The organism is Magnetospirillum sulfuroxidans (genome assembly GCF_018224925.1).
In the GTDB taxonomy this organism is placed as follows: domain Bacteria; phylum Pseudomonadota; class Alphaproteobacteria; order Rhodospirillales; family Magnetospirillaceae; genus Magnetospirillum; species Magnetospirillum sulfuroxidans.
The window spans coordinates 1-57,671 of the sequence record NZ_JAGTUF010000003.1; the positions used below are offsets into that span (position 1 = coordinate 1).

The following is a 57,671-nucleotide window of genomic DNA, read 5'->3' on the forward strand; positions in this document are numbered from 1 at the left end:
GTAACCCTCGTCGACGCCGCTGAACGCTTCGGACCGACGGGGAAAGGGGGCGCGAACACGCCTTTTTCCGCACCCTGTTAGATCGGCCCCTTGCATATATGCGCCGTGGAGCGAGGCCCCCTGCATCTGTGCTCCACTGAGATCGGCCCCCTGCATCTGTGCGTCATGGAGTTCGGCCCCTTGCAACTGTGCTCCACTGAGATCGGCCTGCTCCATCTCTGCCTCTCCGAGATCGGCCCCCTGCATATGCGCACCGCTGAGCTGGCTCCCTTGCATCCGCGCGGTAAAGAGATTGCTCCCGCGCATCTGCGCACCCGACAGCCGAGCATATTGCAAATTACTATTTTCCATATCGATGGCGAACAGTTCCGCTTCTGTCAGATCAATTCCCACGAAGTTGCGGTCGGGGATCGATAGGCGCAGCATTTTGATCTGCGTCGTGTGTAGGGTGGTGTCGTCGGCGGACAGCGGCTTCAGCAGATCGGGTTTAGCATCAGTATTGATCAGCATGGCACCCCTTAGCGACAAGGTGCGTCGAGTCCAGGCGAAGCCTTGGATGTGACTGATATGGGCGTCGAATAGGTTTGTAATGTCCGATCCCATCTCCGGCGGCACCGCCTGGGTCATGATGCCGACCACCGCCAGCAGGCCGGGTGCGCCCAGGGCGGTCAGGCGTTTCCAGTAATCGGGCCATAGGCTCAGTTGGAACCACATCAGCAAGGCCATGTCGGCACCCAGGCAGGCCATGTGGATGATGGTGATGGCCCAGCTTTGATAGCGCACGAAGCCCACCTGCACCGCCAACAACAGGAGCACCGGCAGCCCCACCACCGAAATCCAGCTTGCGACGGCTTGCAACAGGCGGCTGATACCACCCTGGCGGTCGGGTAGCAGCATCTGAACGAAGGACAAGCCATGCACCTGCCGCTGCCATGCGTCGCGGCTTTGTTCAGTGTGCGGCCGTTCCTCTGTCAGCGCCAGGAAGGCGCGTAACCTTCGGGTCAGCAGGTGCAACTGCAAAAGCGCGTTCAGATGAAGGAAGACGAAAATGGGCGGGGCCAAGGCAAAAGCGGTGGACAAGCGGATTTCCACGCTTAGTGATGGAAATACCTTCGCCGAGTCGCGGAAGATGGCCTCATCTGTGGCGGCGATCATGGTGGCGGCCATAGCAACGGCCACCGCTGCCATCGAGGCCAGCAGGGTGCGGACGGTCTTGGCCACGTCGTTGATGGCGCTGACCCGCTGGGCAAGATCAGGGGCGGACTCAGATAAGGCGGGGGACAAGATGCGACTTACCAGCCTGCTTCGCTTCGGCTCCCTCCTGCCCATTCGCTCCCATCCCCAGATTGCTTGCACGGCTTAAGTCTCGGCTTATGGTAGCGCATGGCGGGTGATGGATCAGCCGTAATAGTGATTCAGCCTCTGGCATTCCGTCTCACTAACTTACCTGACGTAAGTTCGCCGCCCTCTGGGGCAGGAAATCGGCAGAGAACCTGTGACTGTGCATGCACAGAAACATGCACAGTTCTGTCAATAAGCGTAAAATTCCAGCAAAAACAAGATTCTATATAGACGCAGTTTCCTTAAAATCGCCCGGCCTCGGCCTTGCGGGTTCAAGTCCCGCCGTCCCCACCAATACACAGTCGGCCAAACTGCGTACGTTTTGCCCTCAAACACGGATCAACAACGCTCGCGCTGCCGTGCCGTGCTCGCACTCTGCTCGTCGCCGTATGTCCAGCCCCCAGGGGGGACTGGCAGGGCGAGCGCGCGGCGTCGTGCGGGTGCTGGCGTGAAGTCTTCCTGCCATAGGGCATCCTCCCTCTGACGGGGCAAGAATGCACCATCGCACGCCGGGACCAAACAGCGAGCGTGGCGATGCCAAGGCCAGCCAAAAGCAGTTGCAGCAGGCCGCCTTGCGTAAGGTGGAATACGCTTTGGCCAAGAAGGCGGAAAAGTAAGTCTGGCCTATTCGGGCCGAGGAGGGCGGCGAGGACCGGGGGCCGGTGCCATCGCCGCCATTTTTTGCCTCAGCGCACCGAGATTTCGACCCGTCGGTTGCGGGATTCGGCGATTCCATCGGCGGTGGCCACCAATGGCTCGCGTTCACCACGGCCGGCGATGGCGATGACATCGGCCGCGACGCCCCGACGCACCAGGGCGTCGCGCATGCTTCCCGCCCGTTTCAATGCCAGATTGTCGTTGTCGAGCAGATTGCCGACGCGGTCGGTATGGCCGATCACCACCATGTCGGCGGCAGGGCGACGGGCGATTTCGGCGAAGACTTGCTCGAAGATCGGCTTCGATTCAGCGGTCAGCTCGTCGCTGCCTTCCTGGAAATAAAGCAGGAAGGATTTCGGCGGAATCGGCCGCGCCGCCAAGACCTGGCCAAACACCTTGTCGACCTTGGCTTGATCCATGGCGACGGCTTCCGGCTTGCCGCCCGCATCCGCGTGCACGGCGGCATAGGGCTTATCGAGAACGGTGGCGCTACCGCCGACGGCGGGGGTAACCACAACCGCGCCGACATGACCGTTTTGTTCCGGCAGGACGACGACAACGTTGGGTTTCAGCGATTCGCAGGCCGTCAGGAAAACACCCAAGGCGAGGATGGGGATCAGTTTCAACGCTTTCATGGTCGATTCCCTTATTGCGACTCTTCGGCGCGGACGACGAATTCGGTGCCACGCACGCCCAGCAAGGCGGCCTTGGTGCCGATGGTCATGGCCTCGGGAGTTTGCTGGACGATCTTGCCCGATTTGACGGCCAAGGTGCCCTTTAGCAGCCGCGAGGAAAACCGTCCCTCGTTGGTGGTGGAATCAAACTGAAAGCGGTCCAAGGCCAACACGCTGTCCGATCCCAGCGACATCATCGAATTGTCGGCGAAGGTGATGCCGACGGCGCTGTTGGCCTGAGTGACGATTGTGTCGTTCTGGGTTAGGTTGTCACCCGGCTGCAACGCTCGGCGCACACCGTCGCGTTCGGCGAAGACCGCCCCCGACGCGTTTTTGACCTTGCCGATGGACGCTTCCTGAGCGGCTGCCGGCATCCAGATGGCGGAAAGCAGCAATAATGCCAAGCCCCCGATACGGTTCATGGACTCCCCCTGTGTCAGATGGTCAAGCATTCATATACCGCACCGAATGGCAAGACAACGTAAAGAGTTAAAGTTCCGGTTAAAACAAGTAAGAAATGAAAGTTATTGTCGGATTTTGTTGGTTTTATGATGGCAACCTACTGCTGTTTTCACTTAATATTTTAACGCTGAAGTCATATGCTGGTTGGTGAAGGCAATAACCCAAGGCAGGCTGTGGTGGAAAGAACGGGGCGGGTAGCGGCGGTGCTGTCGTTCGGACGGGGGCGTCCGCTCGGCTTGGCCGTGCTGACGATCTGTCTGGCGGCGCAAGTTCTGTCGGCATCACCGGTGGTCGCTGTCCGCAATGCCTTGTTCGATGGCTTGCAGGCGTTGTTTTTACCCAAGCATGGCAACTCGCGGGTCAGTGTTGTTGAAATAGACGAAAAGAGCTTGGAATCCTTGGGCCAATGGCCTTGGCCGCGATCCTTGACCGCACGGTTGGTCGCGGCGGTGCAGCAGGCCAAACCCGTGGGAATCGGCTTGGCGATGGTCATGCCGGAGCCAGATCGGTCGTCTCCCGACGTTTTGGCCCTCTCAAGCGACTTTCCGCCGGAAGTCCGATTGCAATTATCGCTCTTGCCCGGTCACGACCGGCTGTTGGCCCAGGCGATCGCCGCCGGCCCGGCGCCGGTGACCTTGGGGGTTGCCGGCCTGGTGGGTGGCCTGTCGATGCAGGAAAACGGCCCCTTGCCCCCGGTACTGCTGCGCGGCGACGGCGACAGCGCCAGCGCTGCCATTCATTACGACGACACCTTGCGCAGTCGGCCGGAGCTAGAGCGGGCCGCCGCTGGTCTGGGACTGATCTCGGTCGAGCGGGATGCCGATGGCGTGGTCCGCCGTCTGCCCTTGCTGGCATGGGCCAATGGTCACCCTTTCCCGGCGCTGGCGGTGGAGATGCTGCGCTTGGCTGTCAATGCCCCGGCGCTTGAGGCCAATGTCGGATCGGCGGGAGGGATCGACGGCATTGTCATCGGTGGTCGCCGGCCGCCGGTCTTGGCTGACGGCACGTCTTGGCTGCACTTCGATCCTTATCGTTCCCGCTCTTCGATGTCGGCGGTGGACGTTCTGGACGGCAAGGTTAATCCTTCGTTGTTGCATGACCATCTGGTGTTGATCGGGGTCACCGGCCTGGGTTTGGTCAACGAGGCGGTGGTCGCCGTTGGCGACTCGGTTCCGGCCGTGCATGTCCATGCTCAATTGCTGCAATCCTTGTTGGACGACACCTTGCTGTCTCGCCCGTCCTGGATGGTGATGGTGGAAGCCGCTGTCTTGCTGGTCTTGGGACTGGGGATCATCGTCTTGTCGCCGCGTGTTTCGGGCCGTGGCTTTTGGGTGTTGGGCGGTTTGTGGCTGCTGCCGCTGCCTTATGCGGCAATCTTGTTCCAGCGTTATGGGGTTTTGTTCGACGGTGCCGTGCCACTGATCGGCGCCGGCTTGGTTTTCATGGCCATGATCGTGGTGATGTCGGCCGAAGACCGGCGTCAACGCCATATCTTGCACCAGTCGCTCGAAGAGCACCGCTTGCGTATGGCCCATTTGGGCGGTGAACTGGCGTCGGAACGCCGGGCCGCCGAGGATCGTTTGCAGTTCATCGACATGATCAGCCATGAATATCGCACACCGCTTGCCGTCTTGCGCACCGGTCTCGACGTGCTGGAACTGCGTCTTCAGGAAACGCCGCAAACCAAGGCGTTGTCGCGGATGCGCCGCGCGGTCATCCGGCTTAGCGAGATCGTCGATGTCGGTTTGGCCCGTGCTCGGCTCGACGCCACGCAAATTCCAGTCGAGCGCAAGGAAATCGACCTGGGCCAATGTTTGGACGAGGCGGTTGTTTCGGTGCGTGCCGCCCATGTCGGGCGTTCGGTGGTGGTCGATGGCCCCAAACCGGCGCCGATGGTTCTGGCCGATCCGCCCATGCTGAAGACGGCATTGCTGAACCTGATCGACAACGCCTTGAAATATTCCGACCACGATGTCTTCGTCAGCATTCGCTTGGCCGAAGGCGAGGAACCGCCGACTACCTGCCGCTTGGTTGTCGCCGATGAAGGCATCGGCATGAGCGCGACCGAAATGACCAAGGTCTTCGATAAATTCTATCGGACGCCGACGGCCTTGACCAAACCGGGGACTGGCATGGGGCTGGGGATCACCCGTCGGATCATCGAATTGCATGACGGCTCCATCGATTTGCGCAGCCGTCCGGGCGAAGGGACGACGGTTACAGTCACCTTGCCGCTCGGTCTTTCGCGCCAAGATTGTTCGCATGAATTGACCAAAGGGAATGGGCAGGGGCATATAGTTGCATAAGGGACGGGAGCTAACCTAACCACCGTGGAGACTGGCGGGGGGTGTCGGCTGTCGGGATGGCGTGGGGGCCATAGTGGAATTCTCGGGGAATTCGATGACACGGATTATTATTGCCGAAGACGAGGTCGATCTACTCGAACTCTTGCAGGAATGTCTGAATTTATTGGGGTTCGAGACTGTCGGTGTCGGATCGGCGTTGGCCTTGTTCCGTGAACTGGCGACATCATCCTTCGATGTCGCCATCATCGACGTCGGATTGCCCGATCAAAGCGGCTATGACATCGTCGAGGTCCTGAGCAAACGCCCCGACATGGGGGTGATCATGCTGACCGCTCGGGGAGGGACCGAAGACCGCATCCGCGGTTTCGCCAGCGGCGCCGATCTTTACTTCGTCAAGCCGGTGGATTGTCGGGAATTGGGGGCGGCGATCCACAGCTTGGTGCGCCGTTTGGACGGCAACGAGCCCACGGCGGAAGCTGCGCCACCACCACCGGCCAAGGTTGCTCCCGCCGCCTGGACCTTTGATCGGACTCGCTGGATCTTGCGGACTCACGATGCGATCGACATCGATTTGACCTCGGCCGAAGTCATGTTGTTGGAAAAGCTATTGCGCCAGCCGGGAGAAACCGCCAGCCGGCAAGAATTGTTGCGGGCTCTCGGCTACGAGGAGGATGAAGCCGGAAACCGCAATCTGGAAGCCATCGTCCGACGCTTGCGCCGTAAGGTCGAAACCGTGTCGGGCGGCAAGGCGCCGATCCAGACCGTGCATAGCCGCGGTTATCTGTTCTCGGCCGCGATCTCGGTGATCTCGGTCTGACCGAGCCCGGCGGCAACCGCCGCCGAAGCGATAAACAAGAACCGTCATAAACCTAACCCGGCGCGCGTCCTTGGACCCGCGCCGGGTTTTGTCGTTTAGCCCAGGTTATGTCCCAAGGGTATGGCCTGACTGGAAGTATGGTCATATGCCAAAAAATATACATCAATAGATGAAAGTATACTCCGTGCGTTTATCCATCATTTTTGTATGCGTTAGAACGCCATTTTAAACCGTGATGACAAAATTATTTTCAATGGAAATGTATAGTTCAATTCGTTAGTAGACATTAAACAACAAAATCCTACTAATTCAAACATTTTAGAGAATCATTCAATTTTATCTCTTTGTGATTATTGTTGTTGGTAAGTCTCTGGTGATATTAAAAGTACAAATATATTGTTTCTTTAGGGGGTAGCATGAAACTGTTCCTCGAGCCGCGCTGTCTCTTCGACGCTTCCGTCGCCGCGACCGCAGATCATGCTACCGACACCGCATCGATTCATGGCGCCAGTACGGCCGCCGATAGCGATTCCTCGGGCCATGATGCTTCCACCGAACCGGCGGCCCCGGCGGCCGTGGCCGATGCCTCGGCGGGAGCCGCCGCCACCGATGTTCATGAAATCTTGTTCGTCGATACCCGGGTGTCGGGGTGGGAACAATTGGTGGCCGGCGCCCGCGCCGATGTGCAAGTGGTGGTGCTGGACCTGCATCGCGACGCCATCACCCAAATCTCCGAAGCGCTGGCCGACCGTCAGGGAATCGAAACCATCCACATCCTGTCCCATGGTGTCGCCGGCGAGATCGATGCCGGTAGTGGCGTCATCACCTCGGCGACCTTGGCCGCCAATGCCAATGAGGTTGCCGCCTGGGCCGATCACCTCGCCGCTGGCGCCGACATTCTGATCTGGGGCTGCGATGTTGGCGCCGGCGAGGCCGGTCAAGCCCTGCTGGCCGATCTGCACAACCTGACCGGCGCCGACGTCGCCGCATCCACCGACGCCACCGGGGCTGCGGCCCAAGGCGGCGACTGGGTGCTGGAAAACCATACCGGCAGCATCGAGAGCACGCAGCCCATCGCCTCCGCCGTCACCGACAGCTACGATCATCTGCTGGCGGCGCCGTCGGTGACCGACAGCTATACCGCCAATCAGGTGCGCGAGGTGACCGAGGACGGCACCTTCACCATGGGGCAATTGTCGGTGTCCGGCGACGGTGAGATCACCGTGGTGCTGACCGTGAAAGAAAACGGCTTGGCCCCGGTCGCCGGCACTTTCTCGCTGGCCGGCACCACCGGCCTGACCTTCACCAATGGCGATGGTGTCAACGACGCCACCATGACCTTCAAGGGGTCGGCCAGCGACATCAACGCCGCCTTGGCCGGGCTGAGCTACAAGCCGACGGCCAATTACAACGGCAACGCCGTGTTCGACCTGTCGCTGACCAACGCCGATGGCAGCGCCAGCAAGGCTGTCACCGTGCAGGTGGTCCAGGTCAACGATGCCCCGGTGCTGACGCCGCCGGCTTCGCTTGCCGACGCCAACGTGGCGACGGTCAACGAAGACGGCACGATTACCCTGACGCCGGCCAATTTCGGCATCGACGCCAGCAATCTCAAGGCCTTCGATCCCGACCTTGACGCCACCTTGTCCACCGTCAAGGCCCAGACCACCGACCAATTGACCTTCGAGGTCACCGCCATTCCCGCCGATGGCCGGCTGATGAAGGACGGGGCGCCGCTGTTGGAAGGCTCGTTGTTCACCTTGAAGGATCTGATCGACGGCAAGATCACCTACAAGCATCTCGGCGGTGAAGCCAACGACGTGTTGGCCGCCGGCAGCCAAAGCGACAGCTTCAACGTCACCATCCGTGACGGCGCCTCGGGCGTCGATACCGGCACCATCCTGATCAAGATCAATCCGGTCAACGATGTGCCCACCGTCAGCGCCAGCGCCACGGTTACCGCCTATGAGGGCCGCAATGCCGTGCCGATCACGGTCAGCGTCACCGATCCCGACCAAACCAGCACCACCTGGAAGGTCGCCTTCGGCGCCCTTGATCTGCAAGGCTGTACCTTGTACCTGGAAAACGGTTCCGATGGTCACTACACCGCGGGTGTCGATACCCTGATCGACGCCAGCACCATGTTCAGCGGCACCTTGGCCCAATTGAACGCCAAGTTGCGCCTGGATGTCAGCGGTGCCGAACCCAGTGCGCCGGTGACCTTCACCATCACCGTCACCGATGACGATGGCGGCACCATCAATGCCAATGTCACCGCTGGCGACGGCGCATCGTCGGCGGCGACCACCATCACCATCAATCTGGTGGAAAACAACGATCATCCGGTGTTGACCAATACCGGGGCGGATAGCGCCAACCCGATCTATGCCGGTGACGACAACACCAGCATCACCGTGACCACGGCGATGTTGGGTATCGTCGATATCGACAGCCCATCGACGACGCAGGCCTTCACCCTGACCTCGGGGATCGTGCGCGACAGCGGCAACGGCACCGCCTATCTGCTGCTCAACGGCCAAGCGCTTTCCAGTGGCGGCTCTTTCAGCTACCAGGACATTATCGATGGCCATGTCCAAATCATTCTAACGGGTGGCAGCAGCATCAATGACTTCCACTTCGACTTTAAAGTTCGAGATGGGGAAATCACCGCTTTTTCCACCGTCCGTCAGGTCGAGGATCCCATTGACGGCGGCACCCGCAATGCCGCCGACACCGCCTATCTGAGCCACACCTTCTATTTCCGCTTCGACACCCCGGCGGGCACTGGCGGCAGCTATACCCCGGACCCGGCCAACCAGGCCCCGGTGATCGATCAGATCATCGGTATCCGCGCTTCCGACCTGAGCGAAGGTGGTTCGGTGGTCCTGAAGGGTGACGGCAGCGGCCCCGGCATCGTCATCACCGACATCGACAACACCGACGGCGAAATCACCATCCGCCTGGAAAGCCTGCCCAGCGGCGCCACCATCTTGCTGAACGGCGTGGCGGTTCCGCTTTACGGCAGCTTCACCTATGCCGATCTCAAGGCGGGCAACGTGACCTATCGCCACGATGGTGGTGAATCTTTCCTGTCCAGCAATCTGGGCTTCACCTTCTCGGTGTCGGATGGCTCGGCCTTGCCGGTGACTCCGTCGGTCAATTCCCAGGCCTATGACGCCAACGACTTCGATCCGATGCACAATTTCTCGGTCGAGGCCACCCCGGTGAACGACACGCCGACGGTTTCCGTCGATATCACCGCCGTGGTCAAGGAAGGCGGCTCGGTCACCTTCAACACCAGCGGCCAGACCGCCATCAGCCTGTCCGACGTCGATGGCAGCGGCGATGCCGCGCCGGCCAGCCTGGATAATTTCAGCAGCAACGCCGGAATTGACGATCTTTACGTCACCGTTGGCGCCCTGCCGGCCCATGGCAAGCTGGTCTATAACGGAACCGACATCACCGCCGGCAACATGGCGACGATGAAAATCCTGAAGACGGATATCGCTGCCGGCAAGCTGGTCTATCAGCACGATGGCAGCGAAACCACCTCGGACAGCTTCCAGATCACCGTCAACGACCAGCAAAGCCAGGGCAATTCGGCCGGCGACACGGTTATCGTCAATATCCAGGTGGCACCGGTCAACGACACCCCGATCATCGATCCCAGCACACCGACTGCCCCGACCGATGCCGGCACCATCAACACCGGCCTGCGCGTGGTCGAAGGCGGAGCCGGCGTGATCGGCGGCTCTTCGGCCAGTTATGGCGGCATTTCCTTCAGCACCAGCACCGATGGCAGCGGCCGGGCGCAATTGATCTCGACCGACCCCGACAATTCCACCACCCAGATTCAGTACCGCATCACCGACAATGTCGATTACGGCAAGCTGATGTTGAACGGTCAGGTTCTGGGGGTGGGCAGCACCTTTAGCCAAGACGACTTGGATAATGGCCGGGTCACCTATGTGCATGTCACCGGCAATGGCGCGGGTGAGGGACAGGTGACCGATTCGTTTTCGTTCGAGGTCGGTGACGCCGGTCCCGGCACCTATCCGACCGGCACCTTCGACATCGAGGTGTGGACCCAGACCAACGACACGCCCACGGTCACCGCCAGCACCACCACCGTCAACATCGACGACACCGCCGCCGCCAGCAATCCGATCACCGGCGTGTCCATCGCCGATGCCGATTTCGCCGATGGTTCCGGCTCGGTCACGGTGACCGTGCGCTTGACCGACAGCAGCGGCACGCCGCTGACCTTGGGCGATTATGCCGGCTACACCATCACCAGCGGCGCCAGCGGTTCGGGCGTGACCATCGTCAGCGACGGTGACCAAAAGGCGCTGGTCATCACCGGCAACGTTACTCAGGTCAATACCTACCTGGCTGGACTGCAACTGGGCTCGACCACCGATCCCAACACCACGCTGAAGCTGGAAGTGATCGCCGACGACCGCGTCTATAGCGGTGCGATTCCGCAATCGGACGCCAATGGCGGCGACACCAACCAAAACCAGACCGAAGGCGGCAACCCGGTCGCCATCGGCACCACGACCTTCGATCCCTACAGCACCTTGGTGTCGGCTTTCGGCGGCTATAACGTGGTGTCGAAGACGGTGACGCTGCGGATTTCCATCGTCGACCAGCCGGCCACCGTCACCGTGCCCGGGGCACAGACGGCGAACGAGGATGTCGGTACCGTCATCACCGGGATTTCGGTCAGCGACCCGGAAGCCACCGGCTTCGGCCTCAACACCACGGTGACCCTGAGCGTCGGTTCGGGCAAGATCAACGTCGGCACGCAAACCGGCGTCACCGTCAGCAATAACGGCACCGGCACGGTGACCCTGACCGGCACGACGGCCAATATCAACACCTTGTTGGCCGCCGGCGTCACCTATGCCTCGGCCGCCGACAGCCATGTGGACACCAACGGCGCCGCCGCCGGCGACGTCACCTTGACGGTCAAGGTCCAGGAAGGGGCGGCGGCGATCGGCAACGAAGCCGGCGGCAGCCCCGGCGACGACGCCATCACCCAGACCATCGCCATCTCCATCGACCCGGTCAACGACGCCCCGGTGGTCAACCAAAGCGGCGCGGCCATCGCCGTCGGTGACCCCAACACGGCGGTCGATATCGGCGGTTTCACCGTCACCGACAAGGATATTTCCGGCGATGCCGGCAATCTGAATACCGCCGAGGGCGAACAGGATTTCGTCCAGGTCACCGTGCGTCTGCTCGACCAGACCGGCAATCCGTTGGCCGCCGGCAGCTATGCCGGGGTGGTCCTGACGGTCACCTCGACCGGGGGCTTGGTCACCGACACCACCTTGGACGGGACCGACGCCGCCTTGCAAATTCGCGGCACCCTAAGCGAGGTCAACGCCGCCTTGGCCGGACTGAAGCTGACCTTGGGCGCCACCTTGGGCAACACCGATCAGCCCTATCGGGTTCAGGTCGTGGTCGATGACCGCATCCGCAACGCCGATGGCAGCCTGAACGCCAGCGCCGCCGACGCCAATGGCGGCGAATTGAACAATTCCAACGGCGCCACCAGCGCCCAGGCGGTGCCGACCACCGGCTTCGACGTCTACGCCGACACCGTCCCCTCGGTCTACAATCTGGGCAGTGCCACCCGCATCATCTATCCGTCCTCGGGCAACGAAGTGCCGAGCCTGAGCAAGCCGACCGGGGCGTCGGCGACGGAAGATACCCGCAGCTATATCGGCGGCGACATCGTCGTCAGCGATACGGAATCCAACAATTTCAATCTGCCGGTACAGTTGACCTTGTCCACCGGCGGCAACGGTATCTTGAGCGTCGGCGGCAGCGGCACGCTGGCCGACGGCGCCACCATCGCCGGAACCAACGTCAAGGTGGTCAGCGGCGACGAAAGCGGCACCTTGGTGCTGCAAGGTAAGGCATCCGACATCCAAGCGCTGCTGAACGATGCCACCAAGGGGCTGTTCTATACCTCGGCCGCCAACAGCAACAACGACCTGAACGGGGCCGCCGCCGGCGACGTGACGGTAAGCCTGAGCCTGAACGAATATCAATCGGCCACCGATTTCGGCAAGGTGGCGCAAGTCGTCACCGCCAGCTTCGGTGTCACCGTCGCGCCCGTGAACGACACCCCTGGCCTGACCGGCACCTCGCTGGATCCGCAAGCCGCGATCAAGGCCAGCGGCGGCGGCACCGTGTCGGTGGCCCTGGTCAGCGGAGCAGGGGCCACGGATGTCGATTTCGGCGACACCGGCATCTCCACCTTCGGCGGCGGCACCCTGACCATCAGCTTCACCGATGGGTATCGGGCCGGCGACCGTTTAAGCTTGTCCGGCACCCCGTCCGGCGTGGCCTCAACCAGCGGCGGCAGCGGCAATGCACTGGTCATCACCTTGACCGCCGGGGCGACCGCCGCCGACGTCAAGGCCATCGTCGAAGCCTTGCGCTATCAGTCGGTGGACGCCGATCCCACCTTCGGCAACGTCGATCCCGACCGCCATTTCAGTATCGTCTTGAACGACGGCAACAACGATAACGGCGTATCCAATGCCGGTGGTCCGGCGGCGCTCAATTCCACCGCCCTGACCGGGATCATCACCTTCGGCTATACCAATCCGACCGCCCACGACAACACCGCCACGGTAACCCGCTCATCGGCTGAAACCGATACCGGCAATCTGGTCACCGACAACGACGGCAGCGGCGTCGATAACGACCCCGAGGCCGATCCGCTCAAGGTCAGCCTGGTCGGTGGTGTGAACGTTCCGGCGGTGGGGAGTGTCGATGTCGTCGGCACTTACGGTACCCTGACGGTGGCCGCCGATGGCAGCTACACCTATCGGCTGGACCCGAGCAACGCCACGGTCATCGCCCTGGGCGAGGGGGCGACACTGACGGAAACCTTCGGCTACACCATCACCGATACCCAGCGCACCGCCAGCGCCAATCTGGTGATCAGCGTCAAGGCCCCGATTACCCCGGTCAACGAGCCGTCGGTGGTGGTGACACCGCCGCCGGTGGAGCCGTCAGCGCCGACCGTGCCGGTGACACCGCCAGCACCGACACCTTCGACCGTGGTCCTGTACACACCGCCGCCACCGGTCATCACCCCGACCGAAACCGCCATCCCGGGTTCCGAGATCCGCGACTTCAGTTCGCGTCCGATGGAATACGCCCATGCCTGGGGCGGCGAGCGGCCCAGCGATGTCGATCTGATGCTGGTGGGATCGGTGGGCAACCGCTTCATCATCCCCAATCAGACCAGCAACATCGAAGTGCCGCCCAACGTCTTTCGGCACACCAATCCGAACGAGCCGCTGGCCTTCGAAGCGCGCCGGCCCGACGGCAGCCCGTTGCCGAAATGGTTGATCTTCGATGCCCGCAACCTGACCTTCAAGGGCACGCCGCCGGATACCGCCAAGGGGGCGGTGGACATCGTCATCGTCGCCAAGGACACCAACGGCAACAAGGCCGAGGCGCAGTTCCGCATCCTGGTCGGACAAAATGTCGGCGAGGATATGCCGGTGCAAGACGGCACCCGGCCGCCGGCCGCCGAAGCGCCGAGCTTGCCGCCCAATCAGGTCGAGGCACCACCGGTCGATGGTGTCCCGGTTCGCCAGGGCCTGCTTGACGACGGTTCCGGCTGGACCGCGTCGCTGGCCTCGGGCCGCAGCGCATTCTCGACGCAACTGCGCGAGGCCGGGTCTTTGGGGGCCTTGGCCCAAGCGCGGGCGCTGCTTGACGCCATCAACCAACCGCACGCCTGACGTCAATAACAAAAGAAACCGGAATAACAAAAGAAACCGGCTTTGGGCCGAGAGTTCATTGGGGGACTGAAAAAGTGAAACGCATTATCGCCATCCTGCTTGCCACCACCGCGTTGACGGCCTGCTCGCTCAAGCCCGAGCCGATCACTCCGGCCCAGCATTTCCAACGGGCCAAGGATGATTACCAGGAGCTCTACGCCAATTACCTGCCGGTGACCAAGGCGTTGACCTTGGAAGAGGCGGTGGCACGCGCCCTCAAGTACAATTACGACAACCAGTTGGCACGGGTGGAAACCAGCTTGCAGGAACGCCAGCTCGATTTGGCGTTGTCGCAGATGCTGCCGCGTCTGGCCGCCGATGCCGGCTATAACTGGCGCAGCAACAACGGTTCGTCGCAAAGCATCTCGGAACTGACCCGGCAGCAATCGCTGGATTATTCCTATTCGCAGGAACGCCAGCACACCACCGCCGATCTGCAATTCTCGTGGAGCATGCTGGATCTCGGCGTCAGCTATTTCCAGGCCCGCCAGCAAGGCTACCGTGCCCTGGTCGCCGTCGAGCGCCGCCGTAAGGTCATCAACACCTTGGTCAAGGAAACCCGCGGCGCCTATTGGAAAGCGGTGTCGGCGCAACGCCTGCTGCCCAAGCTGGAACCCATTCTGGCGACGGCGGAAAAGGCTTTGAACGCGTCGCGCAAGGTCCAGGAAGACGCGCTGCAACCGCCGTTGCAGGCGCTGGAATACCAGCAAAGCATGTTGCAGGTGATCAGCCAGTTGAAGCGCATCCGCACCGATCTGATGAGCGCCAAGGCCCAATTGGCGGCGCTGATCAACGTGCCGCCGACAGATCCCTTGCCGTTGGCCGCCCTGGACGGTGACGCCAAGGCGCCGAGCCCGGTGGAAGTGGCGATCGCCAAGCTCGAGGAAATCGGCCTGGCCATGCGGCCCGAACTGCGCGAGGAAGCCTATCAGGAACAGATCGATCGTCAGGCCGTCTACAAGGAAATCGTCAAGATGATGCCGGGCGTGACCTTGATGGCCAGCCTGAACCAGGATTCCAACAAGTACCTGTATCGCGACACCTGGGCCGAAGCCGGGGTGCGGGTATCTTATAATCTGGTCAACCTGATCCAGGGGCCGCAGGCCATCGACGCTGCCGAAGCCGCCGTCGCCGTCGCCAAGACCCGGCGTCTGGCGGTCAGCGTCGCCGTGCTGACCCAGGTCAATCTGGCCTATCAGCAATATCTGCGCTCGATCGAGACCTTGGAGACCGCCATCGACGTCAACACGGTCCAGCGTCAGATCACCAAGACCGTCGATAACGCCAATGTCGCTTCGGCCCAATCGGACATGGAACGCATCCGGCGCTTCCTGTCGGCCACCGCCGCCGAACTGGAACGCGACCGGGCGCTGTCCGACGTTCACCAATCCCTGGGCAATCTGTACGCCGCCGTCGGCATCGATCTGGTACCGCCGACCGTGGACACCAACGATTTCGGCCAATTGGTCGGCCAAGTCGGCGACGCCATCCACGATTGGGAAGCCGGCCGCATGCCGCTGCCCGATTTCTCCACCGAAGCGCCGCCGGCTGACGCTGTCGGCAGCGAGACCGGGCGGCCGGTTTCGTGATGGGCCGGGGCCGGCTCTTTCCTTTGTTTGTCCTGGCCGGCTTGGTGCCGGCCGGCGCCCTGGCCGCCGATCCTCCTCTCCGGTCGGCCGGGGCGCCACAACAAACGTCGGGTACACGGGATTTCGTCAGGGAAATGGACCTGCCGACACCAACGGCGGAACGCGATATCCGCGTCCAGATCACCGCCACCACCATCGCCATCATCGGCGCCGGCATGGCCGGGCGGTTGTCGAGTTTTCCGTTGAAGGACGGCGACCGTTTCAAGGACGGCCAGTTATTGGCCCGCTTTGATTGCGCGGTTCAAGACGGCGCCTTGGCCCGGGCGCGGGCTGGCTATGAAAAACGGCGCAAGATCTACGAAATTCAGCAAAAACAGCGCCAATTGGGCAGCAACAGCGCCTTGGATTTCGAGATCGCTTCGGCCGAACTGCACGAAGCCGGCGCCGATGTCGCCGCCGCCCAGGCGGTCAGCAGTCGCTGTTCGATTTCCGCCCCTTTCGCCGGCCGCGTCGCCGCGGTGATGGCGCGCGACTATCAATATGTGGGCGAGGGAGCGCCGTTGCTGGAAATCCTGAGCGACCGCGATCTTGAAGTGGAAATGATGGTGCCGTCGCGTTGGCTCGGCTGGCTCAAGGTCGGCGCCCGTTTCGACGTCGCCGTCGATGAAACCAAACAGACCTATGCCGCCACCTTGATCCGGGTGTCGGGCAAGGTCGATGCCGTCAGCCAGTCGATCAAGGTCTATGGCCGCATTCCGTCCGGGGCCGACACCTTGCTGCCGGGCATGAGCGGCCGGGCCCAATTCCATCCGCCGTCATGAGTGCCGGGCATAACCTGCAATTACTGCGGCTTTCCGCCCTGTTGCAGTTGGAACAGCGGGCCAGGCGCTGTTCGGCCGCCGAGCTGGGCTTCTTGATGGTCAACGACACCGCCGGGGTGGTGCCGTGCCAGCAAGCGGCGCTGTGGCGGCGCAGCGGGCCGGGGGCGGGGGACGTTGCCGCTTTGTCCGGGGCTTGCGCTCCCGATCCGGCCTCGCCTTATGTCGGTTGGCTGCGCCAAGTCCTGGCGATTTTCGATCAAGACGAGGTTGCCGGTCCGCGCGTGGTGCTGTCCTCGCATTTGCCGGCGGCGCTGGCCACCGATTGGGTCGAATGGTTGCCAAGTCACGCGCTGTGGTGCCCGTTGGATGCCGGGCAAGGTCAACGGTTGGGGGGATTGCTGTTGGCGCGGTCGGCGCCGTGGCATGACGGCGACACCCATATGATGGCCGCCTTGGCCGGCGCCTATGCGCAAGCGTGGCTGCTGGCCAGCCAGCGGCCGGTCGGCCTGCCGTGGGTGACCAAATTACGCCATCGCCGCCGCGCCGTGGTCGCGGTCGTTGCCGTACTGGCGGTGCTGGCCTTGTTGCCGATCCGCCAATCGGTCCTGGCTCCGGCCGAGGTGGTGCCGATCACGCCGATGCAGATCCGGGCGCCGTTCGACGGCGTGGTCGATACCATCGCCGTCGCTCCCAATGCCGAGGTGACGGCAGGGCAGGTGCTGGTGTCGCTGGACACCACCCAATTGCGGACCCGGCATCGGGTGGCGACCAAATCGCGTGAGATCGCCGAGGCCGAATACAGCCAGACGGCGCAGATGGCCCTGTCCGATCCATCGGTGAAGGGACGTTTGGCGCTGTTGCAAAGCAAGATCGAGCAGCAGGCGGCGGAAGTCGGCTTCGTCGAGGAACAATTGCGCCGGGCCGAGATGAGCGCGCCGGCCGCCGGCATCGCCGTTTTCGACGACGCCAACGATTGGGTCGGCCGACCGGTGGCAGTGGGCGAGCGCATCATGATCGTCGCCGATCCCACTCAGGTGGAATTGGAAATCCAGGTTCCGGTCGCCGATGTCACCACCTTCGACACCGGGGCCGAAACCGTGTTTTTCCCCAATGTCGCCCCCGACCATCCGGTTGACGCCAGCGTGGTGTTTGCCAGCCATGCCAGCCAACCCGCCGCCGATGGCGTCTTGGCCCATCGCTTCCGCGCCGCCTTCGCTGGCACTGGCCCCGATTTACGCCTGGGGTTGAAAGGCACGGCCAAGATTTATGGCGAGCGGCGGCCGCTGTTGATGTGGCTGTTGCGGCGGCCGTTGGCGATGGTGCGGCAATGGCTGATGCTCTGAGTCTGCCCCGTCTGCCGCGTCTGCCGCGCCTGCGCGAGGATCTGAAGTTGCTGCCCGGACCTTCGACCCCGGACGGCGCCCCGACCTGGACCTTGCACGATCCCGCCGCCCATCGCTTCTTTCGCATCGGCTGGAGCGAGTTCGAGATCCTGGCCCGGTGGGAACTGGGCAATCCACAGACCATCGCCCGGTCGATATCGGGGCAGACCACCTTGAAAATTTCCCCGGCCGAGGTGATGGAGGTGGGAAGCTTTTGCGAAAATGCCGGCCTGATCCAGGCCGAGGGCGACCACGGCGCTCGGCGCTTGAGCGCTGGCCTGGAAGCGAAAAAGATGTCGGCGGCCAAATGGCTGCTGAAGAATTATCTGTTCTTGCGTCTGCGCCTGCTTGATCCCGACCGTCTGCTCGCTTCCTTGCTGCCGTGGGTCGGCTGGGCCTTTCATCGGCGCTTTCCGCCGGTTCTGGCCCTGGCCGCGGCCTTTGGTCTGTATCTGGTCGGCCGCCAATGGGAACATTTCACCCATACCTTGTCGTGGGCCTTTACCCCGGCGGGGGCGGCGGCGACCGCGCTGGCCCTGTCGCTCAGCAAGATGGCGCATGAGATGGGGCACGGGCTGGCCGCCAAACGCTTCGGCTGTCGGGTGCCGGCCATGGGGGTGGCCTTGCTGGTGATGTGGCCGGTGTTGTGGACCGACGTCACCGATGCGTGGCGACTGACCGACCGTCGCCAACGATTGATCATCGACGCCGCCGGCATGGCCGCCGAAGTGATGGTCGCCGTGCTGGCGTCGCTGTTGTGGGCGGTTCTGCCCGATGGCCCGGTGCGCTCGGCGGTGTTCTTGCTGGCCGGCTCGACTTGGGTGCTGACCTTGGCCGTCAACCTTAACCCGTTGATGCGCTTCGACGGCTATTTCCTGCTGTCCGATTTGCTCGACGAACCCAATCTGCAAGACCGCTCCTTCGCCTTGGGCCGCTGGTGGCTGCGTGAAAGATTGTTCGGTTTCGGCGACAGGCCGCCGGAAGTGCTGGCCTCGGCCCGGCGAAGCTTGTTGGTCGGCTATGCCCTGGCCATCTGGGTTTACCGCTTCTTCCTGTTCCTGGGCATCGCCTTGCTGGTTTACCACTTCGCCTTCAAGCTGCTGGGGTTGTTCCTGATGATGGTTGAAATCGGCTGGTTCATCTTGCGCCCCATCGCGGCGGAAATGCGGGTTTGGCAAAAACGCCGGGCCGATCTGCGCTGGAACCGCAATCTCGGGCTGAGCCTGGCGATGCTGGTCCTGGCGGTTCTGGCCGTCGCCGTCCCGTGGAGCGGTTCGGTCTCGGCGCCGGCCTTGTTGCGGCCCGAACGGCAAAGCGTGCTGTACACGGCCCAACCCGGCCAAGTGATCGAAGCAGCCCGCGCGGGACGGCCGGTGGTGGCGGGCGAGACCCTGTTCGCCTTGAAAGCCCCCGAATTGGAATTCCGCCGTCGCAATGCCGAGATCGAGATCGAAGGCTTGCGCACTCGGTTGGCCGGGATTTCCTTTGATACCGATTCGGCCGAATCGGTGCAGGTCACCTGGGAAGAACTGGGCAAGGCGGTGGCCGAACTGCGCGACGTCGTCGCCGCCATGGATAGCTTGGTCACCCGCGCGCCCTTCGCCGGCGTGGTGGTCGACATTCCGCCCATTCTGCGCTCGGGCCTGTGGATGGGAAAACACGACCCCCTGGGCATCTTGATCGATCCGGCGACGCAAATGGTCGAAGCCTATGTGGCCGAATCCGACCTGGACCGCCTTGGCCTCGAAAATCCGGCCCGTTTCTATGCCGAAAACGGCGAGGTCACCATCGATTTGCGGGTACGTTCCATCGATCGTTTGTCCACCCGTGAACTCGGCGTCGCCGAACTGGCCTCGAAGAACGGCGGCGCCATCGCCGTGCGCGAAGACCCCAATAACCGCCGGCTGATCCCGGAAACTTCGCTTTACCGGGTGCTGCTGGCCCCCGACGCCGACAATCCGCCGCCGGCGCTCATCCGTCGCGGCACCGTGGTGTTGGACGCCAAGGCGGAAAGCCCGGTGCTGCGCCTGTGGCGCCACGCCGTCGCCGTACTGATCCGCGAAAGCAATCTGTAGGGGGGCTCTCGGTGCGCCGAAAGCGCAAACGCTCGGGATGGTCCAGCGACTTCGCAAGATCCATCCTCGGCCAAATGCGATGAGCCTGGTTCGTCCGTCATCGGGGCTTGACGCCACCGGCTGCCGTCTGTCATGGTCGTTGGCATGATTATTCGGACTTTCGCCCTGCTGCTGCTTACTGGCCCGGTGTCGTAAATCGACGCCGGGGTACGTGTTGGCTGTTTGGCATTTGGCTTTGTCCCGAGGATTTCATGTCTTCCATCATCCGCATCCGCTTTGACCGCAACGCTGCCTTGACGGCGGGGATGCTGCGACTAATCGGCGGCCATCGGGACTGATTGCGCCAGCGCGCGCCCCGGTGACCGTGATTTTCCGCGCTTCCCCTGATGATCTTGGCGTTTTGCAAAAGGATGAACCGGCCATGAAGACCGCCGCTTCCGAGAAGTACCGTCCCTATCCGACCATGAAGCTGGCCCAGCGGGCTTGGCCCGATGCGGTGATTTCCGTTCCGCCCATGTGGTGCAGCGTCGATTTGCGCGATGGCAATCAGGCGCTGATCGACCCCATGGACACCCATCGCAAGATGCGGCTGTGGAACACCTTGGTGGCCATGGGCTTCAAGCAGATTGAAGTTGGCTTTCCCGCCGCCTCGCAGACCGATTTCGATTTCATCCGTCATCTGATTGAGGGCGGCCATATTCCCGACGACGTCACCATTCAGATCCTGACCCAGGCGCGCGAAGACTTGATTCGCAAAAGCTTTGAGGCGCTGGAGGGGGCGAAAAAGGTCATCGTCCACCTGTACAATTCCACCTCGGAAGTGCAGCGTCGGGTGGTGTTCGGCTTTGATCGCCAGGGCTGCATCGATCTGGCCTTGGTCGGAACCCGGCTGGTGCGGCACTTGTCGGCCCAGCGCCAGGGCGGCGAAGTCACCTTTCAGTACAGCCCGGAAAGCTTCACCGGCACCGAGCCCGAATTCGCCATCGCCATCGTCGAGGCGGTGGCGGCGGAATGGGGGGCGACGCCCGAGCGCAAGATGATCGTCAATCTGCCGGCAACGGTGGAGATGAGCACCCCCAACATCTATGCCGACGTCATCGAATGGTTTTGCGCCACGGTGAAGAACCGCGACAGCCTGATCGTTTCGGTTCATCCGCATAATGATCGCGGCACCGGTGTCGCCGCCGCCGAGCTGGCGGTGATGGCTGGCGCCGACCGGGTCGAGGGCACCTTGTTCGGCAATGGCGAACGGACCGGCAATGTCGATGTTTGCACCTTGGCCCTGAACCTGTTCACCCAAGGCGTCGATCCCGGCCTGGACCTGTCCGATATCGATTCTATCCGCCGGGTGGCCGAGGAATGCACCGGGCTGCCGGTGCATCAGCGTCATCCCTATGCCGGCGAACTGGTTTACACCGCCTTTTCCGGCTCGCATCAAGATGCCATCAACAAAGGCTTCAAGGCCCGTGACAAGGCCAATTCCGCGCTGTGGGAAGTGCCTTACCTGCCCATCGATCCGGCTGATGTCGGGCGCAGCTACGAAGCGGTGATCCGCATCAACAGCCAGTCGGGCAAGGGCGGCGTCGCCTTTGTCTTGGAACGCGATCACGGACTGGAACTGCCGAAAGCCTTTCAGGCGGAATTCGCCCGCGTGGTGCAAGAACATGCCGACCGGGAAGGCCGTGAACTGAGCCCCGAGGAAATCTGGCTGTTCTTCCAACGCAGCTATCTGAGCGATGGCCGTGTCCAGGTGGTGGATTATTCCACCGTGCCGGTGTCCAAGGGCCTGCGGGCCTTGACCGCCACCATCGTCGTTGATGGCAAGGAAAGCATCGTCCAAGGCGTCGGGGCCGGTCCGGTGGATGCCTTTGTCCATGCCTTGGAAAAGGATATGGGGATGATGGTCAAGATCAAGGATTACCACGAACACGCCGTCGGCCAGGGCTCGGAAGCCCAGGCAGCCTCTTACGTGGCGGTGGCCCGCAAGGACGGGGCGGTGGTGCATGGGGCGGCGCTGGACGTGTCCGTCACCATGGCGGCGCTGAAAGCCATCGCCTCGGCGTTGAATCGGGTGCGCTAAGGGAAGGACCGGCGAAGGGGGAAGCCCCTTCGCCGCCTGTGACGGCTAAAGCGCGCTGATCAGCCAGTAGCAGCCGGCGCTGATCAGGCCGGCGGCGGGGATGGTGAAGATCCAGGCCCAAACGATGGTGCCGGCCAGTCCCCAACGCACCGCCGACTGACGCTTGACCGAACCGACGCCGACGATGGAACCGGTGATGGTGTGGGTGGTCGATACCGGAATGCCCAGCCAGGTGGCGCCGAACAGGGTCATGGCTCCGGCGGTTTCGGCGCAAAATCCCTGGAACGGCTTGAGGTCGGTGATCTTCGACCCCATGGTCTTGACGATGCGCCAGCCGCCCATCAGGGTGCCCAGGCCCATGGCGCATTGCGCCGCCAAGATGACCCAGAACGGCACATAGAAGGTGTCGCCAAGATAACCCTGGCTGTACAGCAGCACGGCGATGATGCCCATGGTCTTTTGCGCGTCATTGCCGCCATGGCCAAGGGAATAAAGCGCCGCCGACAGCAATTGGAAATGGCGGAAGCCGCGATCGACCATGAACGGCGTGGCCCGCCGCAAGACCCAGGACAGACTGATCATGACGGTGACGGCCAGGGCGAAGCCGATCAGCGGTGAACCGACGATGGCCACGGCGGTTTTGCTGAATCCGGCCATGGCCAGGCCGTCGATGCCGGCCTTGGCCAAGGCCGCCCCCGCCAGGCCGCCGATCAAGGCGTGCGACGACGACGACGGCAAGCCCAGCCACCAGGTGATCAGATTCCACAAGATGGCGCCAAGCAAAGCCGAGACGATGATGGCGGGATCGATGACGCTGGGCTGAACGATGCCGGTGCCGACGGTTTCCGCCACATGCAGGCCGAAGAACAAAAAAGCGATGAAATTGAAGAACGCCGCCCAGGCCACCGCCCATTTCGGCGGCAGGACGCGGGTCGAGACCACGGTGGCGATGGAATTGGCGGCGTCATGCAGACCATTGATGAAGTCGAAGGCCAAGGCGATGGCGATGATCGCCACCAAAGCCGGCAGGGCGATCGTCGCTTCCATCACACGTGATCCAGCACGATGCCTTCGATCAGGTCGGCGACATCATCGCAACGGTCGGTGACCGTTTCCAGCATGTCGTAGACTTCTTTCTTGCCGATAAAGCCGATGGTGTCGGGATTTTCGGCGATCAGTTCCGACAGCGCCAGATGCAGCAGGCGGTCAGCCTGACTTTCCAGCTTGCCCACCTGCTCGCACAGGGAATTGATCCGGCTGACATTGCGATTGATATCGTGCAGCAAGGGGATGAGCTGGACCAGAAGCTGGGCGCTTTGTTCGATCAACGCCGCCAGTTCCAGCATGCGCGGGCCGAAGGTTTCGATCTTGTAAAGCCGCGCGTGTTGGGCCACGTCCTCGATCAGATCGACGGCATCGTCCAAAGCCGTGGTCAGGGCATGGATGTCGGAACGATCAAAGGGGGTGATGAAGGCTCGGTGCAGGGCGACCAAGGTTTCCTTGGCGATGGAATCGGCCTTGCTTTCAATGGCGCAGACTTCGGCGAAACGGGCGTCACGTTCAGCGGCCGAGGCTTGCATCATCGCCGTCAGGGCGATGGCGGCTTCGCCGATGCATTGGGCATGGGCGCCGAAATGTTCGATGAAGCGCTCTTCCTTGGGCATGAGGGCGCGGAGAAATTTCAAGGCCATGGAAACCCCATCTCTTTGTAACGAAAGGTTCATACACCGATGCTGGCGGCAAAGTCCATGGGAGTCAGACCCATTGGGCGCCGAAATCCAGCAGGGTTTTGATCAACCCTTCTTCGGTGACGATCAGCGCGGCTTCGCCGGGGCTGAACCAGCGGCGTTCGCGCTCGGCCTTTTCCGGCCAGTCATCCAAAACCTTTTTCGCTTTCAGGATATAGACCTTGATGGTGCACGGCAGTTCCTTGCCGTTCTTCAGCCGCTTGGTGCTGGCGAAGACGCAGAACGGGTCCTTGGCGACGGTGCCGACGATGCCGGCTTCCTCGAACGCTTCGGCGGCGGCCACCTCATAGGATTTCAGCCGTTTTTCCGGCCGGCCCTTGGGCAGGATCCAGCGCTTGGTCTCACGCGAGGTTACCAACATCACTTCGGGGTGCCCGTCCACGACCCGAAAGGGCAGGGCGGCGTATTGAATGACGGCTTTGGGAACGCTCACGGGCGGAAAAACCTTAAGGACGGAAGGGAGGCCTTTGTTGCATTTTTATGACAGCAGTCAAGCGGGATTGAGAACCATCAATGAAAATGGCGGGCCAAAGCCCGCCACCTAATCTGTTCATTATAGATGTAAAGGATGGGTGCCGACAATCCTCCGATAGACGGAGGTCTTGTCCCGGCGCGCCTGAAGCTACAGCCCCAGCACCCAAGCCCCCAGGCCGATTGAGCCGATCAGCGCCACGGTGCCGACGCACAGCAGGCCCAAGCCCATGGCCAGGGCGGTCAGGTCGGAACGGAACGAAGAAGCGAAAGCGGTCATCGTGATCTCCATGTCAGGCTAAGGCCTAAGGTGGGGCCACGATGACCGCTTGCACCCGCAATCACCTTGATGATGGTCAGGCTACTCTTGGAACTTCTTGACGATCAGCTCGTTCAGCATGCCGGGATTGGCCTTGCCTTGCGTCGCCTTCATCACCTGACCGACGAACCAGCCCATCAACTTGTCCTTGCCGGCCTTGACCTCGGCTACCTTGTCGGGGTTGGCGGCCATGATCTCGTCGATGGCTTTTTCGATGGCGCCGGTATCGGTGACCTGTTTCAGCCCTTTTTCCTCGACGATGATCGCCGGGTCCTTGCCGGTTTCGACCATGAAGATGAACACATCCTTGGCCAGACGGGTGGAAATGGTGCCGTCCTTGATCAAATCGATCATCTTGCCCAGGTTAACAGCCGAAACCGGCGGCTTTTCCCAGGAATAATCGCCGGAATTCATGGCGGCGAAGAAATCGCCCATGACCCAGTTGGCGGCCATCTTGGCGTCGCGGCCGGCGGCAACCTGTTCGAAGAAATCGGCGCTGGCCCGTTCGGCGACCAAAACCCCGGCATCATAGGAATTCAGACCGAAATCGGTCATGAAGCGAGCCTTTTTGTCGTCGGGCAGTTCCGGCAAGGTGGCTTGGATGCCATCGACGAAATCCTGGGCGACCACCAAGGGCAGCAGATCGGGGTCGGGGAAATAGCGGTAATCGTGGGCGTGTTCCTTGCTGCGCATGGAACGGGTCTCGCCCTTGGCGGAATCGAACAAGCGGGTTTCCTGGCGGATCTCGCCGCCGTTTTCATAGACGTCGATATGGCGCCGAGCCTCGTATTCGATGGCCTGCTGGACGAAACGGATGGAATTGACGTTCTTGATCTCGCAGCGCGTCCGCAACTCGGTCGAGCCGACCGGGCGGACCGAGACGTTGGCGTCGCAGCGCATGCTGCCTTCCTGCATGTTGCCGTCGCAGGTTTCCAGATAACGCAAGATGGTGCGCAGCTTGGTCAGATAGGCGCCGGCTTCTTCCGGGCTGCGCATGTCGGGCTTGGAGACGATTTCCATCAAGGCCACGCCCGAGCGGTTCAAGTCGATATAGGACTTGCTCGGGTGCATGTCGTGGATCGACTTGCCGGCGTCTTGTTCCAGGTGCAGGCGCTCGATGCCGATGGCCCGGCTGCTGCCGTCGGCCAGATCGATCAACAGCGTGCCTTCGCCGACGATGGGCATATCGTATTGGCTGATCTGATAGCCCTGGGGCAGATCGGCGTAGAAGTAATTCTTGCGGGCGAACACGGATGTCAGGTTGATCTTGGCCTTCAATCCCAGACCGGTGCGCACCGCCTGTTCGACGCATTTTTCATTGATCACCGGCAGCATGCCGGGGAAGCCCGCGTCAACGAAGCTGACCTGATCGTTGGGTTCGGCGCCGAAATCGGTGGCGGCGCCGGAAAACAGCTTGGACTTGGAAATGACCTGGGCGTGCACTTCCAGACCGATGACGATTTCCCAATCGCCGGTGTCACCCTGAATAATCATCACACACCCTCCGGCAGCGCGGTGAAGTTGGCGGCGGATTCCATCACGCCGGCCACCTTGAACACGGTTTCCTCGTCGAACGGACGACCGATCAGTTGCAGGCCCAAGGGCAGGCCGTCGGCGTTGAGGCCGGCGGGCAACGACAGGCCGGGCAGGCCGGCAAGGCTGGTGGGGATGGTGAACACGTCGTTCAACCACATGGTCACCGGATCATCGGTGTTTTCATCCATGCCGAAGGCGGCCGACGGCGCCGTCGGCGTCAAGATGACGTCGACATCCTGGAACGCCTTGGTGAAATCCTCGGCGATCAGGCGGCGGACTTTTTGCGCCTTGGAGTAATAGGCGTCGTAATAGCCGGCGCTCAAGACATAGGTGCCGATCATGATGCGGCGGCGGACCTCGGAACCAAAGCCGGCGGCGCGCGATTTCTTGTACATGTCGTCAAGGGTCTTGCCCTCGACCCGCTGGCCGAAGCGCAGACCGTCATAGCGGGCCAGATTGGACGAAGCCTCGGCCGGGGCGACGATGTAATAGGTCGGCAGCGCGTATTTGGTGTGCGGCAGGCTGATTTCCACCGGGGTGGCGCCGGCGGCCTTCAGCCATTCGATGCCTTGTTCCCATACCCGCAAGATTTCGTCGGACAGGCCATCGGGGCGGTATTCCTTGGGAATGCCGACCTTAAGCCCGCGAATGTCGCCGGTCAGCGCCGCTTCGAAATTGGGCACCGGCAGGGGCGCCGAGGTGGAATCCTTGGCGTCGTGTCCGGCCATGGAGCCCAACATGATGGCGCAATCGCGGACGTCGCGGGCCATGGGGCCGGCCTGATCCAGCGAGCTGGCGAAGGCGACGATGCCCCAGCGCGAGCAGCGGCCATAGGTCGGCTTGATGCCGGTGATGCCGCAAAAAGCCGCCGGCTGACGGATCGAGCCGCCGGTATCGGTGCCGGTGGCGCCCATGGCGATGCGGGCGGCGACAGCCGCCGCCGAACCACCCGACGAACCGCCCGGCACCAGCAACTTGGCCGGATCGGACTTCGACTTCCACGGGTTGACGACCTTGCCGTAATAGCTGGTCATGTTGGACGAACCCATGGCGAATTCGTCCAGGTTCAGCTTGCCCAGCATGACCGAGCCGGCCGCTTTCAGCTTGCCCGAGACGGTGCTTTCATACGGCGGCTTGAAGCCTTCGAGAATGTGGCTGGCCGCCGTGGTTTGCACCCCCTTGGTGCAAAACAGGTCCTTGATGCCGAGCGGAATGCCTTCCAGGGCGCCGATCTGGCCGGCTTGGCGGCGCAGATCGGAAGCCTTGGCCTCCTCGCGCGCCTGTTCGGCGGTTTCGGTGATATAGGCGCCGAGGGAGCGCTTGGCCTGCATGGCCGTGATATGGGCCTCGGTCAGTTCAAGCGCGGTGAATTCGCCCTTGGCCATCTTGTCGCGGGCCTGGGCGATGGTCAGGTTGGTGAGCTTGGTCATTATTCCACCACCTTGGGAACGGTGAAGAAGCCGTCATCGGCATCGGGGGCGTTGGCGAGCACGGCGGCGACCTGGCCGCCATCGGTGACCTCGTCCTTACGCAGGGGCAAGGTCAGGTCGGCGACCGAGGACATCGGGGCGATCCCGGTGGTATCAACCTCGGCCAGTTGCTCGACGAACTGTAAAATGCCGGAAAGTTCGCCGGCCAGATGGTCAAGATCCTCGTCGGGAATCTCGATGCGGGCCAGTTCGGCGATGGCGCGGACGGCTTTCTTGTCCAGGGACATGCGGTGATGTTCTCCGTAAGCCAGAGCAAGATATCTTGCATTTGGATGAAGTTGGCCGGACGTTAACATCCGCACCCGCTGATCGCAACCCCGCCAAGGCTTTAACCGCCCACCATGAGCAGCTTCGAATATCGTTTGCAGCGTATTCCGCAAGGGGTGGTCGTCTTGGACGACCTGCGCCGCGTCATTTCCGCCAACCGCCTGGCCCGGCGCATGCTGGAAACCCAAGGCGCCGGCCAGGGGGTGGCGGTGCTGGGCACTCATATTCTTGATCTGCATCCGCCCATGGTCCGGCCCAAGGTGCAATGGCTGCTGGATTGCGCCTTGGCTCAACCGGACGAGCCGGCTTCCATGGCCATGACCCTGCCGGTGGGAACATTGGTGGCCCGCGTTTCGGTGCTGGATGGCGCCGTCGGCGCCGGCTATTGCCTGGTGTTTCATCTGGTGGAGGCGCTGCCGCAGGCTCCGGCCGAGGCGTTGCTGAAATTGCCGCTGGATTCGCGCCACGGCGTGCGCCTGTTGGACGTGGCCTTGGCCGCGGCCTTTCGCGCCGAGCGGCATTATTCCCGCATCCTGGCCACGGATGGCAGCTTGCACCCCTGCACCATGGGCTTTTCCGAGTTGATCGACCGCTTGGACCCGGTGACCTTCTTGCAGGTGCATCGGTCGTGGATCGTCAATTTACGCCGGGCCAAGGCGGTCGAGCGGGTGGACGGCCAGTGGCGCATTGTCCTTGACGTCCCCGGGGCCGAACCGGTGCCGGTCAGTCGTGGCAAGGTGGAAAGTCTACGCCAGCGGCTGGCCATGTGATGGCGTCGCCATCGCCATGCTGCATTTGGGGGGCGTCGGCTGCATTTGGGGAAATCCCCAACGCCGTTGGCGCGGCAAGGCTTGAGCGGCGGCGGCGACTTTGGTCATGGTGGCGTGCTGCCGCCGAACAGCTTTAAGGTTTCCGACCCATGACCAACATTTCCCTTCCCGACCGCTATGTCAGCTTTGGTGGCATCGATTGCGAAGGCCACGCCAAGACGGTGATCGAACGCGTTCTTGCCATCATCGCCGACCCCGCCAAATCCAACGCGTTGTGGGATCGCTTCGTCATTCGCTTGGCCGAAGCCGGCAAGGTCGGCTTTCGCAAGGCCGACGAATTGTGCCTTGCCTGCAGCCACACCTATTACATCGAGGAATTGTTCGAGGAACATGGCGACGAGATCGGTCTGAGCGCCCTGCGCGCGCTGGAAGACGAGTGCTGCTGATCCCCGACCGGGGAGATGTGCCGCGCCGGCTTTTTTGATCCGGTGGCGTCGCGTCTGTTGCGCGCCGGCGCTGGCCGTGCTGCATTAGGGGCATGTCCATTGTCTTGCCCGCCGACTTGAAATCCGCTTTGCCGCGCCATGCCCGGCTGATGGGGCTTGATCTGGGGACCAAGACCATCGGTCTGGCCTTGTCGGACGTGCGGCTGACCATCGCCAGCCCGTTCGACACCATCCGCCGCACCAAGTTCACCAAGGATGCCGAAATCTTGTTCGCTCATATGGACAAGCACGAGGTCGCCGGGCTGGTGCTGGGGCTGCCGGTGGAAATGGACGGCACCGAGGGGGCGCGGTGTCAATCGACGCGGACTTTTGCCCGCAATCTTTTGGCCCGCCGCGATGTACCCTTGGCTTTTTGGGATGAGCGGCTGTCCACCGCCGCCGTTACCCGGACCTTGCTTGAAGCCGATTCCAGCCGGGCGCGCCGGGCCGAAGTGGTCGATAAGATGGCCGCCGGCTATATCTTGCAAGGGGCGCTGGACTTTTTGTCGCGTCAGCTCGAACAGGGGGGGGATTGACCTAATTCCCGCCACAGCATGGCGCTGGCGGTTTCCACCGCTGCCGCCACCAGCGGCGTCAATCCGGCGGAAAACGGGACTTGCCGAAGCGCCACCGCTCCCAGCACCTCGGTGTGCGGCGGTTGCGTCAACAATCGACGCATGGCGGCTAAAATGCTGGCGGTGCCCGCCCCCAGGGGGCCTTGCGGGTCACTGGGGACCTCGGATTCACACAGGCGCAGCACTTGGCCCGGCCGTCCCAGGTGACCGGCCAGACTGGTGACCAAGATGGCGCTGCGACATTGGCGCAGCAGATCAAGAACCCCACCTTCGCCGCCATCATGCAGACGAACATGCGCGGGCCAACGGCGACGGGCCAGCCGTTGATGTACGGCCGTGCCAAAGCCGTCATCGGCGTGCAATGGGTTTCCCAGACAAATCAGGCCGATCACGACCGCTCCTTCATATACATAAGGGTGAGTTTAGGCTTTGTCGGTGAAATTGGCGAGCCTCATGCGGCGGGCAGGAACGGCCGCCATCCTAAGCTGATTTTAGAATGCACCTTAAAGCCTATATAAGGTTCATGGTGTGTGCGTATTGTCTTGATTCCCGTCGCGGCCTCAGGATAGGCTCTCGGCCATCGGAACCGTCCACCACTTATGGGGTGTGGCGGCTTTTTTTTTGCCGACGTGATGGGGGGATGGGATAAATGCTGGCCTGGGAGCATGGCTACAAAATCGGGCAATGGGAAATGGATGCGGAGCATCTGATCCTGTTTTCCCTTTTGAATCAGCTCGATATCAATATCAACGCCGACCTTGCCGACGAGTGTATTTATGACGTGCTGGCGGCATTGGACGCTTATATCGATTACCACTTTGCCCATGAAGAGGCCTTGATGAAGGCGTGGGACTATCCGCATCTGGAAAGCCACTCCGCCTTACACCATCAATTCATGAACGAAATCGCCCGCCTGCGCGAGCTGGTCAAGGGCGGTGATACGGTGAGGGGCGCCCTTAAGGTGCGGGGTTTCGTGTTGGAGTGGTTGCTGAACCACATCATGGAAACCGATGTCGATTATGCTCGCTTCATCGCCGAAAAATCGAAGAAGTCGAGCGCCTGACGCCGCATTGCGAACTGGAAGCAGAAGGAGGGCGCTGTCGCCATGCGTGTGACGGAAATCGAACGTGCGTTCCTGCATGAACTCCATGCCATCAAGAAAGATCCGCTCGGCAAGCGGGTGATCCACTTTTGCGTTTCGGCCGTGCCAACCTTGCCCGACGCCACCCGGCGGCTGGAAAGCGTCAAGCATTACATCACCAAAAGCTTTAGCCGATCGCCTTATTGCAAGGTATTCCCCGTGCATAACGGCGACCTGTTCGTCGCCTATTCCCATGTCACCGTCTCCGAGGTGCTGGGGGTCTGCGCCAAGGTGGAAAAGCTGTTCCTCGACGACGAGCCGGTGAGCAGCCGTAATGCCTATGGGGAATACGCTTTCTATAAGATCGCCGATGCCTCCAAGGATTTGGAAGCGGTGTTCCACGCCTTCAAGGCGATCATCGCCGACAGCCAACCCGAAGCGGCAAAAACGCTGAAAAAACCCATGTCGGCGGAAAACCTGCATTTCTTGGGCGAGAAGATCCGCAATCTCGACCTGCGGAACTGCATCTTCAATCAGCCGGTCTATTTCATCGGCGAGCAAGTGCCGTCAATCGAGTTCCTGGAATTCTTTGTTTCGACCAAGCAGATCGAGGAAAACTTCCTCCCCGATATCAGCCTGACCGGTTCGCCTTGGCTGTTCAATGCGCTGAAGGAGGATTTGGACCGTGCGACATTGCGGACCATGGCGCGGGAAATCCCCGAATACCGGCACAAGGCGTTCAGCGTCAATCTGACCCTTAACACGGCAAGTTCCAAGGAATTCGCCCAGTTCAACGAGGCTTTGCCCGGCCGCCTGGCCGGCCGCATTGTCATCGAGGTGCACAAGACCGACGTGGTCCAGCATCTTGACTTGTATCGGCAGGTGCGCAAGACGACGGAAAAACTGGGGTTGAAACTGTGTATCGACGGTGTCGAATGGCAGGATTTCGACGTGCTGTCCCTGGGGCGGCTGCGGCCGGATTTCGTCAAGATCGGCTGGAGCGAATCCATGCTGTCGCCGTCGGAGGAGGGGCTGCAATCCCTGGTCGGCGGCTTGAAAGGTCTGAACGGCCATGGGCAGGCGGTCTTGACCCGTTGCGACAACCCCAAGGCCTTTCCCTTTGCCCGAGGGCTGGGGATTCGCTTCGTCCAAGGGCGGCTGGCCGATCAGTTCTTTAAAAGTGGAATGAAGTTGCAGTGACGCTTGCATAATTCCTTTGTCCGCGGGCTCGCTCCGGCGTGCGGGATCGCTTTGTCTGTGAAACGCGCCATGATAGCTTTTCCGAAGGATGTGTCGGAAGGTTGTCCCCAATCGTGCCTGCGCGTAATGTGCGCTTGGGGAGAAAATGGATTTCTATGCGGAACGCTTGGACATTTCTCGCAGGGGTTTTCTTCGCCGGCTACGTCATGCTGTGGTCGGCGCCCATTGCCGTCGTGATGGCGGTGCTGGCCGGTTGGGGCGGGCACATCAACCTGTTTCACGCCTTTTCGGCGGAATCGGTGTTTGGTGTCCGCGATATGGACGGCCGTTTGCAGGCGCGCATGGTCAATGTCAGCTTTCGCCCGACCATGGTGGCGGTGGCTGGCGATCCGCGTCCGCGTCGTTTGTTGCTGCGGTTGGAAGTCATCGACGCCAACGTCTTTGACGGCTCGGCCGGGCAGGGCCGGGTCCGGTTGGATGCTTGGCCCCTGGACGACAGCGTCGATCTGTTGAAGCCGCCGCTCTATACAGTGGTCGCCCCTGGCCGCCGGGGGGTGATCGACGACGATTCGGTGCTGATGGTGGAAGCCGGGACCCGGCGCAGCGCTTATTCGCTGGCGACGGGGGGCTGGCTTTACGATTCCGATGGCGCGGTCACGGCCTTTACCGTCGATGGCGGTCGGCACCGGTTGCTGGCGGCCGCCGCCGCCGACGATGAGATGCCGGTTGGTTCGGTGGCGGTGGTTACCTATGCCAGCCCGCAAGGGGTGTTGAAACGTTTGCTGGTGGGCGCCAGCGATCCCACCCGCGCCCGTCTGCTGCGCACCTCGGTATCGCTGATTCATCCTCAATTACGCACTGAACCCACGGGGCTGCGCTGGATCGATCTGGCGATGCCGGCGGGAACCATTCGTGTGCCGTTGATCGGCGATACCCTTGATCTGGCGCGGGCCGAGGTCCCCATGGGCCTGAGTATCCGCGAATTCCGCCCCTGGCAGGGCGGCTAGAGAAAATGACGAGGTTAGACCGTGATGCACATTTAGGGCATCACGGTCTAACCGACGATCAGGGCGGCGGCGGCGGCGCGGGCGTGATCGGTGACGTTTTCCCCCGACAGCATGCGGGCGATTTCTTCGGTGCGGGCGGCGGCGGGCAGCGCTTCGACACTGGTCAAGACCCGCCCCGGTTCGACCTCGGTTTTGGCAACCCGGTAATGCTGCGCCCCACGGGCGGCCACCTGCGGTGAATGGGTGACCACCAAAACCTGAACATCCTTGCCCAAACGGCCCAGGCGTTCGCCGACGGCGGCGGCGACAGCGCCGCCGATGCCGGAATCCACTTCGTCAAAGACCATGGTCGGTGTTGACGAACTTTGTGCCAGCACCACCTTTAAGGCCAGCATGAAGCGCGACAATTCCCCGCCCGAGGCGACTTTGCCCAAAGCGGCCGGGGGGCTGCCGGGATTGGTGGCGACCAGAAAGGCGACGCGATCCAGGCCGTCGGCCCCCCAATCCGTTTCATCGCCGGCAATCACGGCCGTGGTGAAGCGGGCCTTGTCCAGCTTCAAGGGCGGCAATTCGCCGGCCACCGCCACGTCCAGACGGGCGGCCGCCTCGCTGCGCGCTTTCGAAAGAATGCGGGCGGCTTCGATATAGTGGCTGCGGGCCGCTTGTTCCTGTTTGGCCAGCTTGCCAAGGTCGTCGCCGCCGCCGTCCAGTGCCGCCAGCTGCGCTGCCAACCGGTCGCGTAAATTGGCGAGATCATCCACCTCGGTGGCGTGCTTGCGGGCGCAGGCGCGCAGGGCGAACAGGCGCTCCTCGGCCTTTTCCAGGGCGCGCGGGTCAAGATCAACCTCGGCTGAAACCCGTTCCAGCAGACCGGCGGCCTCGGCCGCTTCGTCGGCGGCGCGATCGAGGGCGGCGATCACCGGATCCAGTTTGCCCTCGGCCTTTTCCGCCACCCGTTCCAGGCTGCGCTGGGCCGATCGCAACGAAGCCTCGACATCGCCCTTTTGCGTCAGCGCGGTCTGGGCGGCATTCATGGCTTCGATCAGCTTTTCCGCGTGCTGCATGACGGCGCGTTTGCCGGCCAGCTCCGCCTCTTCTCCGGGTTTGGGGGCCAGGGCCTGCAATTCGTCATGGGCGTGGCGCAAATGGTCTTCTTCGGCGCGGGCGCGTTTCAACGCCTCTTCCGCCGTCAGCCGCGCCTTGGCCGCATCGCGCCAGGAATTCCAGGCGGCGCGGACGGCGCCCCGGCTTTGTCCCAGGCCGGCAAAAGCGTCAAGCACCGGCAGATGGGTGCTTTCGTCCAGCAGGCCATGACTTTCGAACTGACCATGGATTTCCACCAATTCGTCGCCGATTTTGCGCAACAGGCCGACGCTGACCGCCTGATCGTTGATATAGGCGCGGGAGCGGCCGTCGGCGGTGAGAACCCGGCGCAAAACCAATGGTCCATCCTGGGCGTCCATGTCCTGGGCGGCCAGCAGAACGCGGGCGGGGTGGAAGGGCGGCGGGTCGAATTCAGCGATGACGGTCAATTGGGGGGCGCCATGGCGGACCAGCCCGGAATCGGCCCTGGCCCCCAGGGTCAGCGACAGCGAATCCAGCAAGATGGATTTGCCGGCGCCGGTTTCGCCGGTGAAGACGGACAGGCCGGAAGCAAAATGCAGGTCGAGCTTCTCGATCAGGACAACGTCACGGATCGACAGCGATGCCAGCATGGTCGATTACCAGATCCAGCCGAGCCAGCCGGAATCCTTCTTTTGCGGGGCGCTGGCCGCTTTGCCGGAGCCCACCATGGAGAAGGTATCCTCGTACCAGTCGCTGCCGGGGAAGTTGTGACCCAGCACCGAAGCGGTCTTTTTGGCTTCGTCGGTCAGGCCCAGGGTCAGATAGATCTCGACCATGCGGTGCAAGGCTTCCGGCACGTGGCTGGTGGTCTGGTATTGTTCGACCACCACCTTGTATCGGTTCAGCGCCGCCAGCCATTGGTCGTGGCGTTGATAATAGCGGGCGATGTTCATTTCCTTGCCGGCCAAATGGTCACGGGTCAGATCGACCTTTAACTTGGCGTCGCGGGCATAGGAACTGGCCGGATAACGGTCAACCACCTCTTGCAACGACTTCAGCGCCATCTCGGTCATCTTCTGGTCGCGGGCGACGTCGGTGATCTGTTCGTAATAACACAGACCCTTGAGGTAATAGGCGTAGGGCGCATCCTTGTTGCCGGGATGCAACTGGATGAAACGGTCCAGGGCGATCAGGGAATCGGCGTATTTGTTGCGCTCGTACAGCACATAGCCGCTCATCAACTGGGCCTTGGTCGCCCACACCGAATAGGGATGCTGACGCTCAACCTCGTCGAAGGCCTGGGCGGCTTTGTAATATTCGCCACCGTCAATAAGGTCCATGGCCTCGTTGTACAGTTCTTCCACCGGGCGATCGACGTATTCGGCTTTTTTGTCCGAGCAAGCGGACAAAAAGCTGGCGGTGGCGATCAGGGCAATGCCGACAAGGCGGCTGGAAAAGGCGAGGCGAAGCATGGAATCCCTTGGGCCTGAATTCTTGGTCGGGACTATAGCACGGCAGCGGGCCAGGGGAAGAGCGATGCATAAAAAACCCCCGCGAACCAAGTGGATCGCGGGGGAGGATGTTCGTTCAGCGGAAGGAGTTTTTGACGGTTAACCGTTGGCGACCATCTTGACCGGAGCGCTTAGAGGCAAACCCTGGGCGGCGGCGGAGCCCGGCGCGATGGTGGTATAGGTCCAGGCGGTCTGGTCGGCGAACAAGGCGCGCAGCAACTGATTGTTCAGCGCATGGCCCGAGCGAACGCCGTCATAAACGCCGAGCAGCGGCGCTCCGGCCAGGAACAGATCGCCGACCGCGTCCAAGATCTTGTGGCGGACGAATTCGTCGCCATAGCGCAGGCCGTCATCATTGAGCACCCGGGTGCCGGTGCTGTCGATGACCACGGCATTGTCGAGCGAGCCGCCGCGGGCCAAGCCATTGGCGCGCAGGTAAGCGACTTCATGTTCGAAGCCGAAGGTGCGGGCCCGGCTGATTTCGGCCTTGAAGGCGCCACGGGTCAGGGCGACGGAGAAGCTTTGCTGGCCGATGGCGGCCGAGGCGAAATCAATGTGGAAGTTCAGACGGAAGCCGCCAGCGGCCGGCGACAAGGTGGCGGTTTTGTCGCCATCGGTGACCGAAACCCGCTTGAGCACGCGGATGGCGCGGCGCGGCGCGTCTTGTTCGACGGTGCCGGCGCATTCGATCAGGAACAGGAAGGGGGCGGCGGAGCCGTCCATCACCGGAACTTCCGGCCCGTTGATTTCGATGATGCAATTATCGATGCCCGAACCGGCCAAGGCCGACAGCAGATGCTCGACGGTGCCGATCTGGACGTTGGCGTCATTGGTCAGGCAGGTGTTCATGCGGGTGTCGCCGACGTTCGACCAAAGCGCGGGAACGATGGCGCCACGACCGGCGATGTCGGTGCGGCGGAAAACGATGCCGGTGTCGGCGGCGGCGGGCTGCAACACCATGGTCACCTTGGAGCCCGAATGCAGGCCAACGCCCGAACATCCGATTCCGGTCTTCAAGGTACGCTGGCGAATGACATTGGATTTAGCTGAGGATTTGAAAGAGGTAACCACGTCGGTCTTGTTGGTCTTCACGACTAAACCCCTTCTTCATCGGACGCCCCCTGGTGAAACTTTCACCAATCTTCCCGGCATCCGGCACATTTCGATGTTTCTCTTCTACCCCTTGCTCATCAAGCTCTCAAATCAATCATTATTTCGGTTTGTTACATCGCTTTCGGCACTGCCACATCTTTGCCGGGAAAGGCGGGGCCCAACCCGACAGGATCGGGCCCCAAGGCAAAATCAGCGTAAAATCAGCGCGTAAGCATATTCGGCTTTAATTGGCCTGGCGGCGTAGGAACGCCGGAATATCCAGGTCTTCGGTCCCACGGGCGACCGAGGGTTCGCTGCGGGTGGCCATGTTGCCCATACGTTGCGGGGCTGTGTTTTGGGCCATGGGCGCCGGTTCGTGCCGTTGCGGCTGCGGCGTCGGCTGGGTCGGACGACGCAACAGACCGAACAGACCGCCACCGCGCCGGGGCTCCGGTTCCGGTTGACGCTGCGGTTGCGGCGCCGGGTGACGCTGTGGCGCCGGGGCCCGTTCGGCGGATTCACTGATGTGGGCGACGGCTTGGCTGAGTTGCCCCATGTCGTGATCAGCCCGGAAATCGGCGGCGAGCGAGGTCGGCGCCGGACGCTCCATGATCGGGTCGAGACGCAATTGCGGATCGAGACGCTGGGCCGGTTCAGCGGCGATGGTCGGGGCCGTTTGGGCGAGCGGACGCTCAAGCGGCTGGGCGACGGTCTGCGCCACCGGATGGGCGACACGGACCGAGGCGGTGACGCTGGGCTGAGCCGGTGCGACCGGACGCGGCGCCATGTCCATTTGCGGCTGGGCCATGGCGGTCGCGGCCTGGGCCGTCACCACGGTGGGACGAAAAGCGCCGCCTTGGCCGGCGCCGACGGCGACGCGGGGTTGCGGCTGGGCCGGCGGGGTGGTCAGAGAAATCACCGTCGGCTTGGGCAGGGCCGCGGCTTCCGAGGCGATGCCGGTGGCGACCACCGACACGCGCATCTTGCCGTTCAGCTTTTCGTCGAAGGTCGAACCGAAAATGATGTTGGCTTCGGGATCGACTTCGTCGCGGATGCGGTTGGCGGCTTCGTCGACCTCGAACAAGGTCATGTCCATGCCGCCGGTGATGTTGATGAGCACGCCCTTGGCGCCCTTCATCGAGGTATCATCCAGCAACGGGTTGGAAATGGCGGCCTCGGCGGCTTCGATGGCGCGCTTGTCGCCCTCGGCCTCGCCGGTTCCCATCATCGCCTTGCCCATTTCGCTCATCACCGTGCGGATGTCGGCGAAATCCAGGTTGATCAGGCCGGGCATGATCATCAGGTCGGTGACGCCGCGCACGCCCGAATACAGCACATCGTCGGCCATCTTGAAGGCGTCGGCGAAGGTGGTGCGTTCGGTGGCGACCCGGAACAGGTTTTGATTGGGGATGATGATCAAGGTATCGACGTATTGCGACAATTCCTCGATGGCGCCTTCGGCGGTGCGCATGCGGTGCGCGCCTTCGAAGTGGAACGGCTTGGTCACCACGCCGACGGTCAGGATGCCCTGATCGCGGGCGGCGCGGGCGATGACCGGCGCCGCGCCCGAACCGGTGCCGCCGCCCATGCCGGCGGTGATGAACACCATGTTGGCGCCGGTGATCTGGCCGATGACCTCTTCCAGACTTTCTTCCGCCGCGGCGCGGCCGATCTCGGGGCGAGAGCCAGCGCCGAGTCCTTGCGTCACCACCGTTCCCAATTGCACCCGGCGTTCGGTGCGCGATTGGTTGATGGCTTGGGCGTCGGTGTTGGCGACGATGAATTCAACGCCCTCAAGACGCGACGCGATCATGTTGTTGACGGCGTTGCCGCCCGCACCACCGACCCCGATGACGGTGATTCTGGGCTTTAGATCCTGGGGGTTCCCCGGAAGAAAGTTAAGCATCTGGTACCTCCGCGCTGTATGGCCGTTTCGGCCTTTTGCAACTAAAAATTACGCTTCAACCATGACCCGATGCGGCCCCAACCGCCCGGAATCTCTTGATTTTGGGTCGCTTTGCGACCGGCTTTGGCCACTGGTTGATGAACCAGGGCGTAACGGATCAATCCGGCACAGGTGGAAAAGGCCGGACCATTGGTGGATTCGGGCAAGCCGTGCAGGCCGACGGGCCGGCCCAGGCGGACCTGCTTGTCCAGCACCAGCCCGGCCAGATCGCGCACGCCTTGCATCTGGCTGGCGCCGCCGGTCAGAACGACGCGGCGGCCGGCCATTTTATCAAAGCCGCTTTTTTCCAGATGCGAGCGCACCAGTTCCAAGGTCTCTTCCAGCCGCGGCTGGATGATCTGGATCAGCATGGAGCGCGGCACCTGATTCGAGGCGCCGTCTTCACCCTCGCCCACCAGCGGCACTTTCAGCATCTCGCGGTCATCGGCCGGGGACGGAATGGCCGAGCCGAACAAGGTCTTCATCCGCTCGGCATAAGACAGCGGCGTCGACAGGCCACGGGCGATATCGTTGGTGACGTGATGGCCGCCGACGGGGATGACGTCGGTGTGGACCAATTGGCCGGCGACGAACACGGCGATCGAGGTGGTGCCGCCGCCCATGTCGATGCAGGTGACGCCCAGTTCCTTTTCGTCCTCGACCAGACAGGCCAGACCCGAGGCGAAGGGGCTGACCACCCGCGATTCGATATCCAGATGGCAGCGATGGACCACGGTCATCAGGTTGCGGACCGGGCCGATGGCGGCGGAAATGACGTGGATGGCCACCCCCAGACGCTCGCCATACATGCCGCGCGGATCGCGGATGCCTTCGTTGCCGTCGATGGTGTAATCCACCGGAATGGCGTGGATCAGATCGCGGTCGGCGGCTTCGTGGTGGGCGCGGCCGTGATCGAGCATGCGGCGGATATCGGCCTCGTTGACCGCGTGTCCGTTCATGGACACTTCGACCTTGACGTTGGTGGAGCCGGGGGCGCCGCCAGAGAGGTTGACCACCACCGCCTTGACCCGCTCGCCGGCCATGTCTTCGGCGGCATCGACGGCGGCGCGGATGGAATGTTCCAGTTCGTCGAGATCGACCACAGCGCCGGCCCGCATGCCGCGCGCCACCTGATGGCCGATGCCGACGATGCGCGGCATGCCGTCGTCCTGGACGCGCGCCAGGAAGCAGCACACCTTGGTGCTTCCCACATCCAGCGCTGCGATCAGTCCGTTGCGCATGTCAGGCTCCGTTGTCCTTGCGGCGGGTGGGATCGGGCGGCGTCGAGGCGCGTTCGGTCTTCAAGATCATGCGGTCGGCCACGCGCAGATCAACCATGCGCACCTGACGGGCGGTCAAGCCCTGGGTCCGCTCCAGCTCGGCCAGACGGTGCCAGGCGGCCTCGGTGGCCTCTTCCGGCAGGCGCACTTCAAGCCCGTCATGGGCGTCATCAAGCATCAGGTTCCAGCGGCGATTGCCGACCCGCACGGCCGCCTTGACGCGGGACGCCAGGGTCGGTTCGGAATCGAGCATGGCCAGCAATTCATCGGCACGAATGCCGGCGCCGTCGCCGACCACCAACGGCAAGGTTTCATATCCGGCGATGGCGCCGGGGATGACCTGGCCGGTATTGTCGATCAGCACATGCTCGCCGTTGTTTTGCCAGATGGCGATGGGCTGGCGTTCGCTGATGGCGATGTGCAAGGTTCCGGGCAACCGGCGTTCGACGGCGGCGGCGCGCACCGACGGCAAAGCTTCCAGGCGGTCCTTGACCTGCCCCAGATCGATGGCCAGGATCGGGCTGCCGTGATTGGCGCCCAAGGCGGAAGCCAATTGGGCCATGGGGGTGCGGTCGCGCCCGGCGACGGTGATTTCATCGATGCGAAAGCCGGCTTGGGCCGTGGCCTGCATGACCTGGGCGATAGCCGATTGCGTGGTGCGCTGGATGATGCCGGAATGCCAGATCACGGCGCCGCCGATCACCAAGGTGGTCATGGCGATGCCGGCGGCCGACAGCTTTTGCAGCGGGGTAAAGTCGAAATGCGGCAGCGGCAGACGCCGCCGGGTCTTGGCTTTGGGCTTGCTTTCGCCGCGGCCTTCGCGCTTTTCCGCCGCACTTCGCCGTGGCTTGGCCAGACGCGGGCGGACCGGCGCGTCGGCGGTGGTCGTCGGCGCGATGCGGTCCTCGGCGGAGATGATGATGTCGTTGTCGCTCATGCGTCGCACTCCGCTTGATCCACCATCCAGCGCACCAGTTCGGGGAAGCTGATGCCGCAATACGAGGCGATGTCCGGCACCAGCGAGGTGGCGGTCATCCCCGGCTGGGTATTGACCTCAAGCACGACCAGGCGCGGGTGTTCGTGCGGGCGGGTGTCGTCATAGCGCAAATCCGCGCGCGACACGCCGCGGCAGCCCAGCACCCGGTGGGCCTCGACCGCCAGCCGGCAAGCCTCGGCATAATCGTCGGCGGGGATTTGCGCCGGCATGATGTGTTTCGATCCGCCCGGCGCATATTTGGCGTCGTAGTCGTAAAAGCCGCGTTCCGAGGTGATTTCCAGGCAGCCCAGGGCACGATCGCCCATCACGGCGACGGTCAGCTCGCGGCCGGGCACGAATTCTTCCACCAGAACGTGATCGGATTGGAACGGCCAATCGTGCAGCGGATCGCGGTTATCGCCTTGGCGCAGGATGTAAACGCCGACCGACGAGCCTTCGTTGGTCGGTTTGACCACGAAGGGGCGCGGCAGCGGATCGACCGCGCATTGGCCCTTGCGCACCACCATGCCACGGGCGACCGGAATGCCGGCCTGCTGGAACAGCTGGCGCGAAAACGCCTTGTCCATGGCGGCGGCCGAGGCCAACAGGCCTGAATGGGTATAGGGAATGCGCATCAGGTTGAGCAATCCCTGGATGCAGCCATCCTCGCCAAAGGGGCCGTGCAGGGCGTTGAAGACGACGTCGGGATTGCTGTGACGGATGGCGGCGGCCAGGGCGGCGACGTCGTCGCCGACATCAATGGAGGCAACGGTGAAGCCGGCTTGTTCCAACGCCTGGGCCGCGGCGGCGCCGGACCGCAAGCTTACCTCGCGTTCGGACGAAATCCCTCCCATCAGCACGGTGACGCGGCGGCTCATGCTTGTTCTCCTTCGCTGCCGACGCGGCGGATTTCCCATTCCAGGGTGACGCCGCTGGTCTCCAGCACGCGGCGGCGCACGTCCTCGCCCAGTCCTTCAATATCGGCGGCGGTGGCCTCGCCCAGGTTAAGCAGGAAATTGCAGTGCTTTTCCGACACCTGGGCCCCGCCCCGGATCAGGCCGCGGCACCCCGCTTTGTCGATCAGCTCCCACGCCTTGAGGCCGGGCGGATTGGCGAAGGTGGAGCCGCCGGTGCGCACGCGGGTCGGCTGGCTGTCTTCACGCGCGGTCTTGATCTCGGCCATCTTGGCGGCGATGGCCGCCGGCTGGCCGCGATGGCCCTGCATGGTCGCCGACAGGAAAATGTAATCGTCGGGGCAGCCGCAATGGCGGTAACTCATCCCCAGATCGGGCAAGGTCAGCAATTGGGTGGTGCCGGCGCGGTCGATGGCGGTGGCCGACAGCGTGACATCCTTCATTTCGCCGCCAAAGGCGCCGGCATTCATGCGCAGGGCGCCGCCGATGGTGCCGGGGACGCCGGAGAGGAATTCCAGGCCGGTCAGCCCCGCTTCTTGCGCGGTCATCGCCACCGTCAGGTCCAAGGCGGCGGCCCCGGCGGTGATGATGTCGCCCATGACGTCGATATGCCCGAACGAACCGGCCAGACGGATGACCACGCCGGGGACGCCGCCGTCGCGCACCAACAGGTTCGAGCCGACGCCGATCACCGTCACCGGAATCTCTTCCGGCAATTGCGTCAGGAATTCCGCCAGATCATCCACATCGGCAGGCCGGAACAGCACTTCGGCGTTGCCGCCGACGCGGAACCACGTCAGCCCGCCCAAGGGCGCGTCCACGGTCAGGCGGCCGCGCGTCTTCGGCAGGGACTTGATCCAGCTGGCCCGGGGGGCGGCAGTGATCACGCGGCGCCTCCTTTGACGGGCAGGGCGTCCAGTTGAGCGGGCAGGGCGTGCGCCCATTGGGTGATGTTGCCGGCGCCCAGGCACACCACCATGTCGCCCGGCTCGGCCCATTCGCTGATGATGCCGGCCAAAGCGGACGAATCGGGCAGGGCGATCACATGGCGGTGGCCGTGTTCCTGCAAGCCGGTGACCAGGCTGTCGCGGTCGGCGCCGGCGATGGGCTGTTCACCCGCCGCATAGACATCGGCGACGATCACCGTGTCGGCATCGTTGAAGCAGGTGCAAAATTCGGCGAACAGGCTGGACAGGCGCGAATAGCGATGCGGTTGCACCACGGCGATGACGTTGCCGGTGGTGGCGCTGCGCGCGGCGCGCAAAACGGCGGCGATTTCCACCGGATGGTGGCCGTAATCGTCGATGACGGTCACGCCCTTGGCTTCGCCGGTCTTGGTGAAGCGGCGCTTGACGCCGGAAAATCCGCCCAGCGCCTTGCGCACGACGTCGTTGGTCAGGCCCAATTCGTTGGCACAGGCGATGGCGGCCAGCGCGTTCAAGACATTGTGTTCGCCATACATGGGCAGATGGATGTCGTCGATGACGCGGGTGCTGCCGGCGATGCGGTCGGTGATGACCACATCGAAGCGGGCGCCGCCGGGGCCGATCTTGACATTGGTGGCGCGGATCAGGGCCTGGGGCGAGAAGCCGTAGGTGACGATCTTGCGATCGGGCACGCGGGCGATCAGCGCCTGCACTTCGGGGTGGTCGATGCAGCAGGCGGCGAAGCCATAGAACGGGATGTTCTCGACGAAGGTGCGGAAGGCGTCGCGCAGCTTGTCGAACGAGCCGTAATGATCCATGTGCTCGGGGTCGATATTGGTGACGACGACGCAGGTGGCCGGCAGCTTGGTGAAGGTGCCGTCGGATTCGTCGGCTTCGACCACCATCCAATCATTGGCGCCCAGCCGCGCATTGGTGCCATAGGCGTTGATGATGCCGCCATTGATGATGGTGGGATCCATGCCCGCCGCGTCCAGCATGGCCGAAACCAGCGAGGTGGTGGTGGTCTTGCCATGGGTGCCGCCGATGGCGATGGCCGATTTCAGCCGCATCAGCTCGGCCAGCATTTCGGCGCGCCGGACCACCGGCACCATCTTGGAACGGGCGGCGACCACTTCCGGGTTGTCGGCCTTGACCGCCGACGAGATGACGACGACGCGGGCCTCGGCCAGATTGTCGGCCGTGTGGCCGATGGAAATGGTGACGCCCAGCTTGCGCAGGCGTTCGACGTTGTAATTGTCGGCGATGTCCGAGCCTTGGACGGTATAGCCCAGATTGACCAAGATCTCGGCGATGCCCGACATGCCGATGCCGCCGATGCCGACGAAATGAATGGCGCCGATGGAAAGGGGCATCGTTCTCATGCTTGGAACTCCTGATTTTTGGCGGTCTTGGCCACCAGATCGGCAAGGCGGGCGGCGGCGTCGGGGCGGCCGGCGGCCAGGGCGCAGGCGCTGGCCCGCGCCAAGGTGATCGGCTGGGTCAGCAGCGCCGCCAGACGCGCCGCCAGGGTTTCGGCGCTAAAGCCGGTTTGCGGCATCAGCCAGCCGCCGCCGGCTTCATCAAGCGCGCGGGCATTGGCGGTCTGGTGGTCGTCGGTGGCGTGTGGATAGGGCACCAAGATGGCCGGCCGCCCCAGATAGGTCAGTTCGGCCATGGTCGAAGCGCCCGAGCGGGCGATGACCAGATGGGCCGCGGCCAGCCGGGCGGGGATATCGGTGAAAAAGCTGTCCAAGGTGGTGGCGATGGGGCTGCCGGCATAGGCCGAACGCACTGTCTCCAGATCCTCGGGCCGGCATTGCTGGGCGATCTCGATGCGTGCCTGCAATGCTGCCGGCAGGGCTTTCAGCGCCGCCGGAATGACGTCCGACAGAATCCGCGCTCCCTGGCTGCCGCCCAGCACCAGCAACCGGATGGGGGTGGATTCGTCCAAGGGCGGATAGGCGACGCCTTGCAAGGCGGCCACCGCCGGCCGCACCGGCATGCCGGTGTGGTGCAGTTTGGCCTGCCATTCCTCGGCCACATGGGCGACGTGGGGATAGGAAATGGCGATGGCGCGGGCGCGGCCGGCCAACAGGCGGTTGGCCCGGCCCAGCACGCCGTTTTGTTCATGGATGATGGTGGGAATGCCCAGACTGGCCGCCGCCACCATGGTCGGCACGCTGGCATAGCCGCCGAAGCCGACGATCACGTCGGGGCGTAAGCGCTTGAGGATGGCGCGGGCCTGGATCACCCCTAGGCCCAGTTCGACCACCGCGCGGATGCGGGCCAGCAGGCCGCGCCCGGCGATGCCGCCGGCGCTGATGCGGAAGGTTTCAAGCGATCCCAAGGTGCCGCCGTAACCCTGGCCGCGCTTGTCGGTGATCAATCCCAGGCGCCAACCGCGCGCCATCAACTCGGCCGCCAGGGCTTCGGCCGGGAAGACATGGCCGCCGGTGCCGCCGGCGGCAAGAAGGGCGAAGGGCTTGCTCATTGGTCAAGCTCCTCGTTGCCATAGCGCTTGCGGGTCAGCGCCAGCACCATGCCCATGCCCAAGGCCAAAGCCAGCATGGACGAGCCGCCATAGGAAATGAACGGCAGGGTCATGCCCTTGGTCGGCATCAGCCGCAAGGTCGAGGCCATGTTGATGATCGCCTGCAAGCCGAACTGGACCAACAAACCGGCCGAAGCCAGGACCACGAACAGGTTCTCGTCCTTCATCAGCCGGGAAAAACCGCGCAGGACGATAAAGGCGAACAGCAGCAGGACGAACAGGCACAAGGTGACGCCGAATTCCTCTCCGGCCACCGCCATGATGAAATCGGTATGGGCATCCGGCAGGACCAGCTTGACCCGGCCCTCGCCGGGGCCGCGTCCCAGCAGGCCGCCGCTTTTGATGGCGTTCAGCGCCGTGGTCACCTGATAGGCGCCGTCGCCGGACGGGTCGAGGAAACGATCGACGCGCGATTGCACATGGCCAAAGACGAAATAAGCGCCGACGCCGCCCAGCACCGCCAACACGCCGCCGGCGACAACCAGGATCATCGGCAGGCCGGCCAGAAAGAATTGGGTGCCGAAAATGGCCGAAATCACCAAGGTTTGACCGACATCGGGCTGCTTGAGCAGCAAGGCGGCGACGATGACGTACAAGAAACAGGCGATCCACTTGCCAGGAAAGCCGGGGTTAAGGCGGCCTTCGGCGAACATCCAGGCGGCAACGATGGCAAAGGTCGGCTTGGCGAATTCGCTGGGCTGCACGGTGATGCCGGCCAGACTGAGCCAACGGGTTGAGCCCTTGATCTCGGGGGCGAACAGCAACACCCCGACCAGCAACAAGACGGCGCAGCAATAGCCCAGAACGCCCAGCCGGCGGACTTGCTTGGGCGACAGCAGCGACACCCCCAGCATGACGGCGACCGCCGGGACCAAAAAGATGAACTGGCGGCGGATGAAGTGGAAGGAATCGGTGCCGATACGGTCGGCCACCGCCGGGCTGGCCGCCATGATCAGCAAGACGCCGATGGCGATCAGGGCGAAGACGGCGGCGATGGTCCAGCGGTCAACCGTCCACCACCAGCGACCGATGGTCGAGGTATCGGTGCGTCCCAGGCTCATGGCGTCCCCCCCGCCGTCCGTGACGGTGAAGTCTGGCCGTGCGGCGGCAGGTCTTCGACCAATTGGCGGAAGACGTCGCCGCGATGCTCGAAGCTCTTGAACTGATCCCACGAGGCGCAGGCCGGCGACAGCAGCACCACCTCGCCCGGCTGGGCGCGGGCGGCGGCTTCGGCCACGGCTTGGTCCAAGGTGCCGCATTGGCTGAACGCCACCTTGCCGGCCAAGGTGGCGGCGAAAGCGGGGGCGGCGTCGCCGATCAGATAGGCATGGCTGATGCGATGGAAATGCTTTTCCAAGGAGGCGATCCCGCCTTCCTTGGCTTGACCGCCGATGATCCAGTGAATGTGGTCGTAGCACACCAAGGCGACTTCCGAGGCCTCGGCATTGGTGGCCTTGGAATCGTTGATGTAGCGGACGGTGTCGCGGGTGCCGACCAATTGCTGGCGATGGGCCAGGCCAGGATAACTGGCGATGCCGGCGGCGATGGTGTGGGCCGGCACGCCCAATGCCCGGACCAGGGCAAAGGCGGCACAGGCGTTTTGCCAGTTATGGCGGCCGGGCAGGGTGGCGATGGCGGTCAAGTCGAAGATTTCGACGCCGTCTTCGCGCAACACTCCGTCGGGGGCGCTGACGCCGTGTTCCAGCACCTGCTTGACCGAGAGGGCCGTGTGTTTTTGTCCGCTGCCCAACAGCCAATCGCCGATGCCCCGCGTCGGCGCGTCGTCGAGGCCGATCACCGAGATGCCGTCGGCGGCGATGAAATCGTACAGCCGGCGCTTGGCGGCGATATAGCCGTCCATGCCGCCATGCCGGCCCAGATGATCGGGGGTGATGTTGAGCAGCACCCCGGCGCGGGCTTGCAGCGAACGGGTCAGTTCCAATTGATAGGATGACAATTCCAGCACATAGACGCCGTCGGCCCCCAGATCGGGCAAATCCAGGGCGGCGGTGCCCAGATTGCCGCCGGCGGCGTTGGCGATGCCGGCGCTGGTCAGAATGTGGGCGACCAGGGTGGTGGTGGTGGATTTGCCGTTGGTGCCGGTGACCAGCAAGAAGCGGGCGTCGGGCTTGGCCAAAGCCAACAATTCGACGTCGCAGACCAGTGGCACGTCGGCGGCGCGGGCAGCCTCGGCCAGCGGGTGCGGCTGCGGGAAGGTGTGGGGGATGCCAGGGCTCCACACGATCAGGTCAAGGCTGGACAGGTCTTGCTCCAGCGGATCGGCCAGGATCACCCCGGCTTTTTGCGCGTTGTCGCGGGCGGCTTCGGTGTCGTCCCAGGCGGTGACCCTGGCGCCGCTTTGTTGCAGCGCCAAGAACGTGGCGGTGCCGGACTTGCCCAAGCCCAGCACGGCGACACGCTTATCGGTCAGAAAGGGGACGAGGATCATGGCGGCTACCTCAGCTTCAGCGTCGACAGGCCGACCAGGGCCAAGATGCCGGCGATGATCCAAAAGCGGATGACCACGGTGGGTTCGGCCCAGCCCTTCTTTTCGAAGTGGTGGTGCAACGGCGCCATGCGGAACACCCGTTTGCCGGTCAGCTTGAAGCTGGCTACCTGGACGATGACCGAGACGGTTTCTAAGACGAACAGGCCGCCGACGATGGCCAGCACCAGTTCATGCTTGGTCACCACCGAGATGGCGCCCAGCGCGCCGCCCAGCGACAGCGAGCCGGTATCGCCCATGAACACCATGGCCGGCGGGGCGTTGAACCACAGGAAACCCAGCCCGGCGCCGACCAGGGCGCCGCAGAACACCGCCAACTCGCCCGAGCCGGGCACATAATGGATTTGCAGGTAATTGGCGAAGACGGCGTGACCGACCAGATAGGAAATCAGGGCAAAGACGCCGGCGGCGATCATCACCGGGACAATGGCCAGCCCGTCCAAGCCATCGGTCAGGTTGACGGCGTTCGAGGCGCCGATGATGACGAAGACGGCGAAGGGAATGAAGAACCAACCCAATTGGATCAGCACGCTTTTCAGGAACGGCACCGCCAAGGTGCCGGCCAGGGGCTCGCGCTGGATGGAATAGACCCAGACGGCGGCGATCAGGGCGATGGTGATCTGTCCGGCCAGCTTCAGCTTGCCGGGCAAGCCCTTGGTGTTCTTTTTCGATACTTTCAGGAAATCATCCAAGAAGCCCAGCAGGCCGTAGCCCAAGGTGACCATCAAGACGATCCAGACATAGTGGCTGCGCAAATCCGCCCACAAAAGCGTGGCCACCGCCAAGGCGATCAGGATCAGGAAGCCGCCCATGGTGGGCGTGCCCTTTTTGGTCAGCAGATGGCTTTCCGGGCCGTCGGCGCGGATGGGCTGGCCCTGCTTTTGCCATTGGCGCAACCAGCGGATCAGTCCCGGCCCGATGACGAAGGCGACGACCAGCGCCGTCAGCACCGCGCCACCGGTGCGGAAGGTCAGGTATTTGAAGAGGTTGAACAAGGCAACCTCGTCGGCCAGGGGATAAAGCAGGTTGTAGAGCATGTTTTCCCCGTTACCCTTCCAGCAAGGTTTTGACGATCACCGCCATGCGTGAGCCGGCGGAGCCCTTGACCACCACCACGTCGCCGGCCTTGACGACGGTTTTGATCGTATCGGCCAATTCGGTCGAATTGGCGGCGTGCGGACCGCGACGGCCTTCGGGCAGCGCCGCGTGCAGATGGGCCATCAGCGGGCCGGCGGTGCACACCAGATCGGTTCCCCACAGGGCGGCGGCCTCCGCCAGATGGGCGTGCAAGGCGGGGGCGGATTGCCCCAGTTCCAGCATGTCGCCCAAAATGGCGATGCGGCGGCCAGGCTTGCCCGGCCGGGCGGCGGCCAGGGTGGCGATCGCCGCCTTCATGGATACCGGGCTGGCGTTGTAGCTTTCATCGATGACTTCGATGCTGCCGTTCTTCCAGGCGATGACGTGACGTTGGCCGCGGCCCTTGGGCGGGCGCATGGCGGACAGACTGTGCGCGGCTTTGTGGTCGTCGCCTCCCAGCGCCTCCACCGCCAGCAGCACCGCCAGCGAATTCATGCCCCAATGCAGGCCGGGAACGCCGACGCGATAGGCGATGGCCTGATCATGCAGCAGGGCGAAAACCGCGGTGTCTTCCGGATCGACGGCGCAATCGAGCATGCGGGCGTCGGAATCGATATGACTGCCGAAACTTTGGCTGTGCTTGACGCCGGCGGCCTTGGCGGCGGCGACAAGGCGGCGGTAATGGCGGTTGTCGCGGGGCAGCACGGCGATGCCGCCGGCTTCCAGTCCGGCGAAGATTTCCGCCTTGGCGTCGGCGATATCCTCGGTGGTGGCGAAAAAGGCCGAATGCACGGCTTCGATGCTGGTGATGACGGCCACATGCGGCCGGACCATCTTGGTCAGGGCGATAAGCTCGCCTGCATGGTTCATGCCCAGTTCGAACACGCCATAGGCGCAATCGGCCGGCATGCGGGCCAGTGACAGCGGCACCCCCCAATGATTGTTGAAACTGCCCACCGACCAATGGGTCTTGCCTTGGGCGGCCAGCGCCAGCGCCAGCATTTCCTTGCTGCCGGTCTTGCCGACCGAACCGGTGACGGCGACGATACGGGCGGCTGAACGGGCGCGGGCGGCGCGTCCCAGATCTTGCAGCCCGGTCATGGTGTCGGCGACCAGCAGCAGCGGCAAAGCGTCGCAGCCCTGGGGAATGGTGTGGACCACAGCGGCGACGGCGCCGGCGTCGATGGCGGCCTTGACGTGGTCGTGACCGTCATGGCTCGGCCCCGAAAGGGCGATGAACAGATCGCCCGCGACAATGCTGCGCGAATCGATGGAGACGCCGGTGGCGGTCCAGGCGGCGGGACCGCAAAGGGTGCCGTGGGTGGCGGCTTGCGCGGCGGCGGCGTTCCACAGGCTCATGCCGCCCCCCCAGCCGCGATGCGGCATTCGCTGGCGTCGTCGAAGGGCAAGGTGTGGGCGCCGATGATCTGGCCGCTTTCGTGACCCTTGCCGGCGACCACCAGCACATCGCCATTCCGCAACAGCGAAACGGCATGGACAATGGCGGCGCGGCGGTCGGCGATTTCCACCGCCCTGGGCGCGGCGGCAAGGATGGCGGCGCGGATGACGCCCGGATCTTCCGAGCGCGGGTTGTCGTCGGTGACAATGGCGAGGTCGGCCAGACGGGCGGCGATTTCGCCCATCTGCGGACGCTTGCCCGGATCGCGGTCGCCGCCACAGCCGAACACCACCAGCAGCCGGCCCCGAACATGGGGGCGCAGGGCAGTCAGCACGGTTTCCAGGGCGTCGGGGGTGTGGGCGTAATCGACGAAGATGGGGGCGTCGTTCTTGTCCGCCACCTTTTGCAGCCGGCCGGGGATTTCCTCGAGATTTTCCAGCGCCAGGGCGGCGGCCTGGGCATTGCCGCCGCAGCCGATGACCAAGCCCAGGGCGGTCAGGGCGTTGGCGGCCTGGAAGCTGCCGGCCAACGGCAGGCGGATGGTGACGGCCTGCCCCAGGACGTCGAGATCCAGCACCTGACCATGGACGTCGGGACGGATGTCTTTCAGCGCCAGTTCGGCGCCGGCGCGGCCGCAACGGATCAGCCGGCGGGCGCCGGCGGCATGGGCCACCTGGGCGGCGATGGGGCAATCGGCGTTGATGACGGCGACGCCGCCTTCGGGCAACAGGTCCGAGAACAGACGCAGCTTGGCGGCCAGATAGCTCTCCATGCTGCCGTGATAATCCAGATGGTCGCGGGTCAGGTTGGTGAAGGCGGCGGCTTGCAGCCGAACCCCATCCAAGCGGTATTGATCCAGGCCGTGGCTGGACGCTTCCATTGCCGCATGGGTGATGCCGTCCGCCGCCAGTTCGGCCAGGGCGGCATGCAGATCGGCGGGGTCGGGGGTGGTCAGGCTGGGGCGGTTGGGCCAGCCATCGGCGACGATGCCCAGCGTGCCCAGGGCGGCCGACCGATAGCCCAATGTCCGCCAGATCTGACGGGTGAAATTAACCCCAGAGGTCTTGCCGTTGGTGCCGGTGATGGCCGCCATCACCGCCGGCTGGCGCTGATGAAACGCCGCCGCCGCCAGGGCATAGGCCCGGCGCGGGTTGTCGTCGGTCACCAAAACGGCGGTGCCGGTTTCAGCCTGGGTGCCGTTGGCGGCCAAGATGGCGGCGGCGCCTTTTTCCACCGCTTGGGCGATGAAGGCGCGGCCATCGGCCTTGGCCCCGGACAAGGCGGCGAACAGCATGCCGGGAACGACGTTGCGCGAATCGCAGGTTATCCCGGTGATGATTGGATTGGCGGACAAGATGTGGCCGGTGAGGTCAGCGAGATTGGGCAAGATCGCTCCTCCCGGCGCTGGTCGGCAGCTTGGCCGACAGGTTGGCGGTGTCCAGCAGGTTTTTCGGCGCGATCCCCAGCATGGGGGCGATCTGGGCGATAATGCGGCCGGCGGTCGGCGCGGCATTCCAGCCGGCGGTGATGAAGCCGTAGGTTTCCTTGGTCCCTTGCGGTTCGTCGATCATGGCGACGACGACGTAGCGCGGGTTGTCCATGGGAAAGGCGGCGACAAAGGACGACAGGACTGCTTTCTTGCGATAACCGCCATGGGCGGCCTTTTCGGCGGTGCCGGTCTTGCCGCCGACCTCGTAACCGGGAACGTCGGCTTTTTTGCCGGTGCCGTCGGTGACCACCATGCGCATCAACTGCCGCATCTGGGTCGAGGTCTTTTGCTTGAGCACCATTTCGCCGGGAATCGGCGCGTCGTCGGGGCGATGGGCCAGGGTCAGCGGATGGAAAATGCCGCCATTGACCAAGGCGACGGCGCCGGCCACCAATTGCACCGGCGTTACCGACAGGCCGTGACCAAAGGAAATGGTGATGGTGTTGATTTCGCGCCACGGATTGGGCACCTGCGGCGCCCCCACTTCCGGCAATTCCAGGCTGGGGGTGTGCAGCATGCCCAGCCGAGCCATGAACAGGCGCTGGAAATCGGTGCCAGCCTCAAGCGCCATGCGGGCCGAGCCGATATTGGACGAATGAATAAGGATTTCCGGCACGGTGATCCAGCGGTTCAACGAGTGGTCGTCATGGATGGTGTGGTTGCCGAATTTCAGCGGCTTGGTGGCGTCGAAGGTGGAATTGATGTTGATGCGGCCGCTTTCCAGCGCCATGGCGGTGTTGAACAGCTTGAAGGTCGAGCCCATTTCATAGGCGCCCTTGGTGGCGCGGTTGAACAGGGCCTCGTTGGAGCCGGCGGGCGGGTCGTTGGGGTCGAAATCGGGCAGGCTGACCATGGCCAGCAATTCGCCGGTACGCACGTCGGCGACCATGCCGGTGGCGCCAAGGGCGTTGAATTGCTGCACCGCTTTTTGCAATTCACCGCGCACCACGTTCTGAATGCTGAGATCCAGCGACAAGGCCAGGGGGGCGGCATCAGAGGTCAAGCGTTGATCGAAATGGCGTTCGATGCCGGCGATGCCCTTGTTGTCGATATCGGTCATGCCGACCACGTGGGCGACCAGATTGCCGTGCGGGTAAACCCGGCGTTCGCCCTTTTCGAAATGCAGGCCGGGAATGCCCAGGGCGTTGACGTCGTATTGCTGGCGCGGCGTCAGGTTGCGGCGCAGATAGACAAAGCTTTTTCCGGTGATCAGGCGGGCGCGCACATCCTCGGCTTCGAGGTCGGGCAGGGCGTCGGCCAGTTTTCTGGCCGCGTCGGCCATGTCGACACGGGCTTCGGCCATGTCTTGCGGGCGGGCATACAGCGACACGGTGGGCAGGCTGGTGGCCAGCACCGCGCCTGACCGGTCGGTGATGTCGGCGCGGCCCATCTCAAGATCCTGGATCCGGGCCTGGGGCAAGGCGCGGGGCTTGGCCGGGTTGGCGTCAAGCACGGCGACATCGATCATGCGGGCGGCGATGATGCCGAAGATGCCGATGAAGACGACGGCGGTGACCAGCAAGCGGGTGCGGCTGATGTCGAGGGCGCGCGAACGCACGCCATCAAGACGCAAAGCCCCCGGCGAGTTTTGCAGGTCTTCGCCAGGGTGGATGCCGGAATGATGAGGGGGCCGGGAAAAAGGGTTCATCGTAACCCCCCTGGCGGCGGCCGGGTTTCGGCCAGGGCCGGCGGCGGCCGCGGTGATGGCGGTTTGGGCGCGGCGGCAACGGCCGAAAGGGGGGCATGATCAATGCGCAGCGCCTGCAAGGTGGTGACCTGGCTTGGCCCCATCACCTTCATGTCGAGGTATTTTTCCGACAATTGCTTGAGGCGCGACGGATCGTTCAAGAAGCTCCACTCGGCCTTGAGCACGTGGATGGCTTCCTGGTTGGTCTGAATTTCCTGGTTCAGTTCGGACAGCCGGCTTTCCTGCTCCTTGACCTGGTGCTTGACGAAGAACAGGCCGATTCCGACGACGCTGGCGGCCAGGGCTGACAAAATGGTTCCGATCAGGGTGCGCATTATGCCCCCCCTCCGGCCGTCCAGGCCGGGGCGTCGGTGCGCAAGGCGACGCGCAGCTTGGCCGAACGGGCGCGCGGATTGGCGCGGCACTCCGCCTGAGAAGGGGCGATGGCCTTGCGGGCGATCTGCGAAAAGGTCGGGGCGGGGCCGGCGGCGGCCATGGGCAGGTGGCGCGACGGGGCCGGCATGTCGCCGGAACGGCGCTTGATGAAGTTTTTCACCACCCGGTCTTCCAGCGAATGGAAGGTGACGACGGCAAGCCGGCCTCCTGGCGCCAACAGGCGTTCGGCCGCTTCCAGGCCGCGTTCCAGTTCCCCCAATTCGTCGTTGACGTGAATGCGCAGGGCTTGGAAGGTCCGGGTCGAAGGGTCGATGCCGTCCCCCGATTTGCGCACGGCCGAACGAATGACGTTGGCCAATTGCAAGGTGCGGGTGAACGGGGTGTCCAGGCGGGCGGCGACAATGGCGCGGGCGACCCGGCGGGCGAATTTTTCTTCCCCCAGGTGAAAGATGATGTCGGCCAATTCGGCTTCGCTGGCGTGGTTGACCACATCGGCGGCCGAGGGGCCGCTTTGTTCCATGCGCATGTCCAGCGGGCCGTCCTTGGCAAAGGAAAAACCGCGATCGGCCTGGTCGATCTGCATGGAGGAAACGCCGATATCGAGGGCGACGCCGTTCACTTGGGCGATGCCGGCTTCGGGCAGCAAAAGGTCCATGTCGCCATAGCGCCCGGCCAAAATGACCAAGCGGCCTTCCTGGGCGGCGGGCAACAGGCGGCCGGCGGCGACGGCCGAGGGGTCGCGGTCGATGGCGAAGACACGGCAATTGGAACGGTCGAGCAGGGCCAGGGAATAGCCGCCGGCGCCAAAGGTGCCGTCAACGATGACGTCGCCATCGACGGGAGACAGGGCGGCGGCGACCTCGGTCAGCAGGACCGGGATATGAGGGCGGGATTCCGAGTCCGGAAGCGGGGGCGTATCGGTCATTTCCCGTCTCCCGCTTTCGGTTTCAGCGGCAAGGTCGGGCGGTTCTTCAAGGCGCGCGCGCGGATCTCGGCTTCCATGGCCTTATAGGCTTCGGGCTGCCAGATCTGGAACGTCTGGCCCTTGCCGACGAAAGCGGCGGTTTCGTTCAGGCCGGCATGTTCGATCAGGTCTTCGGGCAGCAGGATGCGGCCCTCGGGGTCCCAGGCCAATTGGCGGGCATCGGCGAAGATCAGGGCGGAGATGTCTTCTTGTTCGGGCGAGAAGGCGTCGAAATTCTGGGCGCTGTCGGACAGACGTTCCATGAAGTCCATGCCGCAGCCTTCGGCGCAGGACGCGGTGAATGAGCGATAGGCGATGACGCCCTGGAACGGCTGTTGGGACAAGGTCGCACGAAAACTCGCCGGAACGGAGACCCGTCCCTTGCGATCAACCTTATTCACGAAAGTGGAGAGGAAAAGACCCATCCCCCGTGTCCGCCTTACCGAAAAAGTGCCCGTTTCCCCAGATCCTCCGCACCGATGACGCACACGTCGCCCTGAATCGTCTCTCGGTGGGTCTGTATGGGATAACATGGGTAAATATGGGCGTCAATGGTATTGACTAGTAAAAGCATGGTCCGAAATGGTGTTGCGTAAATTAAGGCAACTTCTCGTGAAGTAGCCGAGGAATGGGGTGCAACGTATTGATTCTTCTTGCTGAATCGGCGCCGAAAGGTAAACAGAGTGTAAATCAGTTCTTGAAATGTTCTAAGTAATGGTTGCCCTCATACACTCCTGGCGCTGGCAGGGTATGGGGGGAGAAAATGGCTGAAATCTGCGCCAGACGGCCTGTAAGCCGGGTTCTGTCCCATGGTTTCCCATGGTGACGACCATTCATCTGGGACGTTCGTTACCGAACGCCTCACGCGACCGACCCGGGCGACTACGCGAAAGCGCGTTTGGGCCCGGCGGTAAAGCCGGACGCTGTCGCCCCTATTTGGTCTTGCTCCCGGTGGGGTTTGCCGTGCCGTTCCCGTTGCCGGGTCCGCGGTGCGCTCTTACCGCACCCTTTCACCCTTACCGGCTGGGCCTTTGGGGCCGAGCAGGCGGTTTGCTTTCTGTGGCACTTTCCCTAGGGTCACCCCCGCCGGACGTTATCCGGCACCGTGCTTCCGTGGAGCCCGGACTTTCCTCCCCCCACGTTGCCGTGTGGGGCGGCCGTCCAGCCGTCTGGCGCGGGCGCATGGTGGCGATTGACGTGGCCGCCGTCAAGGAAATGGTGCCCTTAGTAAAACCAAGAAAATTTTACGCAAATTCCCTTGGTCATTACTGGAACTCAGGTCGGTTGATAGCTTGATAATTGATAATTTAGGGCAAATGACTCTGAGGCTTGATAATCATCAAACAAGAAAAAAGGCCGGTACTGCATCGCAGTCCGGCCTTTTTTCTGCAAAAAATGACGTTCAGCCAAACAGCTTGTCGATCTCGTCCTGGCTGATCCCCTGGTTTTCCAAAGCCGGACCATTCAGCAGCTTGGAATCGTCATCGCGATTGTCGGTCGCCGGCTTGGGGACGATTTCGGCGATATTTTCCGGCCCCCAAATGTCAATCATGGCGTTGACGCGGGACTCGATGTATTGCAGCGTTTTCACCACCTTGGTGATGCGCTGGCCGGTAATGTCTTGGAAGTTGCAAGCCTCGAACATGGTGATGACGGTTTCGTTGATGTCCTCGGCCAGCCGTTTCACATAGGCGTCCTCGCCATGCGAGCTGATTTCGCTGGTTAAGCTCTCGATCTTTTCCGCCGCTTCCAGGATGGTTTGGGTGGCGCCTTCGGTCGCTTCGACGATGGCGTCGAGTTCGAAGGTCACCGCGAGGATGCGGTCTTCCTCGGAATCCTTGGGCCGCAACGCGGCGATTTCCTGCTTGGTCTGTTCAATGCAGACGGCCAGGGCGCGCAGCTCGGTCTTCAGCATCGAGACCTCGGCCTGCTTTTGCGTCACCATTTCATCCAGGTTGGCGACCTGGGCGCTTGCCGGCGGCGCTTCTTCGCCGCGCATGGTGTGTTCCAGCGTGCGGATGTCGTGACGGATTTCGTTGAGGACCTTCAGCACCTCATCGTTGGACGGCCCGCCCAACATGGATGGGGCTTCGCCCTTGGCGGCCTGGGCCTTCAAGCGTTGAATTTCCGCAGTAAACAGCTTGCGTTCGGTCATCATTCGGGCCGAGCCCTCCCCCGCCGGTCAGATATTGCATGCGCCACCGCCACTATCCGCGCCCCCATGCGCATCAGCGGCGGCTTCGATCCAAGGACGATAAGCAATATCAGCCCTTAGTATATGGTCTGTCAGCCAAATTTTTAGAAAAGTCATGACATCGTCATCAAGAACATGTCGTTCGCCGGCCATCCAGCGGTCGCGGATATCGCGCACACGCTGTTCCAGGTCGCGGTGGGTTTGGCTGTGCTGTGCGCGCTCGGGATAGCCGATTTGCGCCATCAGCAATTCCTCGCGGTGGAAATGGTGCACCACGTACTCGGCCAAGACATTGATGACGCTGCCGACCACGTCGCGGCTTTGCCCGGTTTCGGTGGCGTCGTGCAACTGATTGATCAGGTTGATAAGGATTTGATGATCGGAATCGATCATGGCGCTGCCGACGCTATACGTCTCGCTCCATGCCAGGATCGCCATGTCCAACCTCATCCCTGTCGCCGCAAAAGCAATAGCATTGGAAGGCGGCTTGTTACAAGCGGCGCAGGGCGACGATCATGCTACAATGCACAGACGTTGAGCGAGAGCGGAGGAATGGGGTGAAGCGCTGGCGTCTGGCCACTTTCAATCTGGAAAGCCTGGATGATCGTCTGCCCGGCGCCGATGATTTCGCCGACCGGGTGGCGGTGCTGCGCCCGCAATTACAGCGTCTGCGCGCGGATATTTTGTGCTTGCAGGAAATCAACGCCCACACCACCGAGGGAAAACACGGTC

Annotated in this window: 48 protein-coding genes and 1 other RNA gene (1 of these 49 running past the window's edge); 16 read left to right on the forward strand and 33 right to left on the reverse strand. The window is 63.1% G+C overall.

Annotated features, from left to right (window positions below):
- The coding region (locus tag KEC16_RS05095; protein ID WP_211546601.1) for a pentapeptide repeat-containing protein at window positions 1–1,284 on the reverse strand (1,284 nt) is incomplete at its 3' end.
- A gap of 551 nt (window positions 1,285–1,835) precedes the next feature.
- Here KEC16_RS05095 and KEC16_RS19960 point away from each other — a divergent pair.
- Complete coding sequence (locus KEC16_RS19960) at window positions 1,836–1,958, forward strand: hypothetical protein (protein WP_283091878.1); 123 nt, start codon at window positions 1,836–1,838, stop codon at window positions 1,956–1,958.
- A gap of 69 nt (window positions 1,959–2,027) precedes the next feature.
- Here the strand turns inward: KEC16_RS19960 and KEC16_RS05100 are convergent, their stop codons facing one another.
- Together KEC16_RS05100 and KEC16_RS05105 are read right to left on the reverse strand one after the other, a co-directional pair.
- Window positions 2,028–2,633, reverse strand: coding sequence for an OmpA family protein (locus KEC16_RS05100; RefSeq protein ID WP_211546602.1), 606 nt, complete (start codon window positions 2,631–2,633; stop codon window positions 2,028–2,030).
- Window positions 2,634–2,644: 11 nt separating this feature from the next.
- Window positions 2,645–3,094, reverse strand: coding sequence for a FecR family protein (locus tag KEC16_RS05105; RefSeq protein ID WP_211546603.1), 450 nt, complete (start codon window positions 3,092–3,094; stop codon window positions 2,645–2,647).
- Between the two features lie 216 nt (window positions 3,095–3,310).
- Between KEC16_RS05105 and KEC16_RS05110 the strand changes: the two genes are divergently transcribed.
- The 8 genes from KEC16_RS05110 to leuA all read left to right on the forward strand — a co-directional run bounded on the left by KEC16_RS05110 (window position 3,311) and on the right by leuA (window position 22,018).
- Window positions 3,311–5,440 (forward strand): CHASE2 domain-containing protein, encoded by a 2,130-nt coding sequence (locus KEC16_RS05110; protein ID WP_211546604.1) that lies wholly within the window; start codon window positions 3,311–3,313, stop codon window positions 5,438–5,440.
- A 94-nt stretch (window positions 5,441–5,534) separates the two neighbouring features.
- On the forward strand, window positions 5,535–6,257 hold the full coding sequence (locus KEC16_RS05115; RefSeq protein ID WP_211546605.1) for a response regulator transcription factor: 723 nt from the start codon (window positions 5,535–5,537) through the stop codon (window positions 6,255–6,257).
- Between the two features lie 416 nt (window positions 6,258–6,673).
- Window positions 6,674–14,032, forward strand: a complete 7,359-nt coding sequence (locus KEC16_RS05120; RefSeq protein ID WP_211546606.1) for a DUF4347 domain-containing protein — start codon at window positions 6,674–6,676, stop codon at window positions 14,030–14,032.
- Between the two features lie 74 nt (window positions 14,033–14,106).
- Window positions 14,107–15,660, forward strand: coding sequence for a TolC family protein (locus tag KEC16_RS05125; protein ID WP_211546607.1), 1,554 nt, complete (start codon window positions 14,107–14,109; stop codon window positions 15,658–15,660).
- A gap of 134 nt (window positions 15,661–15,794) precedes the next feature.
- Window positions 15,795–16,481, forward strand: coding sequence for an efflux RND transporter periplasmic adaptor subunit (locus KEC16_RS05130; RefSeq protein ID WP_211546608.1), 687 nt, complete (start codon window positions 15,795–15,797; stop codon window positions 16,479–16,481).
- On the forward strand, window positions 16,478–17,824 hold the full coding sequence (locus KEC16_RS05135; RefSeq protein ID WP_211546609.1) for an efflux RND transporter periplasmic adaptor subunit: 1,347 nt from the start codon (window positions 16,478–16,480) through the stop codon (window positions 17,822–17,824). The genes KEC16_RS05130 and KEC16_RS05135 overlap by 4 nt, the downstream gene beginning before the upstream one ends.
- Window positions 17,809–19,938 carry a site-2 protease family protein gene (locus KEC16_RS05140; RefSeq protein WP_211546610.1) on the forward strand — a complete coding sequence of 710 codons (2,130 nt, stop codon included), beginning with the start codon at window positions 17,809–17,811 and terminating at the stop codon, window positions 19,936–19,938. Before KEC16_RS05135 ends, KEC16_RS05140 begins: the two co-directional genes overlap by 16 nt.
- A gap of 421 nt (window positions 19,939–20,359) precedes the next feature.
- A complete protein-coding gene (gene leuA, locus KEC16_RS05145; RefSeq protein WP_211546611.1) occupies window positions 20,360–22,018 on the forward strand; it encodes a 2-isopropylmalate synthase in 1,659 nt (552 codons plus the stop codon).
- A 45-nt stretch (window positions 22,019–22,063) separates the two neighbouring features.
- On the opposite strand, the gene KEC16_RS05150 is transcribed toward leuA, so the two are convergent.
- The 7 genes from KEC16_RS05150 to gatC all read right to left on the reverse strand — a co-directional run bounded on the left by KEC16_RS05150 (window position 22,064) and on the right by gatC (window position 27,809).
- Window positions 22,064–23,065: an inorganic phosphate transporter gene (locus tag KEC16_RS05150; RefSeq protein WP_211546612.1), complete on the reverse strand. Its 1,002-nt coding sequence runs from the start codon at window positions 23,063–23,065 to the stop codon at window positions 22,064–22,066.
- Entirely contained in the window at window positions 23,065–23,709 is a 645-nt protein-coding gene (locus KEC16_RS05155; protein ID WP_211546613.1) for a DUF47 domain-containing protein, read from the reverse strand. Before KEC16_RS05155 ends, KEC16_RS05150 begins: the two co-directional genes overlap by 1 nt.
- A gap of 64 nt (window positions 23,710–23,773) precedes the next feature.
- Complete coding sequence (locus tag KEC16_RS05160) at window positions 23,774–24,199, reverse strand: NUDIX hydrolase (RefSeq protein ID WP_346344033.1); 426 nt, start codon at window positions 24,197–24,199, stop codon at window positions 23,774–23,776.
- 189 nt (window positions 24,200–24,388) lie between these two features.
- A complete protein-coding gene (locus KEC16_RS19965) occupies window positions 24,389–24,517 on the reverse strand; it encodes a hypothetical protein (protein ID WP_283091879.1) in 129 nt (42 codons plus the stop codon).
- An 81-nt stretch (window positions 24,518–24,598) separates the two neighbouring features.
- Entirely contained in the window at window positions 24,599–26,050 is a 1,452-nt protein-coding gene (gatB, locus tag KEC16_RS05165; RefSeq protein WP_211546614.1) for an Asp-tRNA(Asn)/Glu-tRNA(Gln) amidotransferase subunit GatB, read from the reverse strand.
- Window positions 26,050–27,522: an Asp-tRNA(Asn)/Glu-tRNA(Gln) amidotransferase subunit GatA gene (gene gatA, locus KEC16_RS05170; RefSeq protein WP_211546615.1), complete on the reverse strand. Its 1,473-nt coding sequence runs from the start codon at window positions 27,520–27,522 to the stop codon at window positions 26,050–26,052. Before gatA ends, gatB begins: the two co-directional genes overlap by 1 nt.
- Window positions 27,522–27,809 (reverse strand): Asp-tRNA(Asn)/Glu-tRNA(Gln) amidotransferase subunit GatC, encoded by a 288-nt coding sequence (gene gatC / locus KEC16_RS05175; protein ID WP_211546616.1) that lies wholly within the window; start codon window positions 27,807–27,809, stop codon window positions 27,522–27,524. Before gatC ends, gatA begins: the two co-directional genes overlap by 1 nt.
- Before the next feature lie 114 nt (window positions 27,810–27,923).
- On the opposite strand from gatC, the gene KEC16_RS05180 reads away from it, so the two are divergent.
- From KEC16_RS05180 to ruvX, 3 genes are all read left to right on the forward strand, one after another.
- Entirely contained in the window at window positions 27,924–28,619 is a 696-nt protein-coding gene (locus KEC16_RS05180) for a LytTR family DNA-binding domain-containing protein (RefSeq protein WP_211546617.1), read from the forward strand.
- A 149-nt stretch (window positions 28,620–28,768) separates the two neighbouring features.
- The gene (cowN, locus tag KEC16_RS05185) at window positions 28,769–29,065 is read left to right on the forward strand and encodes a N(2)-fixation sustaining protein CowN (RefSeq protein ID WP_211546618.1); all 297 of its coding nucleotides are present in this window, start codon (window positions 28,769–28,771) and stop codon (window positions 29,063–29,065) included.
- Between the two features lie 92 nt (window positions 29,066–29,157).
- Window positions 29,158–29,640 (forward strand): Holliday junction resolvase RuvX, encoded by a 483-nt coding sequence (gene ruvX / locus KEC16_RS05190; protein WP_211546619.1) that lies wholly within the window; start codon window positions 29,158–29,160, stop codon window positions 29,638–29,640.
- Here ruvX and KEC16_RS05195 read toward each other — a convergent pair.
- The gene (locus KEC16_RS05195) at window positions 29,616–30,071 is read right to left on the reverse strand and encodes a hydrogenase maturation protease (RefSeq protein ID WP_211546620.1); all 456 of its coding nucleotides are present in this window, start codon (window positions 30,069–30,071) and stop codon (window positions 29,616–29,618) included. The genes ruvX and KEC16_RS05195 overlap by 25 nt on opposite strands.
- A gap of 257 nt (window positions 30,072–30,328) precedes the next feature.
- On the opposite strand from KEC16_RS05195, the gene KEC16_RS05200 reads away from it, so the two are divergent.
- The 3 genes from KEC16_RS05200 (at window position 30,329) to KEC16_RS05210 (ending at window position 32,967) form a co-directional block, all read left to right on the forward strand.
- Complete coding sequence (locus KEC16_RS05200; protein WP_211546621.1) at window positions 30,329–30,742, forward strand: bacteriohemerythrin; 414 nt, start codon at window positions 30,329–30,331, stop codon at window positions 30,740–30,742.
- Window positions 30,743–30,784: 42 nt separating this feature from the next.
- Window positions 30,785–31,960, forward strand: coding sequence for an EAL domain-containing protein (locus KEC16_RS05205; protein ID WP_211546622.1), 1,176 nt, complete (start codon window positions 30,785–30,787; stop codon window positions 31,958–31,960).
- A gap of 155 nt (window positions 31,961–32,115) precedes the next feature.
- On the forward strand, window positions 32,116–32,967 hold the full coding sequence (locus KEC16_RS05210) for a hypothetical protein (RefSeq protein ID WP_211546623.1): 852 nt from the start codon (window positions 32,116–32,118) through the stop codon (window positions 32,965–32,967).
- 47 nt (window positions 32,968–33,014) lie between these two features.
- On the opposite strand, the gene recN is transcribed toward KEC16_RS05210, so the two are convergent.
- The 22 genes from recN to KEC16_RS05320 form a co-directional block, all read right to left on the reverse strand.
- The gene (gene recN / locus KEC16_RS05215; RefSeq protein ID WP_211546624.1) at window positions 33,015–34,682 is read right to left on the reverse strand and encodes a DNA repair protein RecN; all 1,668 of its coding nucleotides are present in this window, start codon (window positions 34,680–34,682) and stop codon (window positions 33,015–33,017) included.
- 6 nt (window positions 34,683–34,688) lie between these two features.
- Window positions 34,689–35,504 carry an outer membrane protein assembly factor BamD gene (locus KEC16_RS05220; protein ID WP_211546625.1) on the reverse strand — a complete coding sequence of 272 codons (816 nt, stop codon included), beginning with the start codon at window positions 35,502–35,504 and terminating at the stop codon, window positions 34,689–34,691.
- Window positions 35,505–35,642: 138 nt separating this feature from the next.
- Window positions 35,643–36,635: a UDP-3-O-acyl-N-acetylglucosamine deacetylase gene (lpxC, locus tag KEC16_RS05225; RefSeq protein WP_211546626.1), complete on the reverse strand. Its 993-nt coding sequence runs from the start codon at window positions 36,633–36,635 to the stop codon at window positions 35,643–35,645.
- Between the two features lie 244 nt (window positions 36,636–36,879).
- Entirely contained in the window at window positions 36,880–38,541 is a 1,662-nt protein-coding gene (gene ftsZ / locus KEC16_RS05230) for a cell division protein FtsZ (RefSeq protein WP_211546627.1), read from the reverse strand.
- Window positions 38,542–38,582: 41 nt separating this feature from the next.
- Window positions 38,583–39,821 (reverse strand): cell division protein FtsA, encoded by a 1,239-nt coding sequence (gene ftsA, locus KEC16_RS05235; protein ID WP_211546628.1) that lies wholly within the window; start codon window positions 39,819–39,821, stop codon window positions 38,583–38,585.
- A gap of 1 nt (window position 39,822) precedes the next feature.
- Window positions 39,823–40,797 (reverse strand): cell division protein FtsQ/DivIB, encoded by a 975-nt coding sequence (locus KEC16_RS05240; RefSeq protein ID WP_211546629.1) that lies wholly within the window; start codon window positions 40,795–40,797, stop codon window positions 39,823–39,825.
- A complete protein-coding gene (locus KEC16_RS05245; RefSeq protein WP_211546630.1) occupies window positions 40,794–41,714 on the reverse strand; it encodes a D-alanine--D-alanine ligase in 921 nt (306 codons plus the stop codon). Before KEC16_RS05245 ends, KEC16_RS05240 begins: the two co-directional genes overlap by 4 nt.
- Complete coding sequence (gene murB, locus KEC16_RS05250; protein ID WP_346344039.1) at window positions 41,711–42,634, reverse strand: UDP-N-acetylmuramate dehydrogenase; 924 nt, start codon at window positions 42,632–42,634, stop codon at window positions 41,711–41,713. The genes KEC16_RS05245 and murB overlap by 4 nt, the downstream gene beginning before the upstream one ends.
- Window positions 42,634–44,058, reverse strand: coding sequence for a UDP-N-acetylmuramate--L-alanine ligase (gene murC, locus KEC16_RS05255; RefSeq protein ID WP_211546632.1), 1,425 nt, complete (start codon window positions 44,056–44,058; stop codon window positions 42,634–42,636). The genes murB and murC overlap by 1 nt, the downstream gene beginning before the upstream one ends.
- Complete coding sequence (gene murG, locus KEC16_RS05260; RefSeq protein ID WP_211546633.1) at window positions 44,055–45,167, reverse strand: undecaprenyldiphospho-muramoylpentapeptide beta-N-acetylglucosaminyltransferase; 1,113 nt, start codon at window positions 45,165–45,167, stop codon at window positions 44,055–44,057. The genes murC and murG overlap by 4 nt, the downstream gene beginning before the upstream one ends.
- The gene (locus KEC16_RS05265) at window positions 45,164–46,288 is read right to left on the reverse strand and encodes an FtsW/RodA/SpoVE family cell cycle protein (protein ID WP_211546634.1); all 1,125 of its coding nucleotides are present in this window, start codon (window positions 46,286–46,288) and stop codon (window positions 45,164–45,166) included. The genes murG and KEC16_RS05265 overlap by 4 nt, the downstream gene beginning before the upstream one ends.
- Window positions 46,285–47,676, reverse strand: coding sequence for a UDP-N-acetylmuramoyl-L-alanine--D-glutamate ligase (murD, locus tag KEC16_RS05270; RefSeq protein WP_211546635.1), 1,392 nt, complete (start codon window positions 47,674–47,676; stop codon window positions 46,285–46,287). Before murD ends, KEC16_RS05265 begins: the two co-directional genes overlap by 4 nt.
- 5 nt (window positions 47,677–47,681) lie before the next feature.
- Complete coding sequence (mraY, locus tag KEC16_RS05275; RefSeq protein WP_211546636.1) at window positions 47,682–48,770, reverse strand: phospho-N-acetylmuramoyl-pentapeptide-transferase; 1,089 nt, start codon at window positions 48,768–48,770, stop codon at window positions 47,682–47,684.
- Between the two features lie 10 nt (window positions 48,771–48,780).
- On the reverse strand, window positions 48,781–50,169 hold the full coding sequence (locus KEC16_RS05280; RefSeq protein WP_211546637.1) for a UDP-N-acetylmuramoylalanyl-D-glutamyl-2,6-diaminopimelate--D-alanyl-D-alanine ligase: 1,389 nt from the start codon (window positions 50,167–50,169) through the stop codon (window positions 48,781–48,783).
- Window positions 50,166–51,596: a UDP-N-acetylmuramoyl-L-alanyl-D-glutamate--2,6-diaminopimelate ligase gene (locus KEC16_RS05285; protein WP_249208810.1), complete on the reverse strand. Its 1,431-nt coding sequence runs from the start codon at window positions 51,594–51,596 to the stop codon at window positions 50,166–50,168. Before KEC16_RS05285 ends, KEC16_RS05280 begins: the two co-directional genes overlap by 4 nt.
- Window positions 51,580–53,346: a peptidoglycan D,D-transpeptidase FtsI family protein gene (locus tag KEC16_RS05290; protein ID WP_211546638.1), complete on the reverse strand. Its 1,767-nt coding sequence runs from the start codon at window positions 53,344–53,346 to the stop codon at window positions 51,580–51,582. The genes KEC16_RS05285 and KEC16_RS05290 overlap by 17 nt, the downstream gene beginning before the upstream one ends.
- Entirely contained in the window at window positions 53,343–53,720 is a 378-nt protein-coding gene (ftsL, locus tag KEC16_RS05295; RefSeq protein ID WP_211546639.1) for a cell division protein FtsL, read from the reverse strand. The genes KEC16_RS05290 and ftsL overlap by 4 nt, the downstream gene beginning before the upstream one ends.
- Window positions 53,720–54,706: a 16S rRNA (cytosine(1402)-N(4))-methyltransferase RsmH gene (gene rsmH / locus KEC16_RS05300; RefSeq protein ID WP_211546640.1), complete on the reverse strand. Its 987-nt coding sequence runs from the start codon at window positions 54,704–54,706 to the stop codon at window positions 53,720–53,722. Before rsmH ends, ftsL begins: the two co-directional genes overlap by 1 nt.
- Window positions 54,703–55,170: a division/cell wall cluster transcriptional repressor MraZ gene (gene mraZ, locus KEC16_RS05305; RefSeq protein WP_211546641.1), complete on the reverse strand. Its 468-nt coding sequence runs from the start codon at window positions 55,168–55,170 to the stop codon at window positions 54,703–54,705. The genes rsmH and mraZ overlap by 4 nt, the downstream gene beginning before the upstream one ends.
- Before the next feature lie 350 nt (window positions 55,171–55,520).
- An RNA gene (gene rnpB, locus KEC16_RS05310) (RNase P RNA component class A) lies at window positions 55,521–55,918 on the reverse strand.
- A 229-nt stretch (window positions 55,919–56,147) separates the two neighbouring features.
- The gene (locus KEC16_RS05315) at window positions 56,148–56,903 is read right to left on the reverse strand and encodes a protein phosphatase CheZ (RefSeq protein ID WP_211546642.1); all 756 of its coding nucleotides are present in this window, start codon (window positions 56,901–56,903) and stop codon (window positions 56,148–56,150) included.
- A 24-nt stretch (window positions 56,904–56,927) separates the two neighbouring features.
- Window positions 56,928–57,377 (reverse strand): bacteriohemerythrin, encoded by a 450-nt coding sequence (locus KEC16_RS05320; protein ID WP_249208812.1) that lies wholly within the window; start codon window positions 57,375–57,377, stop codon window positions 56,928–56,930.
- 119 nt (window positions 57,378–57,496) lie between these two features.
- On the opposite strand from KEC16_RS05320, the gene KEC16_RS05325 reads away from it, so the two are divergent.
- On the forward strand, window positions 57,497–57,671 hold the 5' end (the start) of the coding sequence (locus KEC16_RS05325; protein WP_346344034.1) for an endonuclease/exonuclease/phosphatase family protein. The gene runs 809 nt beyond the window's last position; the window shows 175 of its 984 coding nt (coding positions 1–175); its start codon is at window positions 57,497–57,499; the stop codon falls past the right edge of the window.

Bases quoted from the DNA above. Each gene is read 5' to 3' on its own strand.
- mraZ (WP_211546641.1), bottom strand. From the start codon at position 55,170: ATGGGTCTTTTCCTCTCCACTTTCGTGAATAAGGTTGATCGCAAGGGA.
- recN (WP_211546624.1), bottom strand. From the start codon at position 34,682: ATGCTGGCATCGCTGTCGATCCGTGACGTTGTCCTGATCGAGAAGCTC.
- KEC16_RS05265 (WP_211546634.1), bottom strand. From the start codon at position 46,288: ATGAGCCTGGGACGCACCGATACCTCGACCATCGGTCGCTGGTGGTGG.
- KEC16_RS05205 (WP_211546622.1), top strand. From the start codon at position 30,785: ATGCGTGTGACGGAAATCGAACGTGCGTTCCTGCATGAACTCCATGCC.
- gatB (WP_211546614.1), bottom strand. From the start codon at position 26,050: ATGATTATTCAGGGTGACACCGGCGATTGGGAAATCGTCATCGGTCTG.
- KEC16_RS05220 (WP_211546625.1), bottom strand. From the start codon at position 35,504: ATGCTTCGCCTCGCCTTTTCCAGCCGCCTTGTCGGCATTGCCCTGATC.
- KEC16_RS05315 (WP_211546642.1), bottom strand. From the start codon at position 56,903: ATGATGACCGAACGCAAGCTGTTTACTGCGGAAATTCAACGCTTGAAG.
- rsmH (WP_211546640.1), bottom strand. From the start codon at position 54,706: ATGACCGATACGCCCCCGCTTCCGGACTCGGAATCCCGCCCTCATATC.
- mraY (WP_211546636.1), bottom strand. From the start codon at position 48,770: ATGCTCTACAACCTGCTTTATCCCCTGGCCGACGAGGTTGCCTTGTTC.
- KEC16_RS05120 (WP_211546606.1), top strand. From the start codon at position 6,674: ATGAAACTGTTCCTCGAGCCGCGCTGTCTCTTCGACGCTTCCGTCGCC.
- KEC16_RS05155 (WP_211546613.1), bottom strand. From the start codon at position 23,709: ATGGCCTTGAAATTTCTCCGCGCCCTCATGCCCAAGGAAGAGCGCTTC.
- KEC16_RS19960 (WP_283091878.1), top strand. From the start codon at position 1,836: ATGCACCATCGCACGCCGGGACCAAACAGCGAGCGTGGCGATGCCAAG.
- murD (WP_211546635.1), bottom strand. From the start codon at position 47,676: ATGATCCTCGTCCCCTTTCTGACCGATAAGCGTGTCGCCGTGCTGGGC.
- ruvX (WP_211546619.1), top strand. From the start codon at position 29,158: ATGTCCATTGTCTTGCCCGCCGACTTGAAATCCGCTTTGCCGCGCCAT.
- KEC16_RS05240 (WP_211546629.1), bottom strand. From the start codon at position 40,797: ATGAGCGACAACGACATCATCATCTCCGCCGAGGACCGCATCGCGCCG.
- KEC16_RS05320 (WP_249208812.1), bottom strand. From the start codon at position 57,377: ATGGCGATCCTGGCATGGAGCGAGACGTATAGCGTCGGCAGCGCCATG.
- KEC16_RS05115 (WP_211546605.1), top strand. From the start codon at position 5,535: ATGACACGGATTATTATTGCCGAAGACGAGGTCGATCTACTCGAACTC.
- KEC16_RS05200 (WP_211546621.1), top strand. From the start codon at position 30,329: ATGCTGGCCTGGGAGCATGGCTACAAAATCGGGCAATGGGAAATGGAT.
- KEC16_RS05135 (WP_211546609.1), top strand. From the start codon at position 16,478: ATGAGTGCCGGGCATAACCTGCAATTACTGCGGCTTTCCGCCCTGTTG.
- KEC16_RS05180 (WP_211546617.1), top strand. From the start codon at position 27,924: ATGAGCAGCTTCGAATATCGTTTGCAGCGTATTCCGCAAGGGGTGGTC.
- KEC16_RS05130 (WP_211546608.1), top strand. From the start codon at position 15,795: ATGGACCTGCCGACACCAACGGCGGAACGCGATATCCGCGTCCAGATC.
- murC (WP_211546632.1), bottom strand. From the start codon at position 44,058: ATGAGAACGATGCCCCTTTCCATCGGCGCCATTCATTTCGTCGGCATC.
- KEC16_RS05100 (WP_211546602.1), bottom strand. From the start codon at position 2,633: ATGAAAGCGTTGAAACTGATCCCCATCCTCGCCTTGGGTGTTTTCCTG.
- KEC16_RS05245 (WP_211546630.1), bottom strand. From the start codon at position 41,714: ATGAGCCGCCGCGTCACCGTGCTGATGGGAGGGATTTCGTCCGAACGC.
- gatA (WP_211546615.1), bottom strand. From the start codon at position 27,522: ATGACCAAGCTCACCAACCTGACCATCGCCCAGGCCCGCGACAAGATG.
- KEC16_RS05210 (WP_211546623.1), top strand. From the start codon at position 32,116: ATGCGGAACGCTTGGACATTTCTCGCAGGGGTTTTCTTCGCCGGCTAC.
- ftsA (WP_211546628.1), bottom strand. From the start codon at position 39,821: ATGCGCAACGGACTGATCGCAGCGCTGGATGTGGGAAGCACCAAGGTG.
- KEC16_RS05290 (WP_211546638.1), bottom strand. From the start codon at position 53,346: ATGAACCCTTTTTCCCGGCCCCCTCATCATTCCGGCATCCACCCTGGC.
- gatC (WP_211546616.1), bottom strand. From the start codon at position 27,809: ATGTCCCTGGACAAGAAAGCCGTCCGCGCCATCGCCGAACTGGCCCGC.
- KEC16_RS05105 (WP_211546603.1), bottom strand. From the start codon at position 3,094: ATGAACCGTATCGGGGGCTTGGCATTATTGCTGCTTTCCGCCATCTGG.
- KEC16_RS05280 (WP_211546637.1), bottom strand. From the start codon at position 50,169: ATGAGCCTGTGGAACGCCGCCGCCGCGCAAGCCGCCACCCACGGCACC.
- murG (WP_211546633.1), bottom strand. From the start codon at position 45,167: ATGAGCAAGCCCTTCGCCCTTCTTGCCGCCGGCGGCACCGGCGGCCAT.
- KEC16_RS05150 (WP_211546612.1), bottom strand. From the start codon at position 23,065: ATGGAAGCGACGATCGCCCTGCCGGCTTTGGTGGCGATCATCGCCATC.
- KEC16_RS19965 (WP_283091879.1), bottom strand. From the start codon at position 24,517: ATGACCGCTTTCGCTTCTTCGTTCCGTTCCGACCTGACCGCCCTGGCC.
- ftsL (WP_211546639.1), bottom strand. From the start codon at position 53,720: ATGCGCACCCTGATCGGAACCATTTTGTCAGCCCTGGCCGCCAGCGTC.
- KEC16_RS05140 (WP_211546610.1), top strand. From the start codon at position 17,809: ATGGCTGATGCTCTGAGTCTGCCCCGTCTGCCGCGTCTGCCGCGCCTG.
- ftsZ (WP_211546627.1), bottom strand. From the start codon at position 38,541: ATGCTTAACTTTCTTCCGGGGAACCCCCAGGATCTAAAGCCCAGAATC.
- cowN (WP_211546618.1), top strand. From the start codon at position 28,769: ATGACCAACATTTCCCTTCCCGACCGCTATGTCAGCTTTGGTGGCATC.
- leuA (WP_211546611.1), top strand. From the start codon at position 20,360: ATGAAGACCGCCGCTTCCGAGAAGTACCGTCCCTATCCGACCATGAAG.